Here is a 57,671-nt window from a genome sequence, read left to right as displayed (position 1 = left end):
GACGGCCGGGCGCCCGAGTCGCTGATGGACAGCTACAGCGACGAGCGGGTCGAGGCGGCGGAAGAGAACCTGCTCAACTCGACCCGCTCCACCGACTTCATCACGCCCAAGAGCCAGGTCTCGCGGGATTTCCGCAACGCGGTGCTGACGCTGGCGGGGGAACACGCCTTTGCACGGGCGCTGGTGAACTCGGGCAGGCTGTCGGTGCCGACGCACCACCGGGGCTCGCCGCTGTCCACGCCGGACACCGACGGCGACACCTTTACCGGCCCGATGACGCCGGGCGCGCCGATGGACGATGCGCCGGTGACGCTGACGGGGGCGGGAGCGGGGGTGAAAGACGACTGGCTGCTGGCGCACACGGGCAATGCATTCGTGCTGCTGCGGTTCGGGCACGCGGAGCCTTCGGCGTTCGCGGCCCTGGCCGACGACACGGTCCCGGTGCGCACGCTGGACCTGCCAGCGGACGGCATCGCCGCGCGCCGCTACGACGCCCAGCCCGGCACGGCCTACCTGATCCGCCCGGACCAGGTCATCGCCGCCCGCTGGCGCGCCCCCACCCTGGAAGCCGTGCGCGCCGCCGTGCGCCGCGCCACTGGCCACGCTTGCAACGCCTGAGGCTCACCGCCATGCCACTCAAGACCCAGCCGAACTTCGGCGCCGGCGAGCCCGCCCCGCTGCGCGCCTTCACGCCCGGCGACAACTTCTACGAGATGCTGATCGACACGCACCGCGGCCTGGACGACGACACGAGCCGCCTCGTCAACGCGCGGCTCATCCTGCTGCTGGCCAACCACATCGGTGACATGGCCGTGCTGCGCGAGGCGCTCGCCGCCGCCCGCCACGGCATCACCCCGGACACGGACACCACCACCCCATGAATCCGCACGTTCCACTTGACGCCACCCACGACCCCGCCCTGCGCAGCTGGGTCGCCTCCGCGAACGACGGCGCGACCGATTTTCCGATCCAGAACCTGCCCTACGCCCGCGCCCGGCGTGCGGGGTCGGACGAAGCGTGGCGGATCGTTGTCGCGATCGGCGATCTGGCGCTGGACCTCGCCGCTGCCGTCCAGACCACCGACCACACCGACGCCCAGGCCGCCGCGCTCGCCCCGCTGGCACGCGGTGACCTGAATGCGTTCATGGCGCGTGGACCGGCGGACTGGCAGTTGGTGCGCGCATCGCTGTCGCGGGCGCTGGCAACTGGCAGCCCGGTGGAAGCCGCGCTGGCGCCGTGCCTGATCGCGCAGTCGGCGCTCGAATTCGCGCTCCCCTGCACGGTCGGCGACTACACCGACTTCTACACCGGCATCCACCACGCCACCACCGTCGGCAAGCTGTTCCGCCCGGACAACCCGCTGCTGCCGAACTACCAGTGGGTGCCGATCGGCTACCACGGCCGCGCCTCGTCGATCGGCGTGAGCGGCCAGACCGTGCGCCGCCCCGCCGGCCAGACGATGCCGCCTGGCAGCACCACGCCGCAGTTCGGGCCGTGCAAGCGGCTGGACTACGAGCTGGAACTCGGCCTGCTCGTCGGCACCGCCAACGCGCTGGGCGAGCCGGTGCCGATCGAGCAGGCGGAGTCGCACCTGTTCGGCGTCGTGCTGCTCAATGACTGGTCGGCGCGGGATGTGCAGGCATGGGAATACCAACCGCTCGGGCCGTTCCTGGCGAAGAACTTCGCGACCACGGTCTCGCCGTGGGTCGTGACGATGGCCGCACTCGCGCCGTTCCGGGTGCCGTTCACGCGGCCTGAGGGCGATCCGCAGCCGCTGCCCTACCTCGACAGCGCCGCCAACCGGGCGGCCGGCGCGATCGACATCGCGCTGGAAGTGCAGCTCGAAACCTCAGCGATGGCGAACGCAGGCGAGCCGCCAGTCACGCTCAGCACCAGCCGCTGGCCGGACGCCGCGTACTGGACCGCCGCGCAACTCGTCGCGCACCACACGGTGGGCGGCTGCAACCTGCAGGCGGGCGACCTGCTGGGCACCGGAACGCTGTCCGGCCCGTCGCCAGATCAGGCGGGCTCGCTGCTGGAGCTGTCGATGGGCGGCAAGGCGCCGGTCACGCTGCCGAACGGCGAGCAGCGGACCTTCCTGGCCGATGGGGACCGCGTGGTGCTGCGCGGGCGCTGCACGGCGTCGGGCGCGGTCGGACTGGGATTCGGGGACTGCAGCGGGCGCGTCGCGGGGTGATCAGCGGCCGTGGCGCCCGTCACGGCGGTCATCGTTCCAGCGGTCGTTCCGGTCGTTCCAGCGGTCATCCCCGCCGCGGCCCCGGTGATCGTCATCGCGCCAGTGGCGATGGTGGTGGCCGTGGTGCCGCGGCAAGGGCCGTTGCGGCTCGACGTAGATGACCCGCGGCGCCGGCTGCACATACACCGGCGCAGGGGCGTAGACACGTTGCGGCGGAGCGGGGTAATAGACCACGGGCGGCGGCGGCAGCTGGATGCCGATCGACCACTGCACACCACCAGCCTGCACACCACCAGCACACAGCGCGCCCGCAGCCAACAGCATGGGCAGCAGCACGCGGCGCGGAATGGACGTCAAGAACGGGACCATGGGCGTTTCCTTCTGGAGAGCTTCAGTGCTCCAGCAACGCGCTGGTCCCCCGTCTGGCGGACAGGTGGCCCCTGTGCGCAGGTCGTGTGTTCAGCGGGGCTTCAGCTGCGCCGCAGCCGCATTTGGCCCGGCAGCGGCACCGAACGGCGCAGCACGCCCTCGGCCAGCCACACCGCCGAGTCCCAGGCCCGCTGCGCCACGAAGGGCAGCGGCAGCTGCTGGTAGTCGTCGTTGAAGACCTCGAAGCTGTAGTCGCCGCGGTAGCCCAGCGCGTCCAGTTTCAGCACCAGCGCCGTGAGCGCCGCCGAGTGCACCCCTTCGCCAGGGAAGACCCGGAAATGCCGCGCCGTCTCCATGCGCTCCTGCGCGGTGCGGACCTCGTTCCACATGAAGTCGGCCAGCTGGACGAGGTAGATCTTCGCCGGGTCGATGTCGTCGAGCGCGTCCAGCGGCGTCTGTGTGGCCATGATGTGGTACGAGTCGATGCCAATGCCCAGGTTCGGGCAGTCCGCACGCTGCACCACCTCCCACGACTGGTGGTATTCATTGATGTGGCGTCCCCAGGACAGCCCTTCATAGGCCACGCGGATGCCGTAGGGAATCGCCAGCATCGCCAGCTTGCGCAGGTCGCGGGCGATGGCGTCGAGGTCGCCGGTGGCGTGCTGCGAGGTGGAGGAACACGCCAGCAGCACCTTGGCGCCGAGCGCGTGGGCCATCAGGACCATCTGCTTGGCGATCTCGACCTTGTAGCTGTGCAGGTGGCCCGACAGCCCTTCGAAGTCGCGTAGCACCTGGAAGCCGGTGACCCGCAGACCGCTGTCGCGCACCGCCTGCACCGCGACGTCCATGCCGCCCGGGTGGCCGACGATGTCGCGGGCGGCCAGCATGATCTGGGTGAAACCGGCGGCGCGCACCGCCTGGAGCTTGGCTTCGAGCGGACCGGCCAGCGTGATGGTGTCCATGCCGAAATCGGCGACGTTCTGGATGATCTGCGGGGTCATGGCCGCCTCAGCGCTTGGCACGGACCAGCTCGAACACCAGCCCGCCCAGCAGCGGCTGGGTCAGCGCACCGCGCGCGTCGGTGCGCACGCCATGGACCGATTCGACGAACTCCACGCCGCGCGCGCGCAGGACTGCGGCCGTCGCCAGCACGTCGTCGCAGCCCAGGGCGATGCGCTGGAGCAGCTCGTCGTGGTCGAAGGTGGCGGCGTCCGGGTCCGGCTCGATGAGCTGCCAATGGAACTGCCCGCACGGGCTGGCCAGGATGCGCCCGCTGGTCAACACGCCAAAGCTCTGCTCGCGTGGCAGCTCGGCGAAACCGAACAGCTCGCCGTAGAAGGTGGTCCAGTCGTCGGCCCGGTCCAGGCCGATGTACTGGACGACGCCGAACAGGTGCAGGCCGTGCTGGGCGGGCGGACGCTGCTCGACGCCGGGGATCGGCACGAAGTCGACGTCATAGATCGAGAACTCGCGGTGCCGGTCCACGAAGTAGATCCGGCTGGCGCCGACGCCGTGGATGGCCGGGATGTTCAGCTCCATCACCTCGACCTGCGTTGGCACCGCCCAGGCGCCGAGTTCGAGCACGCGCCGGTAGGCCGAGGCGGCATCACGCACGCGGAAGGCCACGGCGGAGATCACGGGCGTCTCGCTCGGCGCCGCCTGCCCGCTCAGGCCGCCCTGGTGGGCGTTGACGATGATGTGCATGTCGCCCTGGCGGTAGAGCTGCACCTCGCGCGAGCGGTGGCGCGCCACCGGCACGAAGCCCAGGCGCTCCAGCACCTGCCCCAGCGCCTGCGGTCGGCTGGTGGCGTATTCGACGAACTCGATGCCCAGCAAGCCGAGCGGATTGGGGAGTTCACCGATGGCTTCGCGGTCGGCAACGGTGGCCAGCGTCATGGCAGCTCCTTGGAATGGCAGGGGGTTCAGTAACTCAGCCGGGCCACCGACCGCAGCACCTCGGCGGTGGTGGTCGGCAGGCCGAAGTATTCGAGGTAGGCGGGAATCTGCTCGAACAGCATGTCAGACCCCACCTGCACCCGGCAGCCACGCGCCACGGCCGCCGTCAGGAAGGCCGTCATCTCGGTCTTCATCACCACCTCGCCGACGAAGGTGTCGGGCGACAGGCGCGCGATGTCGAGCGGCAGCGGGTCGCCCTCGTGCATGCCCATCGGTGTGGCGTTGACGACGAGGTCGTGGCCGGCCGGGTCGTTCGAGCCGGTGACCACGTCCAGCGCCGGGTAATGCGCCCGCAGCCGCTGGCCCAGCGCCTCGGCCGACTCGGCGTGGCGATCGAACAGCGTGATGGCGCCAATGCCGGCCGCCGCCAGCGAGGCCGCGATCGCGCAGCCCACGCCGCCACTGCCGACCACCAGCGCACGCCGGCCGTGCAGCGCAAAACCCTTGCGCAACACGCCGCGCACGAAGCCCTCGCCGTCGAACATGTCGCCTTCGAGGCGACCGTCGGCGCCGAGGCGCACGGCGTTGCAGGCACCCGCGATGCGGGCGGTGGGCGAGACGGTGTCCACCAGCCCGGTCGTCGTGACCTTGTGCGGCATGGTCACGAGGGCGCCGCGGATGTTCGTCAGCGTGAACACCGCGCGCAGGAAGGCCGGGTAGTCCGCGGTCTGGCAGCCCATCGGTACCACGACGGCGTCGATGCCGGCCTGCTCGAAGTACGGGTTGTAGATCATCGGCGCCTTGAAGGCGAAGGTCGGGAAGCCGATGTGGGCGATGAGCGAGGTGCTGCCGCGGATCATGGACGCCGGTCTCCTTACTTGCGCAGCTTGGCCAGTTCCGTCTGCAGCTCGGCCACGGTGCCGGCGATGGCTGCGCCGTGCTTGTCGATCACCGGCTTGAGCTTGTCGCGCAGCTTGGCCTGCTCGGCCGGCGAGAACTCGGTGACCTGCATGCCGGCCTTCTTCAGCTCGTCCAGGTCGTCCGCCGACTTGGAGCGGTTGACCTGGCGCTGGTAGCGGCTGGTCTCGTTGGCGGCGTCCTGCAGCGCCTTCTTGTCAGCGTCGCTCAGCGTGTCCCACACCTTCTTCGAGAAGATGATCGACTGCGGGTTGTACTGGTGGTTGGTGACCGCCAGGTGCTTCTGCACTTCATGGAACTTGTTGGCGAGGATCACCGACAGCGGGTTTTCCTGGCCGTCGATGGCCTTCTGCTCCAGACCGGCATAGACCTCGGGGAAGGCCATCGGGGTCGGGTTGGCGCCCAGGGCCTTGACCCAGTCGACGTTGATCGCGTTCGGGATCACGCGCAGCTTCAGGCCGGCGATGTCGTCGACGGTGTTGACCGGGCGCTTGCTGTTGGTGATGTTGCGGAAGCCCAGCTCGGTGTAGGCCAGGCCGACGATGCCCTTGTCGGCCAGCATGGTGTGCAGCTTCTGGCCGAAGGGGCCGTCGACGATGGCATCGGCTTCCTTGGCGTTGGCGAACATGAAGGGGAAGTCGTAGACCGCGAAGTCCTTGACCTGCGAGGCCAGGATGCCGGAGTTCAGCATCATGATCTCGAGCGTGCCGCCCGACAGGGCCGACACATTGGCCGCATCGCCGCCGAGCACGCCGCCGGCGAACACATTCACCTTCAGACGGCCGCCGGACTTGGCCGCCACCAGTTCGGCGAACTTGACCGCGCCCATTTCCAGCGGGTGGCCCTTGGGGTTCTGCAGCCCGAACTTGAAGGTACGCTCCTGGGCAGCGGCCACACCGGCCACGGCGAAGGCGGCGGCGGCCACCAGGGTCTTGAGCATCAGACGTTTCATCAATGTCTCCTGAAAGTAGGAATGGGAATGGGACAGGGAAAGGAACGCTGGAACAGCGTCAGGCAGTGAGCCAGCGCAAGGGCACCAGCACGATCGAGGGGAACAGCACCAGCAGGAACATCACGGCGAACTGCGCCAGCATGAAGGGGATGACGCCCCGGGTGACATCGTCCATCTTCATCTTGCCGACACCGGCCACCACGTTGAGCACCGTGCCCACCGGCGGCGTCACCAGCCCGATCGCGTTGTTCATGATGAACAGCACCCCGAAATACACCGGGTCGATCCCGGCCGCCTTCACCACCGGCATCAGCACCGGGGTCAGGATCAGGATGGTGGGCGTCATGTCCATCGCCGTGCCGACGGCGATCACCAGCAGCATGATCAGGATGAGCAGCAGCGTCGGGCTGTCCAGGAACGGCTGCAGCAGCCCCACCATCTGGCCCGGAATGTCCGCCACCGTGATCAGCCAGGCGCTCACCATCGCCGCCGCCACCAGGAACATGATCACCGCCGTCGTCTTGGCGGCGGCCACGAACACCGTGTAGACATCGTGCAGCCCCATCTCGCGGTAGACCACCGTCGAGACGAACAGCGCGTAGACCGCCGCCACCACGGCGGCTTCCGTCGGCGTGAACACCCCGAACTTCAGGCCCACCAGCACGATCACCGGCAGCACCAGCGCCCAGGTCGACTCCTTCAGCGCCTTGAGCTTCTCGGCACCCGTGGCCTTCGGCGGCGGCACCACGTTTTCCTTGCGCGCCACATGCCACCACGTCAGCGCGATCGCCACACCCATCAGCAGACCCGGCACGATGCCGGCGAGAAAGAGCTTGCCGATCGAGACGTTCGCCGCCACGCCGAAAATCACGAAGCCGATCGACGGCGGGATGATCGGCGCGATGATGCCGGCCGAGGCCAGCAGCCCGCCAGCGCGGGCCTTGTCATGTCCGGCCGCGACCATCATCGGCAGCAGCAGCGCCGCCAGCGCGGCCGTGTCCGCCACCGCCGAACCCGACAGCGCCGCCATCAGCACCGCCGCCAGGATCGCCACATAGCCCAGCCCGCCGCGCACATGCCCCACCAGCGTCATCGCCAGCTTGACGATGCGCCGGCTCAGCCCGCCCACATTCATCACCTCGCCGGCCAGCATGAAAAACGGCACCGCCAGCAGCGGGAACGAGTCCGCGCCGTTGATGACGTTCAGCGCCAGGATCTGGGCATCGAACAGGTCCAGGTGCCACATCAGCGCGACACCGCAGACCAGCAGGGAATAGGCGATCGGGATGCCCAGCGCCATGGCGCCCAGCAGCGAGCCGAGAAAGAGGAGGATGGTCATGGGGGACTCTTCGAAACAGGGTCGGGAGCGGTGGCGCGGTCTCGGTCAATGCTTGACGTTGGCCAGGTCTTCCGACTCCTGCACCAGCACCAGCTCGTCATCGCGCACCTGCCCGCTCAGCGTGCGCCAGACCTGGAACAGCAGGATCAGCCCCGAGCAGACCGCGAACACCACGCCTGCGCCGTAGAACCACGCCATCGACAGCGTGCTCACGGGGGCTTCCACTTCCCAGTTGATGCGCACCTGCGCCAGGCTGCCGTTGAACAGCAGGTAGGTGACATAGAGCATCGTGGCCTGGGCGATGGCCAGGCAGACCCGCTTGCCCGTGCGACCGAAGCGCGCCACCAGCATGTCCGTCCCCAGGTGGCCGTTTTCGTGCAACGCCACGATCGCGCCCAGGAAAGTCATCCACACGAACAGCCAGCGCGAGAGTTCCTCGCTGACCGTGATGCCCGAATTGAACGCATAGCGCAGCACCACATTGCCAAACACCAGCACGACCATGATCGCCAGCAGCAGGGCGATCAGCATTTCAATGGCGTGGCAGAACCACTTCATGGGGCCGGACATCGGGGACTCCTCAGGGAACTCGGGCTGCAGAAGATCGCGCCTTGCCAGTAATGTACGAACTAGTTAGTTTTCAAAAACCCGTGCAAACCCTGATGCAGGGCTCGCCGGCCGGCGGACGGGCGGCAGGTGGGTGTGCGCGGCTACTGGCGCACGAAGCGCACGATCATCTCGACGGTGCTGTCGCGCCGCGCCGCGATGCAGGCGGGGTCGTCGAAGTCGTGCTTGAAGATGAGCGCGAAGGTATGGCGATTGGCCACGTTGAACACCGACAGCGCCGAGATCGACATGTGCAGGTCCACCGGATCGATGTCCGGGCGGAACACCCCGGCCGCCACCCCCCGCTCGTACACCGAGCGCAGGCCGTTGATGGCGGGCACGTTGAGCTTCTGGATCGACTCGGAGCGCGCCAGGAACTCGCCCCGGTGCATGTTCTCGTTCATCACCAGGCGGATGAACTCGGGGTTGGCGCGCTGGTAGTCGCAGGTGAAGGCCACCAGCTTGCGCAGCGCCGCCTCGGGGTCGAGGTCTTCGAGGTGGAGGTCGGTCTCGATGTGGCGGATGCGGCGGTAGGCCTCCTCCAGCACGGCCACGTAAAGGCCCTCCTTGTTCCCGAAGTAGTAGTAGATCATCCGCTTGCTGGTGCGCGTCAGCGCGGCGATCTCGTCGATGCGGGCGCCGGCCAGGCCCTTTTCGGCGAACTCGGTGGTCGCCACATCGAGGATGTTGGCCATCGTGGCCTCGGGATCGTTGGTGCGGCCCGGTTCCGGGGTGTCGGGTTCCGCGACCGCCTTGGCCTTGCGGGGGCGGCGAGTCGTGGCGGGCGGGACGGGGATGGGGGCGGTCAGGTCGGCTTCGCTCATAAGAGCCGCAAGGATAGCGGCAAGGGCTGACCCGAACCCGTCGGCCCCGGCATCACGTCGGTGCCAGCAGCATCAGCCCGGCCGCCGTGTTCGAGATCGGGATGTGGTAATTGCGGTGAACCTCCTCGACCGAGTCACCCAGCGCGCCGCGCGTGGCCAGCCACATCAACAGCTCGATGCCCTGCGTGCCCGCCTTCTCGACCAGTTCATGCACGCTGAACTGCGTCGCCCAGTCCGGGTGGTCGCTGACCAGGCTGTCCATGAACTGCAGGTCGAAGTCCTTGTTGATGAAGCCCGCACGCTCGCCGTCGAGCTGGTGCGACAGGCCGCCGGTGCCGAGCACCATCACCTTGGCGTCACTGTCCCACGCCCGCACCGCCCGGCCCACCGCCTGTCCGAGCTTCCAGCAGCGGGCCGCGGTCGGCAGCGGGAACTGCACCGTGTTGATGCAGATCGGCACCACCTTCACCGGCCATGCCTGGTCCGGCCACAGCAGCGCCATCGGCAATGTGAAGGCGTGGTCGACCAGCATCTCCTGGCAGGTGGTGAGGTCGAACTCGTCCTCGACCAGCGACTCGATCAGGTGCCACGACAGATCCTGCTCGCCCGGGAAGGCCGGCACCTGCGGAATGCCCCAGCCCTCGTCGGCGTTGCGGTACTCGGGCGCGGCGCCGATCGAGAACGTCGGCATCTTGTCGAGGAAGAAGTTCAGGCCGTGGTCGTTGTAGAACACGACGACCACATCGGGCCGGGCCTGCGCCAGCCACTGGTGCACGGGCTGGAAGCCGGCGAAGAAGGGCTGCCAGTACGGGTCGTCCTGCAGGCCCTTGTGGATCGCGCGGCCGATGGCCGGGACATGCGACGTCATCACGCCGCCGAGGATCTGTGCCATGGAAGGTCTCCTTTTTCAGTGCGCGTAGGCGGCGAGCATCGCCTTGAATGCGTCCTTGCTCATGCCGGTCTGCTGCGCGCCGAGATCTTGCACATCCAGGCCGAAGATCCCGGCCAGCTTGGCGAGGTAGTACACGTTGCCGCCGGCCGCGATGAGCTGCAGCACGTTGCGGGCACGCACGGCCTCGCGCTGCTCCACGTTCAGGCCGTAGCGGGCGCAGTAGGCGTCCTCGTCGCGCACGAACTCGGCCCGGTTGGCGGCGTCGTTGAACGAGTAGCACAGGCGGTTCAGCGCATAGCCCTTGCGGGCGGCATGGCCGTCGAACAGCGGCGTGCCGGGGATCTCGGCGTAGGTCATGGGGTGTCTCCGGGGTGATCGGGTGATCGGGTGATCGCAAGCCCGCAGTATCCCGAGACGGATGCCATCGATAAACTGATGGATACTGATGTATTCCATCCAGGATATCGATCAATGCCCCTCGACCACCACGACCTGGATGGCCAGTTGCTGCGCCTGCTGATCGCCGTCCATGAAGAAGGCTCGGTCACCCGCGCCGCCGCCCGACTCGGCGTGGCGCAGTCGGCGGTGAGCCACCTGCTCGACAAGCTGCGCGCCATCGTCGGCGACCCGCTGTTCGTCAAGAGCGGCCGCGGCATCGCGCCGACCGCGCACGCGGACCTGCTGGTCGAGCGTGCGCGGCACCTGCTGGACGACCTGCGGGCGTTCAGCAGCGCGGGCAGCTTCGACCCGGCGCGGCTCGACACCAGCGTGACGGTGGCCGCCAACGACCTGCAACGCGACATGCTGCTGCCCGCGCTGCTGCGGCGTCTGCGCAGCCAGGCGCCAGGGCTGACGCTGCGCGTCATCGCCTCCGGCGCGCCGCAGGCCGCGATGTTGCGCGACGAGACCTGTGCGCTGGTGCTGACACCGCGACCGCCGGAGGCCACCGACATCCTCCAGCGGCGCCTGTTCGAGGACACCTACCGCGTCTTCCATGATCCGCAGCAGCGCACCGCGCCGTGGACCGCCGACGACTACCTGCGCAGCGAACACATCACCGTCGTGCACGACCACGCCCGCCGCGCGCTCGACCTCGACGACTGGCTGCTGGCACAAGGTGTGCGGCGGCGCGTGGTGGCCAGCGTGCCGGCGTTCGCGGGTGCGGCGGGATTCGTGCGCGGCGGGCCGTGGCTGGTGACGGCACCAGGGCGGCTGCGCGACGGCGTGCTGCGGGGCCTGGCCGATGCACCGGTGCCCCGGCTGGTGGCCGCGCCGGTGCCGACACTGGCGATGCACATGGTCTGGCACCTGCGCCACCAGCACGACCCGATGCACCGCTGGCTGCGGGCCATGCTGGTGGAGGTCGTCACCACGGCCGCAGATCAGGCGCCCGGGTAATCCTGCGCACGGGCCGCGGGCACGATCTGCCGACCCGCCAGCCAGGTGCCGAGGCTGCCGCACAGCCCCACCAGCGCCATGCCACCGAACGCCAGCGCATCCGGCACCTGGCCGAAGATGAGCCAGCCAGCAACTGTCGCAAAGGCGATCTGGAAATACAGGAACGGTGTCACCGTCGCCACCGGCGCGCGTGCGTAGGCCATGATCAGCAGCAGATGTCCGACTGTGCCCAGCACACACAGCAGCGCCAGCAGACTCCAGGCGCGCAGATCCGGCGGCATCTCCCAGGCCCAGGGCAGGAGCAGGGTCGACAGACCGGCGCCGACACAACCGGTGTAGCACTGCGTGGTCGCGGAGTCGTCGACCTCGGCCAGACGGCGGGTCAGCATCTGGAAGACCGCATTGACCAGCACGAGAACGGCCGGCAGCAGCGTCGCCCAATGGAACAGGTCGTGCGTCGGCCGGATCACGACCAGCGCCCCGGCCATGCCGCCGAGCACCAGCAGCCACTCCAGCGGCGTGACCCGCTCACCCAGCCGCCAGACCGCCAGCAGCGTGACCAGCAGCGGCGTGAGCGTCACGACGGCAGTGAACTCGGCCACGGGCATGTACTTCAGGCTGTAGAAGGCCATCGCGGACGCCGAGACCAGCAGCACACCGCGCAGCACCTGCAAGCCCGGCCGCCGGCTGTGCAGCAGCCGCCGACGCTGCGAAGGGCGGGTGGTCGCCAGCGTCAGCAGCAGCTGGAACAGGTAGCGGAACCAGATCACCACCACCACCGGCACGGCCGAGGCCAGCACCTTGGTGGTCGTGTCCAGCGCCGCAAAGCACGCCACCGCCGCCAGCGTGCAGGCGATGGCCGCCGGTTTGCCCGCCGGGATCCGCGCGCTCACTGCGGCTCGATCTTGGCCGCCTGGATGACATCGCGCCAACGCCGGATCTCGCTCTGGAGCAGCGTATCGAGCTGGGCCGGCGTGCCGGACTGGGCGCGCACGCCGAGTTCCTGCAACCGCTTGGTCACGGCCGGCGTGGCCAGTGCGTCACGGGCGGCCTTGCCAATCTTCGCCACCACGTCGGCCGGCGTGCCGGCGGGCGCGGCCAGCGCGTTCCACGAGGTCACGTCGTAGTCCTTCACGCCCGCTTCCTGCACGGTGGGCACGTCCGGCAGCACCGGGTTGCGCCGGTCGTCGGTCAGCGCCAGCGCGCGGATGGTCCCACCCGTGATCTGCCCCATCGTCGGGCCGAGGATCTCGACCGCCACGTCCACGTCCCCCGCCTTCAGCGCCCGCAGCACGTCGGGCGAGCCCTTGTACGGCACGATCACCGCGTCCAGCCCAGCGCGCATCTTCAGCAGCTCGGCGGCCAGGTTCTGGGTCGAGCCGACCGCGATGGTGCCGATGTTGAGCTTGCCGGGGTTGGCGCGGGCGTAGGCCAGCACCTCGCCCAGCGACTTGAAGCGCGAACCCGCGTCCACCGCGACCACCATCTCGAAGAAGCCCAGCGTGGTGATGAACGCGAAGTCCTTGGTCACGTCGAAGGGCAGCTTCTTGAACAGCGAGGCGCTGACCGCGTTGCCGTTGCTCATCAGCAGCAGCGTGTGGCCGTCCGGCGCGGCCTTGGCCACCGCCTGCGAGGCGACGATGCTGCCCGCGCTGGGCTTGTTCTCGACCACCACCGTCTGCCCGAGCAGCGGCCCCATCGCCTGCGCGACGGTGCGGGCGGTGATGTCGGCGATGCCACCCGGCGCAAACGGCACCAGCAGCGTGATCGGCTTGCTCGGGAAGGTGTCGGCCCGCGCAGCGAGCGGCAGCACCGGCAGCGCGGCAGCGGCGACAGAAACCAGCGAGGTCAGGGCTTGGCGGCGGGTCGTCATGGTCAGAACTCCTCGGTATCGACTTCGGTCTGCGTGGCCGCGTTGTAGCGGGCGCCGCGCACGGCGTCGTGGTGGATCAGCGTGTCCAGGCGCTGCATCTGGGCCGGCGTCAGCGCGACCTTGGTGGCGCCGAGGTTCTCTTCCAGGTGCGCCACGCGGGTCGTGCCGGGAATCGGCAGGATGTGCTCGCCCCGGTGCAGCAGCCAGGCGAGCGCGAGCTGCGCCAGCGTGCAGCCGGCCTCGCGCGCGACCTCGGCCACGCCGTCCAGCAGGCGCAGGTTCTCGGCGTAGTTCGCCGGCGCGAACCGCGGCATCGCGCGGCGGATGTCCTTGGCGTCGAAGCCGGACACGTCGCGCAGCGAGCCGGGCAGGAAACCGCGCGCCACCGGACTGAACGCCACGAACGCGACGCCCAGCTCACGGCAGGCGTCGAGCACGGCAATCTCAGGGTTGCGCGTCCACAGCGAATACTCGGTCTGCAGCGCGCTGATCGGGAACACCGCGTGCGCGCGCCGCAGCGTCGCCGCCGACACCTCGGACAAACCGACGGCGCGGATCTTTCCCTCCTCCACCAACTGGCCCAGCGCACCGACCGAATCCTCGATCGGCACCGACTTGTCCCAACGGTGCAGGTAGTACAGGTCGATCACGTCCGTGCGCAGCCGCTTGAGCGCCGCCTCGCAGGTGGCCTTGAGCGTCTTCGGCCGGCCGTCGATGACCCGCACCTTGCTGCCGTCCGGCTGGGACACGCCGGCCATGCCGCACTTGCTGGCGAGCGTGAAGCGATGACGGTGCGGCGCCAGCACGCGGCCGACCAGCTCCTCGTTGGCGCCGAAGCCGTAGAGCGCGGCGGTGTCGAAATGCGTGACACCCAGGTCGAGCGCCCGCAGCAGCAGGCCCGCGGCGTCTTCGGGCGACGGCGGCACGCCGTAGGCGTGGCTGAGGTTCATGCAGCCCAGGCCGATCGGGCTGACCTGAAAAGGTCCAAGGGAACGGGTGGGCGACATGCGCGGCTCCTGGCTGTCGGGATGCGGATCAGCCCGCGTCGAGCTGCTGCTCCAGCGCATGCAGCACCTGGTAGCAGGCCAGCACGCCCTCCACGCTGGCATTCGGCTGCCGCCCTTCGCGGATCGCGGCGAAGAACTCGCGGTCCTGCAGCTCGATGCCGTTCATCGACACCGCCACCTGCGATACGTCGATCTTCTCTTCCTTGCCGCTGAACAGGTCGTCGTAGCGGGCGATGTAGGTCGCCGAGTCGCCGATGTAGCGGAAGAAGGTGCCGAGCGGGCCGTTGTTGTTGAAGGACAGGCTCAGCGTGCAGATCGCGCCGTTGGCGGCCCTGAGCTGGATGCTCATGTCCATTGCGATGCCCAGCGTCGGGTGGATCGGGCCCTGGAGGGCGTTGGCCTTCATGATCGGCGAGCCGCACTGGTAGGCGAACAGGTCCACCGTGTGCGCCGCGTGGTGCCACAGCAGGTGGTCGGTCCACGAGCGCGGCTGGCCAAGCGCATTCATGTTGCTGCGGCGGAAGAAATAGGTCTGCACATCCATCTGCTGGATGTTGAACTCGCCGGCCGTGATCTTGTTGTGGACGTACTGGTGGCTCGGGTTGAAGCGCCGGGTGTGGCCACACATCGCCACGAGCCCCGACTCCTTGGCCACGCGCACGACCTCCTCGCCCTCGACCAGCACGTCGCACAGCGGAATCTCCACCTGCACATGCTTGCCCGCCTTCAGGCAGGCCAGCGTCTGCGCGGCGTGCATCTGCGTCGGCGTGCACAGGATGACGGCGTCGACCTCGGGCAGCGCCAGCGCGTCGGCCAGATCCGTCGTGACGTGCCCGATGCCGTACTGGGCGGCGACTTCCCTGGTCTTCTCCAGGTCGCGGCTGATGAGCGAGACGACTTCGACGCCGTCGATGTTCTTGATGCCGTCGAGGTGCTTGATGCCGAATGCGCCAGCGCCGGCCAGGGCGACGCGGATGGGGCCTTGATGCGGGGTGCTCATGTCGATGGACCTTGCTTAGACGTTGTTCTCGAGGATGACGTGGCCCACCGCCGTGTTCGAGGCGGGCACATGGTAGAAGCGGTGCTTCAGGGTCGGCGCCGGGCCGCCGTTCACGTCGGCCATCGCGCCGCGCGCGATCAGCCACATGACCAGCTCGATGCCTTCCGAGCCCGCTTCGCGGACGTAGTCGATGTGCGGCGTCGCGGCGGCGGCCTCCGGGTCAGCGATCAGCTTGTCGAGCCAGGCGTTGTCCCACTCACGGTTGATCAGCCCGGCGCGGGCGCCCTGCAACTGGTGGCTCATGCCGCCAGTGCCCCAGATCTGCACATTCAGCGGGCGGTCAAAGCTCTCCACCGCCTTGCGGATCGCCTTGCCGAGGTTGAAGCAGCGCCGGCCGCTGGGCACCGGGTACTGCACGACGTTCACCGCGAACGGGATCACCGGGCACGGCCACGCCTCGGGCTGACCGCACATCAGCGACAGCGGCACGGTCAGGCCGTGGTCCACGTCCATCCGGTTGACGATGGTCAGGTCGAAGTCGTCCTGGATCACCGACTGCGCGATGTGCGCGGCCAGCTCCGGATGGCCGATGACCTTGGGCACCGGGCGCGGGCCCCAGCCTTCGTCGGCCGGCGTGAACTCGGCCGCGCAGCCGATCGCGAACGTCGGGATCAGCTCCAGGCTGAACGCGGTGGCGTGGTCGTTGTAGACGAGGAAGATGACATCGGGCGGGTTGTCCTTCATCCACTGCTTGGAGTACTCATAGCCTTGGAAGACAGGCTGCCAGTACGGCTCGCCGCTCTTGCCGAGGTCGAGCGCGGCGCCGATGGCCGGGACGTGCGAGGTGTAGACGCTGGCGGTGATCTTGGCCATCTCAGGGGCTCACTTTCGGTTGTGCATCCCCGGACTCGCCGAGGTAGCGGTTGCCCTCGGCGGAGCGGCCACCGGCGAGCATCATCGCGGCGTACTGCTCCTGGGTCATGCCGGTCATGCTGGCGGCCATGTACTGGAAACTCTTGCCGTCGGTGGCACCGATCTTGGCGAGGAAGTAGATGTTGCCGCCCGCGGCGATGCAGCGGTTCAGGTCGCGGGTCAGCACGCCCTGCTTCTGCTCCTCGGTCATCGGCCACTCGTCGAGGTAGGCGCGCTCGTCGGCCTTGAAGCGCTCGCGGTTGGCGGCCTTCATCAGCGACATGCAGAACTGGTTCAGGTGGTAGCCCTTGCGGGACTGCTCGGCGTCGAAGATGGTCGTGCCGGGCACGTCCAGGTAGGGTTTGTCGAGGGCCATGGTCAGGCTCCTTGCGTGGTGTGGGCGTCGGCAGCCGCTGCGGCTTCTTCGGGCCAGTACAGCCGCATCGGGTTGTCCACCAGCAGTTTCTGCTGCAGCTCGGCCGTCGGCGCGATGTGCGGGATGAAATCGACCAGCAGGCCGTCGTCGGGCATGTGGTCCTTCAGGTTCGGGTGCGGCCAGTCGGTGCCCCAGAGCACGCGGTCCGGGAACTCCTCGACCACGCGGCGGGCGAACGGCACGACGTCGCGGTACGCGGCCTGCTCGCCGTCCAGCGCCTTCGGGCCGGTGACGGACAGGCGCTCGGGGCAGCTCACCTTGCTCCAGACGTTCGGGTGCTGGCGCATGAATTCCAGGAACAGCGTGAACTCCGGGCCGTCGATCGGCTTGGACACGTCCGGGCGGCCCATGTGGTCGACCACCACGGTCGTCGGCAGCGCGGTGAAGAAGTCCCAGAGTTCCGGCAGATCGACCGCCTCGAAGTAGATGACGACGTGCCAGCCGAGCTTCGCGATGCGCCCGGCGATCTCCATCAGCTCGTCCTTGGGCGTGAAGTCCACCAGCCTTTTCACGAAGTTGAAGCGCACGCCGCGCACGCCGGCCGCGTGCATCGCCTGCAGTTCGTCATCCGTGACGCTGCGCCGCACGGTGGCCACGCCCCGCGCCTTGCCGCCCGAGGACACGCAGGCGTCGAGCATGGCGCGGTTGTCGGCGCCGTGGCAGGTGGCCTGCACGACGACGTTGCGGGCGAAGCCGAGGTGGTCGCGCAGCGCGTACAGCGCGTGCCTGGATGCGTCGCAGGGCGTGTACTTGCGCTCCGGTGCGTAGGGGAACTCGGCGCCGGGGCCGAAGACGTGGCAGTGCGCATCGACGGCACCGGCCGGCAGCCGGAACGTCGGTTGGCTCGGACCGGTGTACCAGTCCATCCAGCCCGCGGTCTTGGTGAAGTCACCTGTGGTGGGTTTGCTCATGACGCTCAATCCTTGTGGTTGACGTGACCGAGGATCCGGTCGGCCTCGGTGCGCCAATCGGCGCTGCGGGCGAATTCAGGGGTACCGCGTTGGCCGAACAGGCCGGTGTCGCCCAGGTCGGCGACCCAGGCCTGCCGCTCGGCCGTGCCGCTGGCAGACCACGGCGTCAGGCCCGCGTCGCGCACTGTCTCGGCAACCTCACGCACTTCCTCGCTGCGGCGGCGGCCGTGCTCAATGGCGCGCTGGAAGAAATAGGCGGCCTGCTTTTCCCAGTCGATGCCGGGAAAGGTCTCGTGCAGGCTGGCGATGACCGCGTCCTCGACGCCGTAGTGGCGCGCCGCCGTGAAGCTCTCGATGACCATGGCTTCGAGGCCCTTGACCATCACGCTGCGGCACATCTTGATCGCCGACGCCACGCCGAGCCGCTCGCTGGCGACCTGGGAGGCGAAGCCGAGCGCGTTGATCAACGGCGACAGCGCCACCGCCGATGCGCCGCCCAGCAGCAGCGGCACCTTGATCCGGTACGGCGGGATGCTGGTCATCACCGCACCTTCGACGTAGCGCCCGCCGGCCGCGTCGATCAGCGCAGCCGCGCGCTGCTTGGCGCCCGGCGAGGCCGAGTTGAAGTCGAGGAAAAACGCGCCCGGCCCGATCGCCGGCGCACAGGCCTCGGCCACCGCCACCGTCTGGCTGGCGGTCACCGCCGAGACGATGAAGTCGGCCTCGGCGGCGAGCGCCGCGTGGTCGGCCGCCAGAACGACGCCGTGGCGCGCCGCGTGCGCGCGCAGTGCGGCGCCCGCGCCCGCGTCCGTGGCGAGCTTCAACTTCAGGTCAAACGCGCTGACCGCGACGCCCTGCGCGCGCAGGTCTTCGGCCAGGATGCGGCCGACTTCGCCGTAGCCGACGAGGCCGACGCGCCAGCGGGTGGGATCGGTCATGGCGGTGTGCTCCGGAGTGTGGAGTGTGGTCAGTCAATCCGCGGGGTCAGTCGATGTACTTCAGTCCGGCCTTGGCCAGCGGCTCGCGCATCTTGTACATGTCCAGCCCCAGGATCCCCGAGGCCAGCTTGTCGCGCTTCTCGCCCTCGAAGCTCTCGCGCTTGGCGGCCAGATCGGCCACCTCGACCACCCGCGCCGCCGGCACGCAGCACACGCCGTCGTCGTCCGCCACGATCGCGTCACCCGGCGTGACCCACATGCCGGCGCAGACGACGGGGATGTTGACCGAGCCGAGCGTGGCCTTGATCGTGCCCTTGGAGCTGATGGCCTTCGACCAGACGGGGAAACCCATTTCCTTGAGCGTCTTCACGTCGCGCACGCCGGCATCGATCACCAGCGCCCGCGCACCGCGCGCCATGAACGAGGTGGCCAGCAGGTCGCCGAAGTAGCCGTCGGTGCAGTCGGCGGTGACCGCCGCGACGACGATGTCGCCCGGCTGGATCTGCTCGGCGGCGACGTGCATCATCCAGTTGTCGCCCGGCTGCAGCAGCACGGTGACCGCCGTGCCCGAGACCTGCGTGCCGACCTGGATCGGGCGCATGTAGGGCTTGAGCAGGCCGACGCGGCCCATCGCCTCGTGGACCGTCGCCGAGCCGAGGGCGGCCAGGCGATCGGTGGCTTCGCGGTTGGCACGGGAGATGTTGCGGTAGACGACACCGAGTTCGTACATGGCGGAGGTTCCTTTGGACTGACGACGGCGCCGATTCTGGCCGCGGCCCGCCATGCCGACCAGTGGGGTGCCGGACTAGCAGTTATCTCGTTTCGGCATGAACGCTCAAGACGACGGCAGGCGCCCCAGCGTCAGCACGAACTGCCCGGCCGCGTCATCGTCGCCCGCCAGCGCCTGCAGCCGGCCCCGGTGGCGCTGTGCCACGAGCTGCACGAACTGCAGCCCCAGCCCGACACCGCCGAGGTCGCCCGCGGGCAGGCCGTCGGTGCCGTGGTTCAAGCGATGGCGCTGCTCCACGCTCAGGCCCGGCCCCTGGTCGCACACGGTCAGGCACAAAGACTCCCCCGCGGGTCCGACCGCCACCCAGACGGTGACCCGCCCACCGGAGGGGCTGTGCTTGATGGCGTTGGAGACCAGGTTGCCCACCGCCCGCTGCACCAGCACCCGGTCCATCGGCCACCAGGGCGGCAGCGCCGAGGCGGTCTCGCCCGGCGCGTAGCCCCAGGTCAAGGTCACGCCCGCGGTGACAGCCTGGGGACGGAAATCCGCCGTCACATCGTCCAGCAGCGCCTCGACCGCCACCGCCGCGACCTGCAGCGGCCGCGACTCCACCTGCGCCACCCGGACGAAGTCGTCGGCGAGCTGCTGGGTGCGGGCGCCCAGGCGCTGGATCTCGGTGAGGAAGTCCGCCAGCGGCATCGGCATGCGGCCGCGCTGGTACAAGTCGGTCAGCAGCACGATGGTGTTGGCCGGCGAGCGCAGGTCGTGCGAGACGAAGGCCAGCGCGCGATCACGTCGGCGCTGCGCCTGCCGGATGGCGCTCACGTCGGCGAAGGTCACCACCCAGCGCTGCCGCTCCAGCAGCTCCACCGGGGCGAAGTGCAGCAGGAAATCTCCCAGGCGCTCGGCCCGCGCCTCCACGGTGCAGCCCACCGGCGGCGGCGCGCCGGGCTGGAACATCGCCTCCAGGTCCACGGCCTGCGTCGGCACGAACTCCACCAGCAGCCCAGGCAGCTCCATGCCCACCAAGTCCTCGGCCCGCTCCAGCTCGAAGAGCTGCGCCGCCAGCGTGTTGGCCAGCAGCACGCGGCCCCGCTCGTCGGTGACCGCCATCGCCGTCGGCAGCCCGGCCAGCGCATCCGAGAGGAAACGCCGCGCGCTGCGCACGGTCTCGGTGGCGCTGTGCAGCGTGTCCAGCCGCAACGCCAGCACATCGCACCGCCGGGACGCGGTCACGCCCGCCGCCCCGGGCTGCACACCACCTTCGGGCACCAGCCGGCCGATCTCGACCTCCAGCGCCGCCACCGCCTGCTCCAGCCGGCGCCAGCTCCACAGCGGATAGGCCAGCGCCGCTGCCAGCACCCAGGACACCGGGCTCCACCACAGCCCCCCACCCAGCGCCAGCAGGCTGGACCCGATCACCACCGGAAAGGCGCCCAGCGCCAGCACCAGCGCCCAGCGTGCCCCGAGCCGCTGGATGCCGGTCATCAGCACCAGCACCAGCAAGGCCGACCCCGCAGCGCTCGCCAGAGGCGACAGCGGCCGCACGGTGTCGCCGCTGCGCAGCGTGTGGAGCGTGTGGCCCAGCACCTCGACCCCCGGCATGGCGTGGCGCTGGCGGTTCACCGGCGTGGCCACGGTGTCGCCCAGGCCGGTGGCCGTCATGCCCACCAGCACATAGCGGCCCGCCAGCCGTTCCGGCGGCACGGCGCCGCGCAGCACATCGACGTAGGACACCCGCTCCAGTTGCCCGGGCGGGCCGGCGTAGCGCACGAGGAACCGACCGCTGCGCTGCCACGGCCCGGCGGCCAGCGCGTCAGAGGCGTCCTCGTCCACCACCGGCAAGCCGGGCGCCGGGGCCTCGCCCCCCGCCCGCAGCAAGGCCAGCGCCATGTGGGGCACCGGCGACGACGCGGCGCCGGCGCTCAGGAAGGCGTGGCGCATCACGCCATCCGCATCGACCGACGCCTCGGCCGTGCCCACGCTCACCCCGGGCGGCAGGCCCGTGACCGGCGTCAGCAGCCGGGGCGGCTGGCCGGGTCCGCCAAGCACCCAGTCCACCGACATCACCACCGGCGCGGCCAGGGCCAGCTGGCGCGCCAGCAGCGCATCCTGCGCCGGATCGGGATCGGGCTCGCTGAAGGTCACGTCCAGGCCGATGGCCCGGGGCTGCGCCTCGGCCAGCCGCGCCAGCAGGGTGCTGTGGACTGCGCGGGGCCAGGGCCAGCGCCCGATGGCGGCCACGCTGGCGTCGTCGATCGCCACGACCACGAGGCCCTCGGGCACCGGGCGGCGCCAGAAGGACAGGCCGATGTCGTACACCAGCCGGTCGGCGCGCCAGGTCCAGCCGCTCAGCGGCAGCGCAAACGCCAGCAGCGCCAGCAGCAGGGCCACCCCCGCGGTGCCCCCCGGCCAGCGCAGGCGCCTGGCGCGCAGGGTCATGGCTCGATCAGCACCGACGGTCCCTCCCCGCTCGCGGCACAGCGGCCCTGTCCGTCGCGCAGGCAGTGGGGGAGGTGGAAATGCTGCGGCGCGGTGTAGGGGCCGACGAACCCGTCCGGGTCACGGGCCCGCACACGCAGGTAGTAGCGGCCCGTGTCCGGCATCGCCACTTCCAGCACCGGCGCCTCGGTCTGGCGCGCCAGCGCCAGCGCCGCGAAGCTCGCGTCGCGGGCGAACTCGATGTCAAAGCGCTGGCCCGGCAAGCCTTGCCAGGCCAGCCGAACACCGCCCTCTCCGACCGTGGGCGGCGGCACGGGCGCGGGCAGCGCCCGCAGCTCCAGGCGGTACACCGCGCCAAACGGCCCCTGGTCGGTGGCGCTGCGCTCGCTGGCCAGTCGCCAGTGGTACACCCCCGGCGCCAGCCCGTCGAGCGTCAGGGCCGGCGACACCAACCCGCGCTGGTCGTGCACGGGCTCGCGGAAGTCTTCGGTCCGGGCCAGTTGCAGCCGGTAGCTGCGGGCGTCCTCGACGGTGGCCCAGGCGAAGTCCACCCGCGCCCCCGACAGGACCGCCTTCGGCGGCAGGTTCGTCGGCAGCGGCGGCTCGGGCCGCGCCTTCAGGGTGAAGGTGTGCTGGGCGTCCAGCCCCTGCAGGGCCTGGCCATCTTCCGCCCGCACGCGCAGGACATAGTCACCGTCCGGCAGCCCCGCGAAACGCAGTTCGGTGCCGGTGGTGCGCACGTCCTGCAGCACCGGCTCGAAGCGGGTATCCGCCGCCACCTGGCCCCGGTAGGCCACGGCCCCCGTCTGGGGCGCGAGCGCAAAGCGCACCAGCGGGCGCTCCTGCAGTGCGGGCAGCGCCGACACATCGGGCGCCGCCAGCAGCCGGACCGGCGGCGTCACCGCCCCGGTGCGGTCCACCACGACGCCAAAGCCCGCGTTGACCCGCTGGCCCGGCTGGCCCTGGCGGCCGTCGGTGGCCACCTGGCCTTCGAGCACCTCATTGCGGGTCACCTCGGCCTGGGGGTCCACGGCCACGCGGAATTCGGTGCCACGCACACCCAGCAGCCCTTGTGGCGTGCTGACCTGAAAACCGGGCAGCCCGCCGCGGGGGACTTTCTGCGCCTTGACCTCGATCTGGCCGTCCTGCACCGTCACGCCCGACACTGCCCCGCCGATCCGCGGCAGGCGACGGGACGCCTCCACCTGCACGGCGCTGGCGGCCCGCAGCGTGAGCACGGTGCCGTCGACGAGCTGCAGCGTGGCCTGGCCCTCCCCGGTGCGCAGGCCGGCGCCTTGCGCCACCGTCTGCCCGGCCACGACCGGCCGTCCGTCCGCGCCGCGCACATCGCCCGACGCCGCCAGCACCCGCGCTGGCACCGGCTCGGTGACCATCAGCCGCAAGGGAATCTGCAGCACCGTGCCGGCCGGGATGCGGCGGGGATTGGCGACCCGGTTGAGGGCCTGCAACTGCGGCCACTGCCGGGGATCGGCCAGGAAACGCCGCCCGAGCGCGATCAGGGTGTCACGCTCCGAGACCGTGTAGGAAAAGCTGGCCTCGGCAATCGCGGCGGACGCTGGGGCTGGGGTCGAGGCTGGTGCGGCCGTCGCCGCATGGACACCGGCCGACGAGGCCAGCAGCCCCGCCGCGAACACCCGGGCACGGGGGCGCCAGATCGGAGGCCGCAGAGCAACAGGGGAGAAAGACCAGGAAAGAGGCGGCATGGTGGCGTGGGCTGGGCGGCCATTGGGGCATGTCCCGAGGAAGTGGCTCGCGGAAGCAACCGGCCGGTTCCTGTCCAACACGGAACCGGGGGTTTCCTGAGTTTATCCTCGGCAGGTCGCTTGCCCTGCCCCACCCTGCCCGCCCGTCCCGGACGGGCCGCCGTCGATCAGAGCCCCTTGGCCTTCAGCGCCGCATCCAGGCGCGTGAACACGCGGCGCGCGTTGCCTTCGTAGACCTGGTAGCGCTCTTCGTCGGTCAGGTTGGCCGTCGCGGCGACATAGCGCTTGGTGTCGTCGTAGTAGTGGCCGGTTTCGGGGTCGATGCCGCGCACGGCGCCGATCATCTCGGAAGCGAACAGGATGTTCTTCACCGGGATCACCTTGGTCAGCAGGTCGATGCCGGGCTGGTGGTAGACACAGGTGTCGAAGTAGATGTTGTTCAGCAGGTGCTCGCTCAGCAGCGGTTTCTTCAGCTCCTGTGCGAGACCACGGAAACGGCCCCAGTGGTAGGGCACCGCGCCGCCGCCGTGCGGGATCAGGAATTTCAGCGTCGGGAAGTCCTTGAACAGATCACTGGTGAGGCACTGCATGAACGCGGTCGTGTCGGCGTTCAGGTAGTGCGAGCCGGTGGTGTGGAAGCAGGCGTTGCAGCTCGTCGAGACGTGGATCATCGCGGGGATGTCGTACTCGACCATCTTCTCGTAGACCGGGTACCACGCGCGATCCGACAGCGGCGGCGAGGTCCAGTGGCCGCCGGACGGGTCCGGGTTCAGGTTCAGGCCGACGTTGCCGTACTGCTCGACGCACTTGACCAGCTCGGGGATGCAGGTGGCCGGGTCCACGCCGGGCGACTGCGGCAGCATCGCGGCCGGGATGAAGTGGTCCGGGAACAGCTCGCTGACGCGGAAGCAGAGTTCGTTGCAGATCGCTGCCCAGGTGCTCGACGTCTGGAAGTCGCCAATGTGGTGGGCCATGAAGCTGGCGCGCGGGCTGAAGATCGTCAGGTCCGAGCCGCGCTGCTGCATCAGCTTCAGCTGGTTGGTCTCGATGGTCTCGCGGATCTCGTCGTCGCTGATCTTGAGGTCGGCGGCACTCGGGGCCTTGCTCGGATCCTTCAGACCCGCGATCTGCAGGTCGCGCCAGGCGCCGAGGGCGGCCGGGGCGGTGGTGTAGTGACCGTGGACGTCGATGATCATGGAAAGGTCTCCTGGTGGAACGGTTGGATTCAGTCAGCTCGGTCAGGCCGGGTCCATGCCCTGGCGGCGCTTGGCGTCGTCGGCGTCGGCCGAGGCCATGAAGGCGAGCATCTCGCGCACGGCCTGCGCCTGTTCGGGCGACGCCGTGGCGCAGACACCGGCGGAAAAAGTGGTGGTGATCTGGATCTCGGGCGGCAGCGGGCCGAGCACGTCGATGCCGCCGAGGTTGATGAGTTCGCTGTACTGCTGGAAGCCGAGTTCGACCTCGCCGCGGGCCACCAGCGAGCCGACGGGCACACCGGGCGGCGGCGTGACGAGCCGGTCCCGAAGTGCATCGGCCAGGCCCCAGCGCTCGAACAGCTTCGCCAGCGCGACACCGCTCGGCCCGGTCGAGTAGCTGACGCTGCGCGCCGAGCGCACGGCCTCGCGCACGGCGGCTTCCGAGCCGATGTCCGGCCGCAGCGCCCCGGCGCGCACCGCCACCGCCACGCCCGAATGCACCAGATCCACCTTGCTGCCCGCGACCACGCGGCCGGCGGCCAGCAGCTTGTCGATCGCATCGGACGCGAGGATCACCACGTCGAAGGCTTCGCCGGCCATCACCCGCTTGGCCGCGTCAACACCGCCGACCGACTCGATCGCCGCGGTCGCGCCCGTGCGCTGCGCGAAGGCGGCCACCAGGTCGGCCAGCACCTGGCGGGTGGCCATCGAGGAAATTCCCTTGATCGTCGGAGGCGAAGGCGGCAGGATCGGCATGGGTCTGGGCGGAACGGGCTGTGGTGGCCGGATTCTGGGCACTCACCGCCATGCCGACCAGTGCAATGGCTCACTAGCTGGTATGCCGGAACAGCATGACATCCACCCCTGACCTTCCTGTGGTGCCCACATCCCCCGTGCCGATCGAGCGGCGCGCCCTGCAGGGGCTCACCATCACCGCCGCCGGCCTCGCCGGCTTCGGCCTGATCCTCTGGATTGCCGCCTACTGGGACACGCTGGGGCGGGTCGGGCAGTTTGCGCTGCTGCAGTCGGGGGTGGTGGCCGCCTGTGCGCTGGCCTGGCGCGAAGGGGCGGCGCGGCCGGCGGCGGGCTTGCTCGCCTTGCTGGGCATCGGCGGGCTGTTCGCGTTTTTCGGGCAGACCTACCAGACCGGCGCGGATGCGTGGCAGCTCTTTGCGCTGTGGGCAGCGCTCGGGGTGCCACTGGCGGTCGGCGTGCGCAGCGACGTGGTGTGGGCGCCGTGGACGCTGGTGGCGCTGGTGGGCACCGCGCTGTGGGTGCAGGCGCACACGGGGCACCGCTGGCAGGTCAACCCCACTGACCTGTCCGTCCACCTGATCGGCTGGACGGCGGCGCTGGCGGTGTGTGCGCTGTCCAGCCCACCCGGGCGCCGCTGGCTCGGCACCGGCGTCTGGGCCTTGCGCACGGGGGCGACACTGGCCGTCGTGATGGTCAGCGCATCGGCGCTGGACGGGCTGTTCCACAGCACCGTGTTGCCGCACTACGCGCTTGGCCTGCTGGTGCTGGCAGGAGCGGCAGGGTTGCTGGCACCGCCGAAGTGGTTCGACGTGTTCGCGCTCAGCGCCGTGGCGCTCGGACTGGACACGCTGCTGGTGGCGGGGCTGGCGCGGCTGATCTTCGATTCCGGCGGCAGAGGCGAGCCGATCGGGCGGCTGCTGTTGATCGGGCTGTGCGCAGCAGGGTTGTTGGCGGCCAGCGTGTCGGTCATCCTGAAACTGGCACGTCGCGCCACATCGCCCGAGGGGCAGGCATGAACACGAACACGGACACGACCAACCCATCGAACCCGTCCGAGCGCCCGTGGCCGGTGGTGCTGTTGACGGCGCTGGGCGCGTGGCTGGCCGTGCTGCCGCTGGCGGGGGTGGTCGTGCTGCTGCTGGGCGAGATACTGATGTCCGGGGGCGGGCCGTATCTGGTGGGCGGGCTGTTGCTGGCGGGGGCCGGCGTGGTGCTGCGGACGGAGGGGATGGGCCTGTTCGTCGAGCAGGTGGCGGTCCCGATGCTGCTGCTGGGCGGGATCGCGTTCGGGTTCGGGCTGTACCGCGACCTGCCGGCGCCCCGCGCCTCGCTGACGCTGGCGGCCATGGCGCTGGGCATGGCGTGGAGCCTGCGCACCGCCTGGCTGCAGGCGCTGCTGGGCGCGTGTGCCTGTGCGCTGGTGCTGGTCAGCAGCGAGACGGCGCACTTCCTGCACTGGCGCGTGTGGCTGGCGGCGCAAGGGTGTGTGGTGCTGTGGGCGGCGCTGGCGGGAACGCGGCGGCGGAACACCGACACTCCGCTGGAAGCCATCAGCAGCGGCTGGATCCTCATGGCGCTGGCCGGGCTGGCATTCGGCTCGGGCATGACCTTCCTGGCCGGCGCCGTGCTCGACGTCTCCGGCGGCGGCACCGGGTGGTGGTCGGTCTGGCCTGGGCTGTCGGTGATGCTGGCAGCGGCGAGCGGCGCGGTCCTCTGGCACCGCCTGCCGGCGCTGCGCCAGCCGTGGTGTGCCGGAGCCGCCGCCGTGGCACTGGGGCTCGCGTGGTACATGCCGGCGCTCGGCGCGGTGTGGCTGGTCACCGCGCTGTGTGTCACCACGGGCCGGCCTCGGCTGGCAGCGGCGGCCGGCGTGGCGGCGGTGTGGATCCTGGGCGCCTTCTATTACCAGCTCGCCTGGTCGCTGGCGGACAAGGCGTCGGTGCTGGTCGGGGCGGGCGCGGTGCTCGGGCTGCTCGCGTGGCGGGGCCATCGGGCCGGGCGCCGGGCGTCTGCTGCGCCCGCGACGGTGGCCGCGGCGGCACCCGGTCGCGCCCGCCTGGGCATCGCGCTGTGCGCCGTGGCGGTGCTGGCGGTCGTCAACGTCGCCATCGGGCAGAAGGAAGACCTGCTCGCCCACGGCCGGCCGGTGTACGTCGAGCTGGCAGCCGTCGATCCGCGCTCGTTGATGCAGGGCGACTACATGGCCTTGAACTACCGGCTGAGTGACACCCTGCGCGCACAGCTCGACGGCCTCGACACGCTGGAGCGGCCGGTGGCGGTGGCCGAGGTGGATGCCCGCGGCGTGGCGCGGCTGGACCGGCTGCAGACCCCGGCCGACGCCTCGACCCCAGTCGGCCCGACCACCCTGCGCGTGCAGCTCACCCCGAAGAACGGCCGCTGGGTGCTCGTCAGCGACGCCTGGTTCTTCAAGGAAGGTGATGGCCAGCGCTGGGAGGCGGCGCGCTACGGCGAGTTCCGGGTGATGCCAGACGGGCGGGCGCTGCTGGTGGGCATGGCGGACGAGCACCTGAAACCGATCCGCTGAAGGGCTGCCGACGCAGCCCTGCGGGTCAGCCCGGCAGCGACTGCGCCGCCACCGCCTGCGGCAGGTTGCGCGCCAGATCGGTCAGCAGGCTGCGGGTCTGGCGCATCAGCGGCGTGGCCCGCTGCCGCGACGACGCCGCCAGACACAGCACGCTCGGCAGGCTCGGCGCCACGATCGGCCGCACCGACAGCGCATCCGCCCGCCCGGACGCCGCCACCGCGCTGGCCGTGAGCACCGCGTGGCCATAGCCGGCGCAGACCAGGTCGAGGATGGACGCCACGCTCGACACCTCCCAGGCGATGTCCAGCCGCAGCCCCGCCAGCATCGCCTGCGTGTCCAGCAGGCGCCGAATCACATGCGCCCGCTCCGGCAGCACCAGCGCGAACTGCCCCAGCTCACGCAGCGGCAGCGGCCCCCGCGATCCCGCCTCGGCCGCCGAGGCCGGCTGCACCAGGCAGAGGATTTCCTCCAGCACCGCCTCGATCTCCAGCCCCGGCTGTGCCTCCGGGTTGTAGAGCAGCCCCAGGTCCACACGGCCCGAGGTGATCCACTCGGCGATGTGGGTGGACAGGCCCTCGACGATCGCCAGCCTGGCCCGTGGCATGCGCCGGCGGAAGCCATCGATCAGCGGCAGCGTCAACTGCCGGCCGATCGTCGGCGGCAGCCCGACCGTGATCTGCCCGACCGGCTCGTCGCGGCTGGCCGTCATCTCGGCCCGCGCCTGGCCGACCAGTTGCAGGATGGCCACGCCGTGCTCGAACAGCCGCCGCCCCGCCTCGGTCAGCTCCACCCCGCGCCCGGTGCGCAGCAGCAGCGTCTCGCGCAGCTCGGTCTCCAGCGCCCGCACCTGCCGGCTCAGGGCGGACTGCGCGATGTCGAGCACCACGGCAGCCTTGCTGAAGCTCTTCAGTTCGGCGACGTGGATGAAGGTGTCGAGTTGCTTGAGGTCCATGGCGGAGAGCGGTGGGAAGCCGGGCCGGTACAATGAGGCATGCAGTTTTCCACACTGTCACACCCTGACCGTCCGGCCAGCTTCCCTGGATGCGGATTGCCGCGTGGGTATTTCTGCACGGTCACGCCCCCCTGACCGGTTGAACACGGCCGCCACAGCGTTCTGTGGCCCGCCGTTGCGCTGCATCCGCCTTCCCTTTTTCCTGCCCGTTCGCCTGCGGCAATGTTCGGGCTGTTTCCCTTCATCATGCAATCAACTTCCTTTCGCCAGGACTGGCTCGGCAACGTCCGTGGCGACCTGCTGGCCGGTCTCGTCGTCGCACTGGCCCTGATCCCTGAAGCCATCGCGTTTTCCATCATCGCCGGCGTGGACCCGAAAGTCGGTCTGTACGCCTCGTTCTCGATTTCCGTGGTCATCGCCATCGCCGGCGGGCGTCCAGGCATGATTTCCGCCGCCACGGGCGCCATGGCGCTGGTCATGGTGACGCTTGTCAAGGAACACGGCCTGCAGTACCTGCTGGTCGCCACGCTGCTGACCGGTGTGCTGCAAATCATCGCAGGTGCCCTGAAGCTGGGGTCGCTGATGCGCTTCGTGTCGCGGTCGGTCGTCACCGGCTTCGTCAACGCGCTGGCCATCCTCATCTTCATGGCGCAACTGCCTGAACTGACGAACATGCCCTGGACGGTCTACGCCATGACGGCCGCTGGGCTGGCGATCATCTACGGCTTCCCCTACCTCACCAAGGCCATCCCTTCGCCGCTCGTCACGATCGTGGTGCTCACGGCGGTGGCGATGGCACTGGACCTGGACGTGCGCCGGGTCGGCGACATGGGGGAGCTGCCCGATAGCCTGCCCGTGTTCCTGCTGCCGGATGTGCCGTTGACGCTGGACACGCTCTGGCTGGTGCTGCCGTACTCGCTCACGCTGACGGTGGTGGGGTTGCTGGAGTCGATGATGACGGCCGCCATCGTGGACGAACTGACCGACACCGACAGCGACAAGAACCGCGAATGCATGGGCCAGGGCGCCGCCAACATCGCCACCGGCCTGCTCGGCGGCATGGCGGGCTGCGCGATGATCGGCCAGTCGGTCATCAACGTGAAGTCTGGCGGCCGGGGCCGGCTGTCCACCTTCGTGGCCGGGCTGTTCCTGCTGATTCTGGTGGTGTTCCTGGGGCCGTGGGTCGAGAAGATCCCGATGGCCGCCCTGGTCGCCGTGATGATCATGGTCAGCATCGGCACCTTCAGCTGGGAGTCGATCCGCAATCTGCGCGAGCATCCGCCCAGCTCATCCATCGTGATGCTGGCAACCGTGGTGGTGACGGTCCTCAGCCACGACCTGGCCAAAGGCGTGTTCGTCGGGGTGCTGCTGTCGGGGGTGTTCTTTGCCCACAAGGTCGGACAGGTGATGCGGGTCAGCAGCCGCCTGGTCGGCTTGGTCGAAGAAGGTCAGACACGGCACTACGAAGTCGTCGGGCAGGTGTTCTTCGCCTCCGCTGACCGCTTCATTGCCTCGTTCGACTTCAGGGAAGTGATCCCCCAGGTGGTCATCGACGTCAGCCGCGGGCACTTCTGGGACATCACCGCGATCAATGCCCTGGACCGGGTGGTGATGAAATTCCGGCGCGAAGGCACGCAGGTCGAGGTCATCGGCATGGACGAGGCCAGCACCACGCTGGTGGATCGTTTCGGGAGCTACCACAAACCCGGTGCCCTGGAGCACCTGATGCACATGGAAGGGCACAAGCTGTGAACAACACCAAGGCCAAGGCCACACACACGCACAAGGTCTGCGCCTGCCTCGACAGGCATCCCGAAACCGCTTCGGTGATCGACTGGGCGGCCTGGGCGGCCGGGCGGCTGGACGCCCCGCTGGAGCTGCTGCATGTGCTGGAGCGGCCAGCCGACCGGGCGGGTGCCGACTACACCGGCGCCCTCGGGCTGGGCGCACAGGAAACCCTGCTGCTGCAACTCGCCGAACTGGATGAAGCCCGTGGCCGGCTGGCGCAGGAGGCCGGGCGGCATCTGCTGGCGGCCGGGCAGGCGCATGTGCATGCGCTGACGGCCGGCCTGTCGCACTGCAGCACCCGCCTGCGACACGGCGAACTGGTGGACGCGGCCCTGGAAGGAGAGCACGACACGCGCCTGTTCGTGCTGGGACAGCACCACCGCGACCAGCATCCGGTGCGGCGGCACCTGGATCACCACCTCGAACGTCTGATCCGCGCGGTGCAGCGGCCCGTGCTGGTCAGCACAGGGTCGTTTGCAGCGCCGACGCGCTTTGCCATCGCCTACGACGGCAGCCCCACCGCACAGCGGGCAATGGAGCGCGTGGCACAAAGCCCTCTGCTGACAGGACTGCCCGCCGAGCTGGTGATGGCAGGGCGCGACACCGCCAGCCATCACCAGACCCTCGCCCAGGCACGGCAACACCTGGAGGCAGCCGGCTTCCTGGTGACCACCACCCTGCTCGAAGGGGAACCCGAGCAGCAACTGCCCGCCCACCTGAAGGCCAACGGCACCTCGCTGCTGGTCATCGGCGCCTACGGTCACACCCGCATCCGCGAATGGATCGTCGGCAGCACGACCACGGCGCTGCTGCGCGCCAGTCCGTGCCCGCTGCTCATCCTGCGTTGAGCAGCGCGACAGGGCAGCCTGCTACGCTCGGCGACCTTTCCCCTCTGCTGCCCGCCTTGACCGGCGACCTCACCATGTCCACCCTCACCTTCGACGACAACGAAACCCTCGAAGCCGCCCGCGCCCGCAATGTGCGCGACGCGCTGTATGAAGACATCGGCCGCTGCGACTGGACGGCGATGCTGGTGCCCGCCGGCCGCACGGTGCGGGCCCGCGTGGTGGCCAAGGAGCGCGGCGTGCTGTGCGGCCGGGACTGGTTCGAGGCCTGCATGACCGCCTGCAGCCCCGACACCCGCGTCGAGTGGACGCTCGCCGAAGGCGACGTGTTCGAGGTCGGCACCGAGGTCTGCCGCATGACGGGCGACAGCCGCGCCCTGCTCAGCGCCGAGCGTTCGTCGCTGAACTTCCTGCAGATGCTCTCGGGCGTGGCCACCGTGACGCGCAGCTATGTGGACGCCATCGCCGGGCTGTCGCCGAACCCGCGCGGCTGTCTGGTGCTCGACACGCGCAAGACGCTGCCCGGGCTGCGCCAGGCGCAGAAGTACGCGGTGCGCATCGGCGGCGGGGCCAACCAGCGGCTGGCGCTCTGGCACGGCATCCTCATCAAGGAAAACCACATCGCCGCCGCCGGCAGCATCACCGCCGCGCTGCGGGCGGCCGAGGCGCTGCAGTCGGGCGTGACGGTGCAGATCGAGGTGGAGAACCTCGCCGAGCTGGAAGAGGCGCTGGCCGGCGGCGCCACCAGCGTGCTGATCGACGACTTCAGCTTCGACGACATGCGCGCGGCCGTGGCGCTCAACGCCGGCCGGGCGCTGCTCGAAGTTTCCGGCGGCGTGGACATGACCACGATCCGCGAGATCGCCGCCACCGGCGTGGACCGCATCTCGATCGGGCGGCTGACCAAGGAAATTCACGCGATCGACCTGTCGATGCGCGTGCTGGGTTGATCACGTCCGCTGACGGCGAAGCCCCCCTCCCGACCTCCCCCCGCTGGGGGGAGGAGTTCGCGCAGAGTCGCTCGACCGTCAGCTGTCTGGCTCTGGCTCCCTCCCCCAGCGGGGGAGGGTTGGGGTGGGGGCCGGGAACTGCGCTGACCTACCCCGCCAGCGTCTGCCGGACCGCCCGGTCCCACTGCCCCATCAGCTCATCCGCCCGCTCCCGCGCCATCGTCGGCTCGAAGCGCCGCTCCACCCGCCACTGCGCTGACAGCTCCTCCCGGCTGTGCCACACCCCCGTGGCCAGCCCGGCGAGGTAGGCTGCGCCCAGCGCCGTCGTCTCCGTCACCTGCGGACGCACGACCGGGATGCCGAGCAGATCGGCCTGGAACTGCATCAGCAGGTCGTTGACACACGCCCCGCCGTCCACGCGCAGCTCGGTCACCGCCGCGCCGCCGTTGGCCACCGCGTCGCGGCTCATCGCCTGCAGCAGCGCGGTGCTCTGGAAGGCGATGCTCTCCAGCGCGGCGCGGGCGATGTGCGCGACCGTCGTGCCGCGCGAGAGACCCACGATGGCGCCCCGGGCGTCCGGCTGCCAGTACGGCGCGCCCAGCCCGGTGAAGGCCGGCACGAACACCACGCCGCCCGCGTCCGGCACGCTCTCGGCCAGCCCCTGCACCTCGGCGCTGCTGCGGATGGCGTTCAGCCCGTCGCGCAGCCACTGCACCACCGCGCCGCCGATGAACACGCTGCCTTCCAGCGCGAACTCCGGCGCTGGGCCGGTCTGCGCAGCACTCGTCGTCAGCAGGCCGTTGTGCGAGGTCGGGCGCTGTGCGCCGGTGTGCATCAACAGGAAGCAGCCGGTGCCGTAGGTGTTCTTGGCCAGCCCGGCCGTGAAACACGCCTGTCCGAACAGCGCGCTCTGCTGGTCGCCCGCGATGCCCGCCACCGGGATCGGCGCACCGAACAGCGCCGCGTCCGTCTCGCCGAAGCGGTGGCTGGACGGATGCACCTCGGGCAGCACCGACGCCGGGATGTCCAGCCGCGCCAGCATCGCCTCATCCCAGCGGTTGGCGCCGATGTCGAACAGCATCGTGCGCGATGCGTTGCTCACATCGGTCGCGTGGACCCGCCCGCCCGTCAACTGCCACAGCAGCCACGCATCCACCGTCCCGAACGCCAGCTCGCCCCGGTCCGCCGCCGCACGCGCGCCTGGCACCTGGTCGAGCAGCCAGCGCAGCTTGGTCCCCGAAAAATACGGGTCGATCACCAGCCCGGTCGTCGCGCCGATCGCCCCCGCCAGCCCCTGCGCGCGCAGCTCGGCGCACAGCGGCTCGGTGCGCCGGTCCTGCCAGACGATGGCGTGGTGCAGCGGCCGACCGGTGCGGCGGTTCCACAGCAAGGTGGTTTCACGCTGGTTGGTGATGCCGATGGCGGCGATGTCGGCGGCCTTCAGGCCGGCCTTGGCCAGCGCCTCGTGCGCGGTGGCGAGCTGCGATGACCAGATTTCGTCCGGGTCGTGCTCCACCCAGCCGGGCTGCGGGAAGTGCTGGCGGAACTCGCGCTGCGCCTGCGCGACGACCTGGCCGGTCTCGTCGAAGACGATGCTGCGGGAGCTGGAGGTGCCCTGGTCGAGGGCGAGGAGGTAGGGCATGGGGGAAAACTCCTTGGGCGATCGGACCGCGGCTCAGGCGATCTCGCACTGCACGCCGGCCTCGGCCAGCAGCGCGGGAAACGGCTCGGGGGGCGCGGCGTCGGTGTAGAGCCGGTCGAGGTCAGCGAAGCGGGCCACCTCGACCATCGCCGGGCGGTTGAACTTGACGTGGTCGGCGGCGAGCCAGACCTCGCGCGACTGGGCGATGATGGCCCGCGCTACCGTGACCTCGCGGTAGTCGAAGTCGCGCAGCGTGCCATCGGCCTCGATGCCGGAGATGCCGATCAGGCCGATGTCCACCTTGAACTGGCGGATGAAATCGACCGCCGCCTCGCCGATCACGCCGTGGTCCCGCGCGCGCACCACGCCGCCGGCCACGATGACCTCGCAGTCCGGGTTGTCGCAGAGGATGCCGGCCACGTTCAGGTTGTTGGTGATGACACGCAGCCCCCGGTGGTGCAGCAGCTCGCGCGCCACCGCCTCGGTGGTCGTGCCGATGTTGAGCAGCAGCGAGCAGCCCTCGGGCACGGCGCGCGCGATGGCGCGGGCGATGCGCTGCTTGCCTTCGGCGTTGAGGGCTTCGCGCTGGCGGTGGGCGAGGTTCTCGGTGGTCGAGCCGGGCAGGCGCACACCGCCGTGGAAACGCGCCACCAGCCCCGCCTCGGCCAGCAGCTTCACGTCGCGGCGCACCGTCTGCAGCGTCACGCCGAAGCGTTCGGCCAGCGCCTCGACGGTGGCCGAACCACGGGAGCGCAGGTCATCGAGCAGCGCGGACTGGCGGGGATGCAAGGTCATGGGAAACGAAGCCTAACGAACACACAAGCGAACACAAACAGGGAAAACACGCAGCCAAAACGAACACAATGCCGATCATATAACGCACAAACGAATACAAACGATCATAATAGCGCCTCCCTCGACGATCATCCGAACATTCGACCCGCCATGACCTCACACGATCCGACCGCTCCGCACGACTGCGATGTGCTCATCGTCGGCGGCGGCATCAACGGCGCCGGCATCGCCCGCGACCTGGCCGGGCGCGGCTGGCGCGTGGTGCTGGCCGAGCAGGACGACCTGGCCTCGCACACCTCGTCGTCGTCCACCAAGCTGATCCACGGTGGGCTGCGCTATCTGGAGTACCACGAGTATTCGCTGGTGCGCAAAGCCTTGCAGGAGCGCGAGGTGCTGCTGAAGAGCGCGCCACACATCATGTGGCCGCTGCGCTTCGTCATGCCGCACGACCCGTCGATGCGGCCAGCGTGGCTGATCCGGCTCGGGCTGTTCCTCTATGACCACCTGGCGCGGCGCGAGGTGCTGCCCGGATCGCACGGCATCGACCTGCGCCGCCACCCGGCCGGCGCGCCGCTGAAGGCCGGCTACACGCGCGGCTTCGTCTACTCGGACGGCTGGGTGGACGACGCGCGGCTGGTCGTGCTCAACGCGATCGACGCCCGCGACCACGGCGCCCGGATCCTCACCCGCACCCGCTGCACCGCCGCCGTGCGCGACGCCCAGGGCTGGACGGCGACCCTGCAGCCGGCGGCCGGCGGCGCGCCGCAGACAGTGCGCGCCCGCGCGCTGGTCAACGCGGCTGGGCCGTGGGCAGAAACCTTCCTGCGCCAGCAGGCGCAGCCCGCCCGCGGCGAGGCGCTGGCCACGCGCAGCCTGCGCCTGGTCAAGGGCAGCCACATCATCGTGCCGCGCTGCTTCGACCACGACCACGCCTACATCTTCCAGAACCCGGACAAGCGCATCATCTTCGCCATCCCCTACGAACGCGAGTTCACGCTGATCGGCACCACCGACCAGGAGCTGCACGGCGACCCGCGCGGCGCCCGCATCGACGCCGGCGAAGTCGACTACCTCTGCGCGCAAGCCAGCCGCTACTTCACCCGCCCGGTCACGCCGGTCGACGTGGTGTGGAGCTACTCGGGCGTGCGGCCGCTGCTGGACGATGCGTCGGGCGATACGTCCGCCGTGACACGCGACTACCTGCTGGAGCCGAACACCGACGCCGCGCCGCTGCTGAGTGTCTGGGGCGGCAAGATCACCACGTTCCGCAAGCTGGCCGAGGACGCTGCCGACGACATCGGCCGCCTGCTCGGCGAACACCGCCCGGCGTGGACTGCGGGCCGCACGCTGCCCGGCGGCGACTTCTCGGCCTGGATCGGCCCGGCGCAGCGGCCGGACACCGATTTCGCGCGGCTGCTCGCCGAGGTCCAGCGGCGCCATCCGTGGCTGCCCGCCGCGCTCGCGCAGCGACTGGCGCGCGCCTACGGCAGCCGGATCGGCGAGCTGCTCGCCGGCCTCCACGACCGGGGCGGGCTGGGCGCGGAGGTCGCACCGGGGCTGCACGAAGCCGAGCTGCGTTTCCTGCAAACGACCGAGTGGGCCACCTGCGCCGACGACGTGCTCTGGCGGCGCAGCAAGCTGGGGCTGCATTACAACGAGGCGCAGCGGGCACGGGTGCGTGACTGGATGGGCGGCTGAAGCCGGCCGGCTAGACTGCGGCGCATGCCATTCGACCACCCCCAGCGCATCCGTCTCGCCCGCCCCGGCGGCCTCGAAGTCACCTTCATGGACTGGGGCGCCACCTGGCTGTCGTGCCGCGTGCCGGTGCCGGGGGAAGCGCCGCGCGAGGTGCTGCTCGCCCACCCGACGCCAGCGGACCATGCCACCCGCGGCGGCTACCTCGGGGCCACCGTGGGCCGCTATGCCAACCGCATCGCCAACGCACAGCTGCAGCGCGACGGCCACACCCACGCGCTCCAGCCACACCCGGCCGGCTCGCGCCACCAGCTCCACGGCGGCCCCGACGGCTTCAGCCACCGCCGCTGGCAGGTCACGCAGCACAGCGACACCGCGGTCACCTTCTCGCTCGACAGTCCGGCCGGCGACCAGGGCTTCCCAGGCGCGCTGCACCTGGATGTCACTTACACGCTGATCGACGCCATGGCGATGTCGATGGAACTCCGTGCGACCGTGGACGCCCCCTGCCCGGTCGCGCCCACGCAGCACGCCTACTTCAACCTGGACGCGCAGCCCGGCAGCGTGCTGGGCCACACGCTGCAGATCGCCGCGGCGCAGTACCTGCCCGTCGATGCCGAACTGCTGCCAGTGGACGGGCCGCAGCCGGTCGCCGGCACGGCGTTCGATTTCCGGGCGCCTCGTCCGATCGGCAGCGACTGCGACCATGGCTGGCTGCTCAATGCTGGAGACGGCCGCAGCGACGCCCCCGCCGCGGTACTGACCTCGTCGGATGGGCGACTCGCGATGGCGCTCAGCACCACGATGCCTGCGCTGCAGATCTATGCCGGCGGACACCTCGGCGGCGAACCGGGACGCGATGGTGCACCGATGGTGCGCAATGCAGGCGTGGCGATGGAGTCGGGGTGGCTGGCGGACAGTCCGAACCGGATGGCGTGGCAGCAGAGAACGTGCTGGGCAGGACCAGACCGGCCGCTGACCGAAACAGTGGTCTGGCGGTGGACAACGGTTTCCCGGCATCCGCCGATCGCTCCCGCAGGGCCGCTCATTTGAAGATTTCTCTGCTGCGCATCAATACGTGAAACATCAGCATCTCTGGCAGCCAGTTCCAGCCAGTTCCAGCTAATTCCAGTATCCCAATCGACGCCACAGAAATCCAGAAATGTCTACGCAAGGAGATGCATGGAGGCATGCCATGACACCTGGCTGGTGAAGTGCTTGGCGGACACGAAGCGGCTCTGGCTGACCCTCAGTTCGACGCCCCGTGCGCTCGATGCTCCACTGGGGCGTTGTACATGCACGTCCGTTGACGCACCAGCACCAGTTGCGGATGAACCGCCTCCAACACTTGGTGGTGGTCCTGTACCGGACCACGGCAAACATCGAACGGCCCCTGTCGACCCGGTCGCACTGACGACACACCCCGCATCCCGTTGTGGATGGCAAATAGCCAGAGAATTCGCCAGCATCCCCGCACAGGATGTGTCTGCACTTGGCGCGCGCAAGGGATCAGCGGGTAGCAGCGAGCAAGGCGTCAGGACAGACAGCGCCCCCCCTGAACAAGGGATAAAACAAAGCCACTCATCACCCCCCGAAGGTGCAAAAATTGAAATATGTACTCTGCTGTACATATTTCAGTTGTCACCTTTTTCAGGGAATCCCAATGCTCACATCTGGCTCCACAATCCATGGAACAAACGGCCATGACAGACTGGTAAGTGTGTCTGGCGCCGACACTCTGATCGGCGGACGAGGTTTTGACAAATACATCATCGACGATGCATTCGATGTCGTCGTGGAAAATATAAATAGCGGATACGATGACATTGAAAGCAGCGTCAGCTATACGCTATCAGCGAATGTTGAAGGCCTGACGCTCACCGGATCGGATGCGCTGACGGGCACCGGTAACGAACTCGGCAACGTGATTGTAGGCAACAGCGGCAACAACGTGATCGACGGGCTGGCTGGTGAAGACGAACTCCAAGGTGGCGACGGCAACGACACGCTGCGTGGCGGCGGAACCGTGGCCGAGCAAGGCAGCGACAAGCTGTTCGGCGGTCTCGGTGACGACCTGCTGATCGGTGGCACCACCGCCAACAACTACCTGGTCGGCGAAGAAGGCAACGACGAGCTCGTCGGTGGAGACCACGGCAACAACTCGCTGTGGGGCGGAACCGGCCAGGACACTTTGAGTGGTGGCCTGGAACAGAACTCCAAGAACATCCTCTGGGGTGAAGATGGCGATGACGTCCTGACGGGGGGTCTGGGCCAGAACGATCTGATTGGCGGTGTGGGCAACGACACGCTGTCCGCCATGGATGGCGCCACCAGCACCAACATGTGGGGCGAAGATGGCGACGACCGACTCGTCGGTGGTCAAGGGGCCTTCTCCAATAACTATCTGTCCGGTGGCGCAGGACAGGACACTCTCATCGGTGGTGACGGCGCCATGCTGAACCTGCTGTCCGGCGAGGCGGGCGACGACTTACTGCAGGCCGGCACAGGCAACAACAACACCCTGGAAGGTGGTACAGGCCACGACACGGTGTTGGGCAACACCGGCAACGACATGCTGGGTGGAGGCACCGGCAATGACGTGCTGACCGGCAATGCCGGGGCTGACCTGATCTACGGCGACGAAGGCGACGACCTGATCTACGGGGACGGGCTGGTCTACGGCGGCTCAAGCGGTGAGCCTGCGCTGGTCACAGAGGCAGACTCGATTTCAGGTGGCAGGGGCAACGACACCATCATGGGTGGCCTGGGCAACAACGTCTACAGCTTCGATTTGGGAGACGGTCAGGATCTGATCCTGGGGCTTTCTGGCAGCGACCTTGACGCGGACGCCTACGCCTACGCCTACAACACCCTGTACTTCGGCACTGGCATCTCGCCGGATCAGGTGAGTCTGCGCTGGCTGGGCGACGATCGCATCGTCGTCAGCATCAACGGCACCACGGACAGCGTGACGATCGGCAGTTTCTTCACAGCTACCGGAAGCACCTCCTGGGCACTCAACGAAGACCGCAGTGGTGTCGCATTCATCAACTTTAAAGATGGAACCGAGTGGGACATGCGGGCGATGCGTGCCCTGTTACCAGGCGAACGGCTGAACGGCACGGAAAGCGACGACCTCCTCACCGGCTCGGTAGGCGACAGCACCCTGCTGGGGTGGGGTGGTCAAGACACGTTGCTCGGGATGCTGGGCAACGATTCGATCGACGGAGGCGCTGGCAACGACCTGATCCTCGATTCGAGTGGTTACAATTTGTTGCTTGGTGGGATCGGCGATGACACGATCACAGGCAGTGGCTGGCTGGACGGGGGCGATGGCAACGATGTCCTCAGCACCTCCAACGATGGACCCTTGCCAACATCATGGATGGTGTCGGTTGGATCGGTGGTGTCGGGTGGAGCAGGAAACGACCATATCAATGTGTCCACAACGGACATCGCCGATGGCGGTGACGGTGACGATGTACTGCAGGCGTCACTAGTTTTTTTTCATATCTTTTTTTAAGGACCCCCCCCCACAAAAAATCCTCCTCCCCCCCCAAAAAGGGCCCCCCCCCAGGGAAATAACCCTTTTTTGGCGGGGTAGATCCTCGCATTCGCGAGGATGACGGCACTTGGGGTGCGACAGTGGATCGTTGACGCAACACTAGCTCCCGGCAACCCGCAAACCTGGGACATGTTTGGTGGCCTGAGCGGCGGCGCCGGCAATGACACCCTCTCGGGGGTACTAGGCATATCCCTTTCAGGCGGTTCCGGCGATGACCAGCTCACTGTGCACAACTGGGGTGCCATGACCAGCCCGGGTATTGCCATCCCAGGCAGCTACCTGGACGGTGGTGACGGCAATGACTACCTCATGGCGTACCACGGCACGAGCAACACCTTGCTGGGTGGCAGTGGCAACGACACCCTCACAGGAGCTGGCACATTGTCGGGCGGGGACGGAGACGACTGGATCTACGGTGGCGATCCCATGGCGACCACCACCGGGGCCGGTTCCGGCACCTCCAGCGGCAGCCAGATCACTGGCGACGCGGGCAACGACACGATGTTTGGGAGCATGCTGGATGACACCCTAGACGGTGGAGATGGCAATGATTACCTTGACGGCGCAACAGGCGCAGACCAACTCAGGGGTGGCAACGGAGATGACACCTATGTCATCCACTCCGTGGACGACGTTGTCATCGAACAGGAGGGCGAAGGTGCCGACCGCGTCATCAGCTCCATCGACTACACGCTCGGTGTCGGCATCGAGAGCCTCCAGCTCGTGGACGGTGCACACGTCGGCCATGGCAACGCACTGGACAACCTGCTCTTCGGCACCGGCGGTTCGGAGCAGTTGTACGGCCATGAAGGCGACGACCGGCTGTACGGCTGGGCCAGTGGCGACCTGATCGCCTCCGCAGTCGACACGCTGGTCGGTGGTGCCGGTGACGACACCTATGTCGTCAACACCGGCGACGTGGTGACCGAACTCGCCTCGGAAGGCACGGACACCGTGATGACTCGGGGCAACTTCACTCTCGCCGACAACGTCGAGAAGCTGTGGCTGTTCTGGGACACGGCACGCGAAGGCACCGGCAACGCCCTGGCGAACACGCTGACCGGCAACGACCTCGCCAACGTCCTCGACGGTGGCGCGGGCGCTGACACGATGATCGGCAACGCTGGCGACGACACCTACGTCGTCGACAACACTGGCGACGTCGTCACCGAGTCGGCCAACGGTGGCACCGACCTGGTCCGGTCCTCCATTTCCTACACGCTGGGATCCAACGCCGAGAACCTGACGCTGATCGGTTCGGACGCGCTCAACGCCACCGGCAACAGCGCGGCGAACGTGCTGACCGGCAACGCTGGCAACAACGTGCTGGAAGGCGGCGCGGGCGCCGACACCCTCGCGGGTGGTGCTGGCGACGACCTGCTGCAAGGCGGTGCGGGCAACGACGTCTACGTCTTTGGCCTGGGCGATGGCAACGACACGATCGCTGCGTCCACCAGCACCCCGGGCGACGTGCAGACCAATGTGCTGTATTTCGCGGCCAATGTACTGCCCAGCCAGGTGCGCGGCGAGCATGTGGGCGATGACCTGGTGCTGTCGATCACGGGCACCAGCGACTCCGTGACGATCCAGGGCTTCTTCACCAACGACAACCCTGCCAACACAGCTAACCCGGTCCAGCAAGTCGTCTTCCTGGACCCGAATGGCCAGGCAGGCCTGGTCTGGGATCTGGCGACGCTGGCCGCCCTCCCGCTGGTGAACAGCACCGACGGCAACGACACGCTGACCGGCACGGCATTCGGTGACGTGATCGACGGTCTTGGCGGCGATGACCTGGTCTCGGGCCTCGCGGGCAACGATCTGCTGGCAGGTTCCGCAGGCCGAGACACGCTGCTGGGCGGCGAAGGCAACGACTTCCTGGATGGCGGCACCGGCGCCGACTCGATGGTCGGTGGCCTTGGCGACGACACCTACATCGTGGACGACGTCGCTGACGTGGTCGTCGAACTGAATGGCGAAGGCAACGACCGCGTCGACAGCACACTGCTGAGCCTGACCGTCTCCGCTGAAATCGAGCGGATCAACCTGATCGGCACGGGCGACCAGTCCGTCACTGGCAGCGACTCCGCCAACACCATCACCGGCAATGCCGGCCACAACCTCATCGACGGCGGTGCCGGTGACGACACCCTCATCGGTGGCGATGGCAACGACTCCCTGCTCGGCAACACCGGCGCTGACTCGATGCTGGGCGGCGCAGGCGACGACTTCTACCGCGTCGGCCAGTCCGGCGATGAAGTCATCGAGTCCGCCAGCGCCGGCACCGACACTGTCGAGGCCCACATCAACTTCACCCTCGGTGCCAACGTCGAGCACCTGGTGATGGGCGGCATCGGCAATCTGGAGGGCACCGGCAACGATTTCGACAACCGCCTCACCGGCAACGATGGCTTCAACCTGCTGACCGGCGGTGCAGGCAATGACACCCTCGACGGCGGCCTCGGCGGCGACACCCTGGTCGGCGGCGCCGGAAACGACCTCTACTTCGTCAACAGCACGGCAGACGTCGTCACCGAAGTCGCCGACCAAGGCACCGACACCATCCGCAGCACCGCCCTGAACTTCGTCGCCACCGGCGACGTCGAGTTCATCGACCTGGTCGGCGCGGGCAACCAGTCCGTCACCGGCAGCGACTCCGCCAACACCATCACTGGCAATGCCGGCCACAACCTCATCGACGGCGGGGCCGGTGACGACACCCTCATCGGCGGCGACGGCAACGACTCCCTGCTCGGCAACACCGGCAACGACAGCCTCGTCGGCGGTCTCGGCGATGATTTCTACCGCGTCGGCCAAACCGGTGACGTGGTACTCGAACTCGCAGGCGAAGGCACCGACACCGTCGAAGCGCATGTCAACTTCACCCTCGGCGCCAACGTCGAGCACCTGACCCTGGGCGGTGAAGGCCACCTGGAAGGCACCGGCAACAGCCTCGACAACCGCCTCACCGGCAACGACGGATTCAACCTGCTGAGTGGCGGTGCGGGCGACGACACGCTCGACGGTGGCCTCGGCGGCGACACCCTCGTCGGCGGCACCGGCAACGACCTCTACTTCGTCAACAGCAGCGCTGACCTCGTCATCGAACAAGCCGGTCAAGGCACGGACACCGTGGTGTCGACAGCGTCCTACACGCTGCGCAGCCACTTCGAGAACCTCACCCTGAGCAGCGGCAGCGGCATCAACGCGATCGGCAACGACTTGGCCAACGTGCTCACCGGCAATGCCAACGACAACCTGATCGACGGCGGCGCGGGCAACGACTCCCTCGTCGGGGCTGCTGGCAACGACACCCTGCTGGGTGATCTCGGCAGCGACACGATGGTGGGTGGTCTCGGCAATGACTTCTACCGCATCGGTGAAACGGGCGATGTCGTGGTCGAACAAGCCAACGAAGGAACAGACAGCGTCGAGATCCATGTCAGCCACACCCTCAGCGCCAACGTCGAGCACCTGACCATGGGCGGCAGCGGCAACCTGCAAGCCAGCGGCAACGCTCTCGACAACCGCCTCACCGGCAACGACGGTTTCAACGTGCTGGAAGGTGGAGCCGGCAACGACACGCTGGACGGCGGACTCGGCGCCGACACCCTCATCGGTGGCGCCGGCAACGATGTCTACCACGTCAACAGCGCCGCCGACGTCGTCATCGAAGTCGCTGGCGAAGGCACGGACACGGTCTACAGCACAGCACTGAATTTCGTCACCACCAGCGACATCGAGTTCATCGAACTCGTCGGCGCGGGCAATCAGTCCGTCACCGGCAGCGAATCCGCCAACACCATCACCGGCAATGCGGGCCACAACCTCATCGATGGCGGTGCGGGCAACGATGTCCTGAACGGCGGTGCCGGTGACGACACCCTCATCGGCGGTCTCGGCGTCGACACCCTGAGCGGCGGTCAGGGCCATGATGTCTACCGGATCAGCGACGTCAACGATCTGGTGATCGAACTCGCAGGCGAAGGCACCGACACTGTAGAAGCCCATGCCAACTTCACCCTCGGCGCCAACGTCGAACACCTGACCCTGGGCGGTGGCGCCAACCTGCAAGGCACCGGCAACGGCCTCGACAACCGCCTCACCGGCAACGATGGCTTCAACCTGCTGACCGGCGGCGCTGGCAACGACACGCTCGACGGCGGCCTCGGCGGCGACACCCTCGTCGGCGGCACCGGCAACGACATCTACCACGTCAACAGCAGCGCCGACATGGTCACCGAGGTCGCTGGCGAAGGCTCGGACACCATCCTCAGTTCTGCAGACAACTTCGTCGCCACCGGCGACATCGAGTTCATCGAACTCGTCGGCGCAGGCAACCAGTCCGTCACCGGCAGCGAATCCGCCAACACCATCACCGGCAACGCGCGCCACAACCAGATCGACGGCGGCGCGGGTGATGACACCCTCATCGGCGGCGACGGCAACGACTCCCTGCTCGGCAACACCGGCAACGACAGCCTCGTCGGCGGTCTCGGCGATGACTTCTACCGGGTCGGCGAAGACGGTGATATGGTGATCGAGCAGGCCGGCGAAGGCACCGACACCGTCGACACCCACATCAACTACACCCTGGGAGACAACCTCGAACACCTGACCCTGGGCGGTGGCGCCAACCTGCAAGGCACCGGCAACGGCCTCGACAACCGCCTCACCGGCAACGATGGCTTCAACCTGCTGACCGGCGGCGCTGGCAACGACACGCTCGACGGCGGCCTCGGCGGCGACACCCTCGTCGGCGGCACCGGCAACGACATCTACCACGTCAACAGCAGCGCCGACATGGTCACCGAGGTCGCTGGCGAAGGCTCGGACACCATCCTCAGTTCTGCAGACAACTTCGTCGCCACCGGCGACATCGAGTTCATCGAACTCGTCGGCGCAGGCAACCAGTCCGTCACCGGCAGCGAATCCGCCAACACCATCACCGGCAACGCCGGCCACAACCAGATCGACGGCGGCGCGGGTGATGACACCCTCATCGGCGGCGACGGCAACGACTCCCTGCTCGGCAACACCGGCAACGACAGCCTCGTCGGCGGTCTCGGCGATGACTTCTACCGGGTCGGCAGTGCAGGTGACGTGGTGGTCGAACTCGCAGGCGAAGGCACGGACACGGTTGAATCCAACCTCTTCAACTACACGCTGGGGAGCAACCTGGAGAACTTGGTGCTCGGCAACGGGGGTTACGCCGGCTATGGCAACGCGATGGATAACGTCATCACCGGCAACAACGCAGCCAACTTCATGGCCGGTGGAGCCGGCAACGACACCTACGTCATCCACCGCGGTGGCAAGGCTGACATCATCCGGGACACGGATGCGACCCCGGGCAATACCGACGTGGTGAGTTTCGGCACAGGCATCGCCGCAGACCAACTCTGGTTCCGGCATGTGGGCAACGATCTGCAAGTGTCCATCATCGGCACCAGCGACTCGGTCACGGTGCGCAACTGGTACCTCGGAAGCCAGAACCGCATCGAGCAGTTCCAGTCTTCAGACGGCCGAACCCTGCTCGACTCGGCGGTGGACAACCTCGTCACCGCCATGGCCAGTTTCGCCCCACCGGCCGTCGGGCAGACCACGCTGACGGCCGGATACCAGGCCAGCCTGTCCGTGGTCATCGCCGCCAACTGGCAGTGAGCGGGATCGTCAGCGAGTCACCACGGGATTTGGCTCGTCAAGTCATGTCCAGTTACAAACCGACCCCGTGAACACGGGGGGCAGCGTCGCCTGACATGACCCTGGAACCGTGCAGGATTCTGCACGGTTCCGCAGCGCCACCGGACGGCCACACGTCGCCCAAGCATGCGGAGCACCACTCAGACACAGCAGACCTTTTCGAAAACAATTTGCGGGGCATCTTGATGGCACATCCAAACTACTTCGGTGTGAATGGCACTGTTTCGGCAGCCAGCACGAGCGCTGCTCCGTCGCAGGTCGAGCAGGAAATATCGACCGTCCGAAATGACGCCACGGACGGCGTGCCGGCGGAAACCATGCACCATGCCGCGGCTGGTGCCGTTGGTATCCGACAAGCCCGCCATGTGCAGGTTGATCATCCCAGCCGCGCTCCGCGAAGCCACTCCATCCACAACATTGAACCGTCGGACGCGGGCGCGGATGCGGTGGTGTTTGCGGTGGCGGACACCACCACGGCGATCGACCATTCGGTCGTCAGCCATGAGCAGCCTGCCTCCAGCGGCATGCAGATCCCGACCATCGACACCCAGGCCGACCGTCTGGTTGCCAGTCCGGACGGCCCGCGGGCAGGCTTCGGTTTTCTGGACCTCATGGCCCGAGCCTCTGCCGAGAACGAACTGGAAAGCCCGGACACGGCGGCGCCCGTGACAGCGCTGACCTGCAACTGCCCGGTCTGCTCAGGCACCGTGAACACCGACACCAGCGACCTGCCCGTCCCGGACGGCTCCGGCATCCCCCAGCTCGACGAACAAGGTTTCCTGCTCGACCCATCGAACCCGGCATCCGGGCTCGTCGGCACGACGCTCTCGGGCCTGCCGGTCTGGAGCGCCTACGAGACCGCAGCCCACATCGCGCGCCCGGGCAGCTCATGGGCAGACTTCCACCCGGACCTTCTGGTGACCTACACCTTCGGTGTCGGTGCAACCCTGCCGACGGGCTACGAAGCCTTCAGCTCGGCCGCCTCGCAGGCGGGCGCGCTCGCTGCCATGCAGCTCTACACGGACGTCAGCGGGGTTCGTTTCATCGAATCGACCAACCCGAACGATGCCGACATCACGTACATGTTCGGCATCGGCTCGACGAATGGTGGTGGCTGGGCCAACTACCCCAGCCAAGGCGGTGGCTATGTCCAGGTCGGCCACGTGTCCTGGGAGCCGACGATGAACGCCGGCACCTACGCGCTGAACCTGTTGCTGCACGAACTGGGCCACGGCCTGGGTCTGGCACACCCGGGCAACTACAACGGCAACTCGGCCGTCTATGCCAACGCTGACCATTTCAACGACAGTTCCCAGTACACGAACATGTCGTACTGGAGCGAGACCTACACCGGCGCCTCATTCTCCCAGCTCGCCACCCTGGGCCTGCACGACATCCTCGCCATGCAGATGGAGTACGGCATCAACTGGACAACGCGGGCCACGGACACGGTCTACGGATTCAACAGCACGGCGGGCAGCAATTCGTACAACTTCGGCTTCGACTCCACGATGGGTTTTTCCATCTGGGATGGCGGCGGCATCGACACGCTCGATTTTTCGGGTTTTTCCGGCAACACCGTGCTCGACCTGCGCCAAGGCAGCTTCAGCTCGACCGGCCTGGAAACCTACAACGTCTCCGTGGCCTACGGTGCGGTGATCGAGAACGGGGTGGGCGGCAACGGCAACGACAAGATGCGCGGCAACGACGTCGGCAACCTGCTGACCGGCGGCTTCGGCGACGACATCCTCTACGGCGGTGCCGAGACACCCGTGGCGACGGTCGTGGACCCGCGCCACTTCACTGGCATCCAGCTCAACGAAGCGCCCACCCAGCGCAACCAGTACCTCTCGCTGACCAACGTCTCGTCGCTGTCGGGCAGCAGCTTCTCCGTCGAGATGCTGTTCAAGCTGACCCGCATGCCCTCTTCGATCGTCCCGTTCCTGTCCTACGCGGTCAACGGCAACTCCAACGAGCTGCTCATCGAGGGCGGCAACGACAGCACCCTGCGCATCATCATCGACGGCACCACGCGCTACGACACGCCCATCCTGATGCGCACCCTCATCGACGGCGACCCCCACCGCCTGTCCGTGACCTGGGACAGCACGACCGGTGCCGTGTCCTTCTACATCGACGGCACGCTCGAACACAGCGGGGTCTACACCGCCGCCATCGGCCGCAAGCTCGCCACCGGCGGCACCCTGGTCTTCGGCCAGGAGCAGGACTCGGTTGGCGGCAGCTTCGACGGCGAGGAGATCCTGCCGGGCACCCTCGGCGACATCCGCATCTTCAACGACGTGCGCACCGCCGCCGAGATCGCCGACAACGCCTTCACCCCCCTCACCGGCACCGAGCAAGGCCTGCTGCACAACTGGCAGGTGCAGCCCGGCGACACCACCAAGGTCAGCGATGTCGCGGTGGTCAACCCGCCGGTCAACCTCGGTGACGTCCTGCCTGCAGGCGCGTTCACCGCGACCCAGAGTTCGAGCTACGACGCATCGAGCGGCGCGGCGCGGGTGCTGGACGACAACACTGGCACGTTCAACCACACCAAGAACTCCGGCAACGAGTGGCTCCAGCTCGACTTCAACCAGTCGCTGGACGTCGCCTATGTGGAGATCGTCAACCGGCCGAGCTGGGGCAGCCGACTCAACGGCTCGACCGTCTCGGTGCTCGACAGCCTGGGCGGCGTGCTGTACACCTCCGCCCCGATCACGGGGGCCGGCGACGGGGCGACGATCACGGTCATGCTGCCCTCGGTGATGAACGCACGGGCCGTGCGCATCGACCAGGACACCAACTTCCTGCACATCGCCGAACTCAATGTCTATGGCCCCGCGCCCGCAGGCGTCACCGTGCCGCCGGCCCTGCTGAACACCGACCTCACCATCCAGGGTGGCGCGACCGCGGTCAGCACGGCGCCCGTCATCGACCTGACGCCTGACAACGACACCCTCCATGGGGGTGCGGGCAACGACACGCTGATCGGCGGGGCGGGCAATGATGTGCTGCACGGTGGCACCGGGGCCGTTTCACCTTTCACCGCGGTACACGGGATCCGCCTCAACCAAGGCGTCACCGACCAGTACCTGCACATCGCCAACTATGGCGGCATTGCCGGCACCACCGGACAAGTGCGCTTCACGATCGAGATGCTGGTGTCGGGTGTCTCGGGCTACAACGAACTGATCTCCTACGCCAACAGCCAGACTTCCAACGCTTTCCTGGTCTCGCTGCTGAACAACGGCAACATCGAGATCAACTACCGTGGCACGTCGATGACGACGAGCGTCGCCGCGGCACTGCTGGCGGATGGCGGCACCCACCGCTTCTCCCTGACCTGGGACAACCGGGCTTACGTCATCTACATCGACGGTGCCGCAGTCGGCAGCGGCATGCACACGAGCACGGCGACTTCGCTCAACGCCGGTGGCACGCTGATCATCGGACAGGAACAGGACAGCATCGGTGGCAGCTTCAGTTCAAGCCAGATCCTGCGGGGTGCGGTCGGTGATGTGCGCATTTTCAATGACGTGCGCACGGCCGAAGAGATCGCCGCCAACGCCTTCGCCCCGCTGGCCGATCCGCTGAACGAGCAGGGACTGGTCAGCAACTGGCAGGTCACCGCCACGTCGATCGCCAGCGGCGCACTGGTCGACACCCGTGGCGGGACCGCCATGACCATTGCCGCCGGCAATACTGCGGCCCCAGGTCTCGCGCTGATGGGCGCCTGGGACAACGACAGCCTGTTCGGCGGACTCGGTGATGACACGCTGACGGGCGGGGCGGGTGATGACACGCTCACGGGTGGTGCCGGCAACGACACCTACGTCGTGGACGACATGGGGGATGTCGTCACCGAAGAAGCGGGCGAAGGCACGGACCTCGTCCAGTCCTCCCGTTCGTACACCGCCGCGGCCAACGTCGAGAACATCACCCTGACCGGCTCCGGCAACCTCAACGCCACCGGCAACGAACTGGCGAACATCCTCATCGGCAATGCTGGCAACAACATCCTGGACGGCGGCACGGGCGGTGACACGCTGGGGGGTGGCACGGGTGACGACACCCTGATCGGTGGCGCAGGAGACGACGTGTACATCGTCGACTCCGCATCGGACGTGGTCACCGAGGCCACGGGCGAAGGCACCGACCACATCCAGGCATCCTTCTCGTACACCGCTTCGGCCAACGTCGAGAACCTGACCCTCACCGGCTCGGCCTCCATCGACGCCACCGGCAACGGTCTGAACAACGTGATAACGGGCAATGCGGGCGCCAACATGCTCGACGGCGGCACAGGCGCGGACACGATGACAGGGCGCGCCGGCAACGACACCTATGTCGTCGACAACGCCGGCGACGTCGTCACCGAAGCGGCCTCCGAAGGCATCGACCTCATCCGCTCCTCGGTGTCATACACGGCCTCCGCCCACGTCGAGAACCTGACACTGACGGGCTCGGCGGCGGTCAATGCGACGGGCAACGCCCTCGCGAACCAGCTCACCGGCAACGCCGGTGACAATGTCCTCGACGGCGGCGCGGGTGCTGACACGATGGCGGGCGGCGCTGGCGACGACACCTATGTCGTCGACGCCATCGGCGACATCGTCAGCGAAGCCGCTGGCGAAGGACAGGACCTCATCAGATCCTCTGTCTCGTACACCCTGGGCGCCCACCTCGAAGACCTGACGCTGACCGACTCGGCCGCGGTCAATGCCACGGGCAACGGGCTCGACAATTTCATCACCGGCAGCGCTGCCGCCAACGTGCTGCACGGCATGGGCGGCAACGACACCCTCGACGGTGATGAGGGGGATGACGTCTACCTGTTCAACCTGGGCGATGGCCTGGACACCATCAGCAGCTGGGCGTGGGACACCTCGGCCAGCAAGGCCGGCGTGCTGCGCTTCGGTGCGGGCATCGCACCACAGGATCTGCTGCTGAGCCGGCCTGCCAATGTCTCGTCCAGTGGCATGGGAGACTCGCTGATCCTGTCGATCCAGGGCACCACGGATGCAGTCCACATCGACGACTTCTTCTGGGACAACGACCCGACCAACGGCTACAACGAAGTCCAGTTCATCGAGTTCGCCGATGGCACGGTGTGGAACCAGCAGACCCTCGTCACCGAATACCTGAAGGGTACCTCGGGCAACGACACCCTGCGGGGCACGGTCAGCGCCGACACGCTGACCGGTGGTACGGGCGCTGACACGATGACGGGAGCGCAAGGCGATGACACCTATGTCGTCGAGACCAGCGGGGATGTGGTCATCGAAGAAGCCGATGGCGGCACCGACACGGTCAATGCCTCGGTTTCATACACGGCTTCGGCCAATGTCGAGAACCTCACGCTGACGGGTACCGCCGCGATCGACGCCACGGGCAATGCGCTGGCCAACGCCCTCACCGGCAACGGTGGCGCCAACATCCTCGACGGCAGCACTGGTGCCGACACCATGGCCGGTGGCGCTGGCGACGACACCTACGTCGTTGACAACGACGGTGACACCGTCATCGAGGCGGTCGGCGAAGGCACCGACCTTGTCCAGTCGGCACTGTCGTACACCGCCTCCGCCAACGTCGAGAATGTCGCCCTGACCGGTGCCGCAGCAGTCAACGCCACAGGCAACGCCCTGGCCAACGCACTCACCGGCAACGGCGCCGCAAACCGCCTCGAAGGTCTCGACGGCAACGACACCCTCGACGGCGGCTCCGGCGCCGACACCCTCGTCGGGGGCAGCGGCGATGACACCTATGTCGTCGACAACGCCCTGGACATCGTCACCGAATATGACGGCGAAGGCACCGACACCCTCCAGTCCTCCCTCACCTGGACCCTGGGCGCCAACCTCGAGAACCTGACCCTCACCGGCTCGGCCGCCCTCTCCGGCTTCGGCAACTCGCTCGACAACCTGCTGCTCGGCAACTCGGCCCGCAACCGCCTCGAAGGCCTCGCTGGCAACGACACCCTCGACGGCGGCTCCGGCATCGACACCCTCGTCGGTGGCTCCGGTGACGACACCTACCTCGTCGAGTCCACCGGCGACCGCGTCATCGAACGCTCCGCCGCCGACGGCACCGACACCGTCCTCAGCTCCGCCTCCTATTTCACCCTGGAGGCCCACGTCGAGAACCTCGTGCTGCTGGGCTCGGCCTCCATCGGCGGCGCCGGCAACGCCCTGGCCAACGTCCTCACCGGCAACGCCGGCGACAACCTCTTCGACGGCGGCGAAGGCAGCGACACCCTCTTCGGCGGCGCCGGCAACGACAGCCTCTACGGCAACGCCGGCTCCGACTCCCTGGTCGGCGGCACTGGCGACGACACCTACCGCGTCGGCCTGAGCACCGACATCGTCGTCGAACTCGCCGATGAGGGCTCCGACACCGTCGAAGCCGTCAACACCAGCTACACCCTGTCCGACCATGTCGAGAACCTCGTCCTGTCGGGCGCGGCCTACTACATCAACGCCACCGGCAACGCCCTGGCCAACCACATCACCGGCAACTGGGGCTACAACGTCCTCACCGGCGGCGCCGGCAACGACACCCTCGACGGTGGCGAGGGGGCTGACACCGCCGTCGGCGGCACCGGCGACGACACCTACTACGTCAACAGCTCCGCCGACATCATCACCGAGCTGGCCGGCGAAGGCACCGATGTCGTCTTCAGCACCGCCCGGAACTTCATCATGGGCGCCAACGTCGAGCACATCACGCTGCAGGGCTCCGGCTCGATCAGCGCCGTCGGCAACGCCTCGGCCAACACCATGATCGGCAACTCGGGCGACAACACCCTCGACGGCGGCGAGGGCAACGACAGCCTCGTCGGTGGCGCCGGCTTCGACTCCCTGCTCGGTGGCGCCGGCTCCGACACCATGGCCGGCGGCGCCGACAGCGACTTCTACCGCGTCGGCTCCGCTGGCGATGTGGTCATCGAACTGGCCAACGAAGGCCTCAACGACACCGTCGAGGCCTGGATCCACTACACCCTCGGCGCCAACGTCGAGCACCTCACCCTGGGCAGCACCAACGCTCTCAATGGCACCGGCAACGCCCTGAACAACGTCCTCACCGGCAACGCCGCCAACAACGTCCTCGACGGGCTGACCGGCGCTGACACGATGGCCGGTGGCGCCGGCAACGACACCTACTTCGTCGACAACACCGCTGATGTCGTCAACGAGGCAGCCGGGGCCGGCACCGACCAGGTCAACGCCTCCGTCTCCTACACCCTCAAGGCCAACGTCGAGCGGCTCACCCTCACCGGCTCGGCCAACCTCAACGGCTACGGCGGCGACGACGCCAACACCCTCACCGGCAACTCGGGCCACAACCTCCTCGACGGTGGCGCCGGCAACGACACGCTGATCGGCGGCGCTGGCAACGACACGCTGCTGGGCAACGCGGGTGACGACTCCATGCTCGGCGGCTCCGGCAACGACACCTACCGCGTCGCCAGCGTCGGTGACACCGTCGTCGAACTCGCGGGCGAAGGCACCGACTCCGTCGAGGCCTACCTCAGCTACACGCTCGGCGCCAACGTCGAGAACGTCGCCCTGTTCGGCTCCGCCCTCACCGCCACCGGCAACGCCCTGGCCAACCAGATCACCGGCAACAGTCTGGCCAACACCCTCACCGGGGCAGCCGGCAACGACACCTATGTCATGGGCCGCGGCAGCAATGCCGACACCATCGTGGACACCGACGCCTCCGCCGGCAACCTCGACACCCTGCGCTTCACCGCCGGCATCGCCTCCGACCAGCTCTGGTTCCGCGCCCTCGGCAATGACCTGGAGGTCTCCATCATCGGCACCTCCGACAAGGCCACCGTCAAGGACTGGTACCTCGGCAGCCAGCACCACCTGGAGCAGTTCACCACCGCCGACGGCAAGGTGCTTCTCGACTCGGCGGTCGACAACCTCGTCACCGCCATGGCCAGCTTCTCCCCTCCAGCCGTCGGGCAGACCTCCCTGTCCTCCACCTACCAGGCCAGTCTCGCTACCGTCATCGCCGCCAACTGGAGTTGAGTTGAGTTGAGTTGAGCTGTGCGGCGCTTGCAGATCATGCTGGTCGGATCTGCAAGGCCGGTTCGGCACAAGCCTGGCCCAGCGGCCAGGTCGGCGGCCTTATCCGACCAGCACCAGCCCGACCGGCAGCGACTCGCCAAACAGCGCCTGCTCGTCCGCCGCGTCGAGCTGCACCACCTCGCGCACCATCGCCGACCAGCTCGGCGCCGCGCCCGCGCTGGCCAGCCGCGCGAGCACCGCGGCGCGGCGATCCGGGTCGAGGTCGCGCAGGCGGTCGCCGGTCATGCGAGCAAGCTGCGCAGCGGCGAAGGCGGCCATGCGGCGGCGTTTCCAGTCGAGCGCCAGCAGCGTGTCGATCCAGCGCGCGGCGACCTCCGCCGACACGACGCCATGCACGCTGCCGTGGAAGGGCTGGCGCGCCCCGAGCCGGCCGACCGCCCACAGGCGCAGCTCGTCGCGCTCGGGCGTGGTGTTGGGTAGGGCCGTGGCTCCGTCGGTGAAGGGCTGCAGCAGCCAGTCGCCGACCTCGGCCTTGTGCTCGGGCGGGATGCGCTCCAGCGCGGCGCCGAGGCGGACCATGTCGTCGTGGCCGCCCTTGACGAGGCCGGGCGGCTTGGGCGGCAGCGGCGCACCGGGGTGCTCGGCCGCCTGCAGGTTGTAGCCAAAATCGTCGAGCAGGCGCAGTTGCGCCGCCTCCGGCAGACCACCCGCCACGCGGCGCCACAGCGTCCACCACTGCGTCGCAACCTGCGGGTCGCTGCGGTGTTCGGCGCCGGCCTCGAAGATCGTCCAGACCTGCTCCACCCGCCACGCATCCAGCGGATCACCGAACCCCGGGCGCAGGCACCAGCCGGCGAGGTTCAGCCACAGCCGCTCGTGGTCGGCCGAGCGGCGGCGGCCGCGGGCGCGCTGCCACAGCACGTCGAACAGCCGCCGCGCCAGCGGGCGGGACCAGCGATCGCGGTGGCCGAGCAGGTGTTCGAGCTGCAGGCGCAGACCTTTGATCTCCTTGGGCGCGAGCTTCTGTGTCTTGGCGCCGAAGACGCGGTCGAGCAGCGCGATCGCCTCGGGCAGGCGCGGCGCGAGCCGGGTGTCGGACTGCACGGCGCTGGCCGCCGGGGTGATGGGGGTGGTGCCGCGCAACTGGAATTCGAGCTGCCAGTGCTGCGCCGGGTCATCGACGCTGACGCAGCGCACGTCGAGCGTGCCGACCTCGGCCAGCGTGGCCTCCAGCCGCACGGGCAGGTCGCGGCGACCCGCGGTGGCCTCGGTCGGGGGGATGACCGTGGCGATCGGCGGCAGGGCGTGCAGCGTGTCGGCGGTGAGCGTGCGCAGCTCGCCGGCCACGGGCGGCGCGCCGGTCTCGGTCGTCGAGGTCGCCAGGTGGAAGCGCACCGGCTGGCCCAGGCGCAACGCGAAGGTGCGCTCGGCCAGCGCCAGCGGCCGGCCCGGCTCGCTGCCACGCGGCAGCAGGCACACGGTGCGCACCGGGCGGCCGTCTTCGTTTGGTGCATCGTCCAGCAGCAGGAACACGCTGCGCGCCGCCCCACCGCCGATGCGCGGCGCCCGGCCCTGCCGCGCCAGCGCGTGCGCCACCGCGCCGCGGGCGACCGCCACGTCCGGGTTGTCGTGGTGCAGCAGGCGCGGCGCCACGCCGCCACGCCAGTCGGCCAGCGTCTGCAGCAGCCGCTCGGCCAGCGCCTCGGCGCGGAACACGCCGCCATTGAGCAGCACCGCGTCCGGCAGCGGTGCGTCCGCGGCCAGGTGCTGCTGCAGGAAGCTGGCGAGCTGGCGCGTGATGGCCGCATCACTCGCGTACGGCAGGCCGAACTCGACCAGCCCGCCACGCGCCCGCCGCGCCGTCTCGTGCCGCCCGACCCGCGGAAAGAAGCCGTCCACCAGCAGCGCCCGCACCGCGTCGCGCGACAGGTCCACCGACTGTGCCTGGCCGATCAGCCGCGAGCCGCCGCCGAGCAGCGTCACCGTCACGCGCTCGGGCGCGTCCGCTGCGAGCAACTGCTCCTTGGCGACGCGGCAGCGGCCGATGAGCTGCGACAGCCGCGCGCTCGACAGCGGCGCCACCGTGCCACCCGCCGCCTCGGCCAGCCGCCGCTCGACGAGGTGGGCGAGCGCCAGGTCCATGTTGTCGCCGCCGAGCATCAGGTGCTGGCCGACCGCGCTGCGGCGCAACGTCGGCAGGCCACCCGGCCGCTCCGGCGCCCCGACGTCGATCAGCGAAAAGTCGGTCGTCCCGCCGCCCACGTCACACACCAGCACGCGCCGCACGCCCGCCAGCGCCGTGGCCAGCGTCTCGCGGTGGCGGAACAGCCAGTCCTGGAACGCGGCCTGCGGCTCCTCCACCAGCGTCAGCGTCGGCAGGCCGGCCAGCCGGGCCGCCTGCAGCGTCAGCGCCCGCGCCGCCTCGTCGAAGGACGCGGGCACGGTGAGCACGACGGTCTGCGCGTCGAGCGGCGCGTCCGGGTGGGCGTGGTCCCAGGCGCTGCGGACGTGGGCAAGGTAGGACGCGCTGGCCTCGACCGGCGAGACCTTGGCGACGCTGTCGTCCGCGCCCCACGGCAGGATGGGCGCGAGGCGGTCGGCGCTGGGGTGCGAGAGCCAGCTCTTGGCGCTGCTGACGAGGCGGCCGGGCACCTGCGCGCCGAGCTGGCGGGCGTGGTGGCCAACCAGGGGCGCGGCGTCGAGCGGGTGGAAGCGCACCGAGGGCAGCAGCGGGCGGGCCGACCACTCGCCCGGCCCGGTCCACTGGGGGATGTCGAACAGCGTGATCTCGGCCCCGTCCGTGCGGGCCGGGGCGCTGGCGACCACGGTGTGCGTGGTGCCGAGGTCGATGCCGACGAGGAACGGCCCTGAAACCGACATCACCCCGCCGTCACCCGGCCGAGGACTGGCCGCGCATGTCGAACTCGACCTTCCAGCGCTCGGTGCCGCCGAGGGGGACGGCGGCGAGTTCGAGCGTGCCGGCTTCGGTGACGCCGGCGTGCAGGGTCACGGCGACGACCTCGCCCGGCGTGCGGCCCTGGGTGGGCAGCGTGGCCTGGATGTCGCCGACGTCGAGCAGTTCGTCCGGCGACCAGAAGTCGAGCAGCGTGCCGGCCGCGTCTTGCCGGCGCACCGACGAGCCCATGAAGCGGAACTGCACCGGCGCGCCCACGACCAGCCCGAACGGCTGGGCGTCGATCGCGACGTCGCTGCCCTCCTCCATGCCAAATGGCGCGACGCACAGCGCCTGCATCGGCGCCTCGAAGCCGGGCACGGCGGGCATCGACGACTCGATGGCGACGTAGTAGGCCTGCGCCGTGCCGCCCCGGATGCGCACGCCGCGCCCGCGCCGCACATGGCCGTAATAGGCCGCGCCGCGCGCCACGGCCAGGTCCAGATCAGCGCCGTCCAACGCCCGCGCCGCCGGGGCGCCGTCCTCGGCGAGCCAGGCGTTGAGCGTGTCCAGCGTGCGCTGCGCCAGCGGGCCGGCGCGGAAGACGCCGCCGTTGAACAGCACCGCCGTCGGGTGCAGGAAGGTCGCGTCTTCGGGCTGGCGCGCCGCGAGGCCCTCCAGCTCGGCCAGTGCGCCGACCTGCCGGCCGAGGAAGGCGGCGAGGTGGCGGCTGATGGCCGCGTCCTGCGCATAGGGCAGACCGAGCTGCGTCAAGCCGATGCGCGGCTTCTGCACTGGGCGGGCCGACGCCGGCACCTGCGGGAAGAAGCCTTCCAGGATGATCGCGCTGACCTCGGCGCGGGTGAGTTCGGTGCGGATCGAGCCGCCGATCAGCTTCGAGCCCCGGCTCGGCACGACCAGCGGCTGGGCCGGCGCGTCCGGGTCGGAC

Annotated in this window: 43 protein-coding genes (2 of these 43 cut by a window edge); 14 read left to right on the top strand and 29 right to left on the bottom strand. The window is 68.8% G+C overall.

Features of this window, described 5'->3' with window-relative positions:
- The 3 genes in view from U5O44_RS21760 to fahA are tightly spaced (at most 11 nt apart) and all read left to right on the top strand, a layout consistent with a single transcriptional unit that may run on beyond the window.
- On the top strand, positions 1 to 618 hold the final stretch of the coding sequence (locus U5O44_RS21760; protein WP_322590463.1) for an FAD-dependent oxidoreductase. Its footprint begins 1,029 nt before the window's first position; 618 of the gene's 1,647 nt are visible here — the last part of the coding sequence; its start codon lies off the left edge, out of view; the stop codon is at positions 616 to 618.
- 11 nt (positions 619 to 629) lie between these two features.
- Positions 630 to 881, top strand: a complete 252-nt coding sequence (locus tag U5O44_RS21755; protein WP_322590462.1) for a DUF2783 domain-containing protein — start codon at positions 630 to 632, stop codon at positions 879 to 881.
- Positions 878 to 2,197, top strand: a complete 1,320-nt coding sequence (gene fahA, locus U5O44_RS21750) for a fumarylacetoacetase (protein WP_322590461.1) — start codon at positions 878 to 880, stop codon at positions 2,195 to 2,197. The genes U5O44_RS21755 and fahA overlap by 4 nt, the downstream gene beginning before the upstream one ends.
- On the opposite strand, the gene U5O44_RS21745 is transcribed toward fahA, so the two are convergent.
- The 10 genes from U5O44_RS21745 to U5O44_RS21700 all read right to left on the bottom strand — a co-directional run bounded on the left by U5O44_RS21745 (position 2,198) and on the right by U5O44_RS21700 (position 10,350).
- Positions 2,198 to 2,566 (bottom strand): hypothetical protein, encoded by a 369-nt coding sequence (locus tag U5O44_RS21745; protein ID WP_322590460.1) that lies wholly within the window; start codon positions 2,564 to 2,566, stop codon positions 2,198 to 2,200.
- Positions 2,567 to 2,667: 101 nt separating this feature from the next.
- Positions 2,668 to 3,567 carry a sugar phosphate isomerase/epimerase family protein gene (locus U5O44_RS21740; protein WP_322590459.1) on the bottom strand — a complete coding sequence of 300 codons (900 nt, stop codon included), beginning with the start codon at positions 3,565 to 3,567 and terminating at the stop codon, positions 2,668 to 2,670.
- A 7-nt stretch (positions 3,568 to 3,574) separates the two neighbouring features.
- Positions 3,575 to 4,462 (bottom strand): VOC family protein, encoded by an 888-nt coding sequence (locus U5O44_RS21735; RefSeq protein WP_322590458.1) that lies wholly within the window; start codon positions 4,460 to 4,462, stop codon positions 3,575 to 3,577.
- Positions 4,463 to 4,488: 26 nt separating this feature from the next.
- On the bottom strand, positions 4,489 to 5,322 hold the full coding sequence (locus tag U5O44_RS21730; RefSeq protein WP_322590457.1) for a shikimate dehydrogenase family protein: 834 nt from the start codon (positions 5,320 to 5,322) through the stop codon (positions 4,489 to 4,491).
- A gap of 14 nt (positions 5,323 to 5,336) precedes the next feature.
- The gene (locus U5O44_RS21725) at positions 5,337 to 6,332 is read right to left on the bottom strand and encodes a TRAP transporter substrate-binding protein (protein ID WP_322590456.1); all 996 of its coding nucleotides are present in this window, start codon (positions 6,330 to 6,332) and stop codon (positions 5,337 to 5,339) included.
- A 58-nt stretch (positions 6,333 to 6,390) separates the two neighbouring features.
- Positions 6,391 to 7,671, bottom strand: a complete 1,281-nt coding sequence (locus tag U5O44_RS21720; RefSeq protein ID WP_322590455.1) for a TRAP transporter large permease subunit — start codon at positions 7,669 to 7,671, stop codon at positions 6,391 to 6,393.
- 45 nt (positions 7,672 to 7,716) lie between these two features.
- Positions 7,717 to 8,241 carry a TRAP transporter small permease gene (locus U5O44_RS21715; protein ID WP_322590454.1) on the bottom strand — a complete coding sequence of 175 codons (525 nt, stop codon included), beginning with the start codon at positions 8,239 to 8,241 and terminating at the stop codon, positions 7,717 to 7,719.
- Positions 8,242 to 8,381: 140 nt separating this feature from the next.
- Positions 8,382 to 9,101 (bottom strand): TetR/AcrR family transcriptional regulator, encoded by a 720-nt coding sequence (locus U5O44_RS21710; protein ID WP_473964712.1) that lies wholly within the window; start codon positions 9,099 to 9,101, stop codon positions 8,382 to 8,384.
- A gap of 52 nt (positions 9,102 to 9,153) precedes the next feature.
- The gene (locus U5O44_RS21705) at positions 9,154 to 9,993 is read right to left on the bottom strand and encodes a class III extradiol dioxygenase family protein (RefSeq protein WP_322590453.1); all 840 of its coding nucleotides are present in this window, start codon (positions 9,991 to 9,993) and stop codon (positions 9,154 to 9,156) included.
- Positions 9,994 to 10,008: 15 nt separating this feature from the next.
- A complete protein-coding gene (locus tag U5O44_RS21700) occupies positions 10,009 to 10,350 on the bottom strand; it encodes a protocatechuate 4,5-dioxygenase subunit alpha (protein ID WP_322590452.1) in 342 nt (113 codons plus the stop codon).
- 114 nt (positions 10,351 to 10,464) lie between these two features.
- On the opposite strand from U5O44_RS21700, the gene U5O44_RS21695 reads away from it, so the two are divergent.
- Positions 10,465 to 11,391, top strand: coding sequence for a LysR family transcriptional regulator (locus U5O44_RS21695; RefSeq protein WP_322590451.1), 927 nt, complete (start codon positions 10,465 to 10,467; stop codon positions 11,389 to 11,391).
- Here U5O44_RS21695 and U5O44_RS21690 read toward each other — a convergent pair.
- From U5O44_RS21690 to U5O44_RS21630, 13 genes are all read right to left on the bottom strand, one after another.
- Positions 11,376 to 12,284, bottom strand: coding sequence for a DMT family transporter (locus U5O44_RS21690; protein WP_322590450.1), 909 nt, complete (start codon positions 12,282 to 12,284; stop codon positions 11,376 to 11,378). The genes U5O44_RS21695 and U5O44_RS21690 overlap by 16 nt on opposite strands.
- Positions 12,281 to 13,264 (bottom strand): Bug family tripartite tricarboxylate transporter substrate binding protein, encoded by a 984-nt coding sequence (locus U5O44_RS21685; protein WP_322590449.1) that lies wholly within the window; start codon positions 13,262 to 13,264, stop codon positions 12,281 to 12,283. The genes U5O44_RS21690 and U5O44_RS21685 overlap by 4 nt, the downstream gene beginning before the upstream one ends.
- A 2-nt stretch (positions 13,265 to 13,266) precedes the next feature.
- On the bottom strand, positions 13,267 to 14,271 hold the full coding sequence (locus tag U5O44_RS21680; RefSeq protein WP_322590448.1) for an aldo/keto reductase: 1,005 nt from the start codon (positions 14,269 to 14,271) through the stop codon (positions 13,267 to 13,269).
- A gap of 28 nt (positions 14,272 to 14,299) precedes the next feature.
- A complete protein-coding gene (locus U5O44_RS21675; RefSeq protein WP_322590447.1) occupies positions 14,300 to 15,271 on the bottom strand; it encodes a Gfo/Idh/MocA family oxidoreductase in 972 nt (323 codons plus the stop codon).
- A 15-nt stretch (positions 15,272 to 15,286) separates the two neighbouring features.
- A complete protein-coding gene (locus U5O44_RS21670) occupies positions 15,287 to 16,144 on the bottom strand; it encodes a class III extradiol dioxygenase subunit beta (RefSeq protein WP_322590446.1) in 858 nt (285 codons plus the stop codon).
- 1 nt (position 16,145) lies between these two features.
- Positions 16,146 to 16,559, bottom strand: a complete 414-nt coding sequence (ligA, locus tag U5O44_RS21665; RefSeq protein WP_322590445.1) for a protocatechuate 4,5-dioxygenase subunit alpha — start codon at positions 16,557 to 16,559, stop codon at positions 16,146 to 16,148.
- A gap of 2 nt (positions 16,560 to 16,561) precedes the next feature.
- Entirely contained in the window at positions 16,562 to 17,530 is a 969-nt protein-coding gene (locus tag U5O44_RS21660) for an amidohydrolase family protein (protein ID WP_322590444.1), read from the bottom strand.
- A 5-nt stretch (positions 17,531 to 17,535) separates the two neighbouring features.
- Positions 17,536 to 18,468 carry an NAD(P)-dependent oxidoreductase gene (locus U5O44_RS21655; protein ID WP_322590443.1) on the bottom strand — a complete coding sequence of 311 codons (933 nt, stop codon included), beginning with the start codon at positions 18,466 to 18,468 and terminating at the stop codon, positions 17,536 to 17,538.
- A 46-nt stretch (positions 18,469 to 18,514) separates the two neighbouring features.
- Entirely contained in the window at positions 18,515 to 19,198 is a 684-nt protein-coding gene (ligK, locus tag U5O44_RS21650) for a 4-carboxy-4-hydroxy-2-oxoadipate aldolase/oxaloacetate decarboxylase (protein WP_322590442.1), read from the bottom strand.
- Positions 19,199 to 19,303: 105 nt separating this feature from the next.
- Positions 19,304 to 21,640 carry a CHASE2 domain-containing protein gene (locus tag U5O44_RS21645; RefSeq protein WP_322590441.1) on the bottom strand — a complete coding sequence of 779 codons (2,337 nt, stop codon included), beginning with the start codon at positions 21,638 to 21,640 and terminating at the stop codon, positions 19,304 to 19,306.
- Positions 21,637 to 23,364: a FecR domain-containing protein gene (locus U5O44_RS21640; RefSeq protein WP_322590440.1), complete on the bottom strand. Its 1,728-nt coding sequence runs from the start codon at positions 23,362 to 23,364 to the stop codon at positions 21,637 to 21,639. The genes U5O44_RS21645 and U5O44_RS21640 overlap by 4 nt, the downstream gene beginning before the upstream one ends.
- 167 nt (positions 23,365 to 23,531) lie before the next feature.
- Positions 23,532 to 24,560 carry an amidohydrolase family protein gene (locus tag U5O44_RS21635; protein ID WP_322590439.1) on the bottom strand — a complete coding sequence of 343 codons (1,029 nt, stop codon included), beginning with the start codon at positions 24,558 to 24,560 and terminating at the stop codon, positions 23,532 to 23,534.
- A gap of 42 nt (positions 24,561 to 24,602) precedes the next feature.
- Positions 24,603 to 25,268 carry a substrate-binding domain-containing protein gene (locus U5O44_RS21630; protein WP_322590438.1) on the bottom strand — a complete coding sequence of 222 codons (666 nt, stop codon included), beginning with the start codon at positions 25,266 to 25,268 and terminating at the stop codon, positions 24,603 to 24,605.
- 170 nt (positions 25,269 to 25,438) lie between these two features.
- On the opposite strand from U5O44_RS21630, the gene U5O44_RS21625 reads away from it, so the two are divergent.
- Together U5O44_RS21625 and U5O44_RS21620 are read left to right on the top strand one after the other, a co-directional pair.
- Positions 25,439 to 26,332, top strand: coding sequence for a DUF2157 domain-containing protein (locus U5O44_RS21625; protein WP_322590437.1), 894 nt, complete (start codon positions 25,439 to 25,441; stop codon positions 26,330 to 26,332).
- The gene (locus tag U5O44_RS21620; protein WP_322590436.1) at positions 26,329 to 27,861 is read left to right on the top strand and encodes a GDYXXLXY domain-containing protein; all 1,533 of its coding nucleotides are present in this window, start codon (positions 26,329 to 26,331) and stop codon (positions 27,859 to 27,861) included. The genes U5O44_RS21625 and U5O44_RS21620 overlap by 4 nt, the downstream gene beginning before the upstream one ends.
- Before the next feature lie 25 nt (positions 27,862 to 27,886).
- Here the strand turns inward: U5O44_RS21620 and U5O44_RS21615 are convergent, their stop codons facing one another.
- Complete coding sequence (locus tag U5O44_RS21615; RefSeq protein WP_322590435.1) at positions 27,887 to 28,813, bottom strand: LysR family transcriptional regulator; 927 nt, start codon at positions 28,811 to 28,813, stop codon at positions 27,887 to 27,889.
- 246 nt (positions 28,814 to 29,059) lie between these two features.
- Here U5O44_RS21615 and U5O44_RS21610 point away from each other — a divergent pair, with 246 nt between their 5' ends.
- The 3 genes from U5O44_RS21610 (at position 29,060) to nadC (ending at position 32,396) form a co-directional block, all read left to right on the top strand.
- Positions 29,060 to 30,565 (top strand): SulP family inorganic anion transporter, encoded by a 1,506-nt coding sequence (locus U5O44_RS21610; protein ID WP_322590434.1) that lies wholly within the window; start codon positions 29,060 to 29,062, stop codon positions 30,563 to 30,565.
- A complete protein-coding gene (locus U5O44_RS21605) occupies positions 30,562 to 31,449 on the top strand; it encodes a universal stress protein (RefSeq protein ID WP_322590433.1) in 888 nt (295 codons plus the stop codon). Before U5O44_RS21610 ends, U5O44_RS21605 begins: the two co-directional genes overlap by 4 nt.
- 74 nt (positions 31,450 to 31,523) lie before the next feature.
- Positions 31,524 to 32,396: a carboxylating nicotinate-nucleotide diphosphorylase gene (gene nadC, locus U5O44_RS21600; protein ID WP_322590432.1), complete on the top strand. Its 873-nt coding sequence runs from the start codon at positions 31,524 to 31,526 to the stop codon at positions 32,394 to 32,396.
- Between the two features lie 148 nt (positions 32,397 to 32,544).
- On the opposite strand, the gene glpK is transcribed toward nadC, so the two are convergent.
- Positions 32,545 to 34,038 carry a glycerol kinase GlpK gene (gene glpK, locus U5O44_RS21595; RefSeq protein ID WP_322590431.1) on the bottom strand — a complete coding sequence of 498 codons (1,494 nt, stop codon included), beginning with the start codon at positions 34,036 to 34,038 and terminating at the stop codon, positions 32,545 to 32,547.
- A gap of 33 nt (positions 34,039 to 34,071) precedes the next feature.
- A complete protein-coding gene (locus tag U5O44_RS21590; protein ID WP_322590430.1) occupies positions 34,072 to 34,833 on the bottom strand; it encodes a DeoR/GlpR family DNA-binding transcription regulator in 762 nt (253 codons plus the stop codon).
- A gap of 150 nt (positions 34,834 to 34,983) precedes the next feature.
- Between U5O44_RS21590 and glpD the strand changes: the two genes are divergently transcribed.
- The 4 genes from glpD to U5O44_RS21570 all read left to right on the top strand — a co-directional run bounded on the left by glpD (position 34,984) and on the right by U5O44_RS21570 (position 45,754).
- The gene (glpD, locus tag U5O44_RS21585; protein ID WP_322590429.1) at positions 34,984 to 36,531 is read left to right on the top strand and encodes a glycerol-3-phosphate dehydrogenase; all 1,548 of its coding nucleotides are present in this window, start codon (positions 34,984 to 34,986) and stop codon (positions 36,529 to 36,531) included.
- Positions 36,532 to 36,555: 24 nt separating this feature from the next.
- On the top strand, positions 36,556 to 37,581 hold the full coding sequence (locus U5O44_RS21580; protein WP_322590428.1) for a galactose-1-epimerase: 1,026 nt from the start codon (positions 36,556 to 36,558) through the stop codon (positions 37,579 to 37,581).
- A gap of 610 nt (positions 37,582 to 38,191) precedes the next feature.
- Positions 38,192 to 40,051 carry a calcium-binding protein gene (locus U5O44_RS21575; protein WP_322590427.1) on the top strand — a complete coding sequence of 620 codons (1,860 nt, stop codon included), beginning with the start codon at positions 38,192 to 38,194 and terminating at the stop codon, positions 40,049 to 40,051.
- 285 nt (positions 40,052 to 40,336) lie between these two features.
- The gene (locus tag U5O44_RS21570; RefSeq protein ID WP_322590426.1) at positions 40,337 to 45,754 is read left to right on the top strand and encodes a calcium-binding protein; all 5,418 of its coding nucleotides are present in this window, start codon (positions 40,337 to 40,339) and stop codon (positions 45,752 to 45,754) included.
- Positions 45,755 to 45,933: 179 nt separating this feature from the next.
- On the opposite strand, the gene U5O44_RS21565 is transcribed toward U5O44_RS21570, so the two are convergent.
- Positions 45,934 to 46,173, bottom strand: coding sequence for a hypothetical protein (locus tag U5O44_RS21565; RefSeq protein WP_322590425.1), 240 nt, complete (start codon positions 46,171 to 46,173; stop codon positions 45,934 to 45,936).
- 78 nt (positions 46,174 to 46,251) lie between these two features.
- Between U5O44_RS21565 and U5O44_RS21560 the strand changes: the two genes are divergently transcribed.
- The gene (locus U5O44_RS21560) at positions 46,252 to 53,829 is read left to right on the top strand and encodes a LamG-like jellyroll fold domain-containing protein (RefSeq protein ID WP_322590424.1); all 7,578 of its coding nucleotides are present in this window, start codon (positions 46,252 to 46,254) and stop codon (positions 53,827 to 53,829) included.
- Between the two features lie 99 nt (positions 53,830 to 53,928).
- Here U5O44_RS21560 and U5O44_RS21555 read toward each other — a convergent pair whose 3' ends face one another.
- A complete protein-coding gene (locus U5O44_RS21555; protein ID WP_322590423.1) occupies positions 53,929 to 56,709 on the bottom strand; it encodes an Hsp70 family protein in 2,781 nt (926 codons plus the stop codon).
- 10 nt (positions 56,710 to 56,719) lie between these two features.
- A protein-coding gene (locus tag U5O44_RS21550) for an Hsp70 family protein (RefSeq protein ID WP_322590422.1) crosses the window boundary here: on the bottom strand, positions 56,720 to 57,671 show its 3' portion. 926 nt of this gene lie beyond the right edge of the window; the window shows 952 of its 1,878 coding nt (coding positions 927–1,878); its start codon lies beyond the right edge, outside the window; the stop codon is at positions 56,720 to 56,722.

Origin of the sequence: Sphaerotilus sp., from assembly GCF_034519685.1 — a bacterium.
Classification (GTDB): domain Bacteria; phylum Pseudomonadota; class Gammaproteobacteria; order Burkholderiales; family Burkholderiaceae_C; genus Sphaerotilus.
This window is presented reverse-complemented; position numbering and strand designations above follow the sequence as displayed.

Bases quoted from the DNA above. Each gene is read 5' to 3' on its own strand.
- U5O44_RS21575 (WP_322590427.1), top strand. From the start codon at position 38,192: ATGCTCACATCTGGCTCCACAATCCATGGAACAAACGGCCATGACAGA.
- U5O44_RS21645 (WP_322590441.1), bottom strand. From the start codon at position 21,640: ATGACCCTGCGCGCCAGGCGCCTGCGCTGGCCGGGGGGCACCGCGGGG.
- U5O44_RS21745 (WP_322590460.1), bottom strand. From the start codon at position 2,566: ATGGTCCCGTTCTTGACGTCCATTCCGCGCCGCGTGCTGCTGCCCATG.
- U5O44_RS21730 (WP_322590457.1), bottom strand. From the start codon at position 5,322: ATGATCCGCGGCAGCACCTCGCTCATCGCCCACATCGGCTTCCCGACC.
- U5O44_RS21695 (WP_322590451.1), top strand. From the start codon at position 10,465: ATGCCCCTCGACCACCACGACCTGGATGGCCAGTTGCTGCGCCTGCTG.
- U5O44_RS21615 (WP_322590435.1), bottom strand. From the start codon at position 28,813: ATGGACCTCAAGCAACTCGACACCTTCATCCACGTCGCCGAACTGAAG.
- U5O44_RS21670 (WP_322590446.1), bottom strand. From the start codon at position 16,144: ATGGCCAAGATCACCGCCAGCGTCTACACCTCGCACGTCCCGGCCATC.
- U5O44_RS21740 (WP_322590459.1), bottom strand. From the start codon at position 3,567: ATGACCCCGCAGATCATCCAGAACGTCGCCGATTTCGGCATGGACACC.
- U5O44_RS21555 (WP_322590423.1), bottom strand. From the start codon at position 56,709: ATGTCGGTTTCAGGGCCGTTCCTCGTCGGCATCGACCTCGGCACCACG.
- U5O44_RS21700 (WP_322590452.1), bottom strand. From the start codon at position 10,350: ATGACCTACGCCGAGATCCCCGGCACGCCGCTGTTCGACGGCCATGCC.
- U5O44_RS21715 (WP_322590454.1), bottom strand. From the start codon at position 8,241: ATGTCCGGCCCCATGAAGTGGTTCTGCCACGCCATTGAAATGCTGATC.
- U5O44_RS21655 (WP_322590443.1), bottom strand. From the start codon at position 18,468: ATGACCGATCCCACCCGCTGGCGCGTCGGCCTCGTCGGCTACGGCGAA.
- U5O44_RS21635 (WP_322590439.1), bottom strand. From the start codon at position 24,560: ATGATCATCGACGTCCACGGTCACTACACCACCGCCCCGGCCGCCCTC.
- U5O44_RS21685 (WP_322590449.1), bottom strand. From the start codon at position 13,264: ATGACGACCCGCCGCCAAGCCCTGACCTCGCTGGTTTCTGTCGCCGCT.
- U5O44_RS21720 (WP_322590455.1), bottom strand. From the start codon at position 7,671: ATGACCATCCTCCTCTTTCTCGGCTCGCTGCTGGGCGCCATGGCGCTG.
- glpD (WP_322590429.1), top strand. From the start codon at position 34,984: ATGACCTCACACGATCCGACCGCTCCGCACGACTGCGATGTGCTCATC.
- U5O44_RS21580 (WP_322590428.1), top strand. From the start codon at position 36,556: ATGCCATTCGACCACCCCCAGCGCATCCGTCTCGCCCGCCCCGGCGGC.
- U5O44_RS21735 (WP_322590458.1), bottom strand. From the start codon at position 4,462: ATGACGCTGGCCACCGTTGCCGACCGCGAAGCCATCGGTGAACTCCCC.
- fahA (WP_322590461.1), top strand. From the start codon at position 878: ATGAATCCGCACGTTCCACTTGACGCCACCCACGACCCCGCCCTGCGC.
- nadC (WP_322590432.1), top strand. From the start codon at position 31,524: ATGTCCACCCTCACCTTCGACGACAACGAAACCCTCGAAGCCGCCCGC.
- U5O44_RS21620 (WP_322590436.1), top strand. From the start codon at position 26,329: ATGAACACGAACACGGACACGACCAACCCATCGAACCCGTCCGAGCGC.
- U5O44_RS21565 (WP_322590425.1), bottom strand. From the start codon at position 46,173: ATGATCAACCTGCACATGGCGGGCTTGTCGGATACCAACGGCACCAGC.
- U5O44_RS21570 (WP_322590426.1), top strand. From the start codon at position 40,337: ATGACCAGCCCGGGTATTGCCATCCCAGGCAGCTACCTGGACGGTGGT.
- U5O44_RS21675 (WP_322590447.1), bottom strand. From the start codon at position 15,271: ATGAGCACCCCGCATCAAGGCCCCATCCGCGTCGCCCTGGCCGGCGCT.
- glpK (WP_322590431.1), bottom strand. From the start codon at position 34,038: ATGCCCTACCTCCTCGCCCTCGACCAGGGCACCTCCAGCTCCCGCAGC.
- U5O44_RS21590 (WP_322590430.1), bottom strand. From the start codon at position 34,833: ATGACCTTGCATCCCCGCCAGTCCGCGCTGCTCGATGACCTGCGCTCC.
- U5O44_RS21710 (WP_473964712.1), bottom strand. From the start codon at position 9,101: ATGAGCGAAGCCGACCTGACCGCCCCCATCCCCGTCCCGCCCGCCACG.
- U5O44_RS21610 (WP_322590434.1), top strand. From the start codon at position 29,060: ATGCAATCAACTTCCTTTCGCCAGGACTGGCTCGGCAACGTCCGTGGC.
- U5O44_RS21705 (WP_322590453.1), bottom strand. From the start codon at position 9,993: ATGGCACAGATCCTCGGCGGCGTGATGACGTCGCATGTCCCGGCCATC.
- U5O44_RS21680 (WP_322590448.1), bottom strand. From the start codon at position 14,271: ATGTCGCCCACCCGTTCCCTTGGACCTTTTCAGGTCAGCCCGATCGGC.
- ligK (WP_322590442.1), bottom strand. From the start codon at position 19,198: ATGTACGAACTCGGTGTCGTCTACCGCAACATCTCCCGTGCCAACCGC.
- U5O44_RS21660 (WP_322590444.1), bottom strand. From the start codon at position 17,530: ATGAGCAAACCCACCACAGGTGACTTCACCAAGACCGCGGGCTGGATG.
- U5O44_RS21725 (WP_322590456.1), bottom strand. From the start codon at position 6,332: ATGAAACGTCTGATGCTCAAGACCCTGGTGGCCGCCGCCGCCTTCGCC.
- U5O44_RS21755 (WP_322590462.1), top strand. From the start codon at position 630: ATGCCACTCAAGACCCAGCCGAACTTCGGCGCCGGCGAGCCCGCCCCG.
- U5O44_RS21640 (WP_322590440.1), bottom strand. From the start codon at position 23,364: ATGCCGCCTCTTTCCTGGTCTTTCTCCCCTGTTGCTCTGCGGCCTCCG.
- U5O44_RS21630 (WP_322590438.1), bottom strand. From the start codon at position 25,268: ATGGCCACCCGCCAGGTGCTGGCCGACCTGGTGGCCGCCTTCGCGCAG.
- ligA (WP_322590445.1), bottom strand. From the start codon at position 16,559: ATGGCCCTCGACAAACCCTACCTGGACGTGCCCGGCACGACCATCTTC.